At 50.3% G+C, this 54,292-nt stretch carries 46 protein-coding genes and 2 tRNA genes; 23 read left to right on the top strand and 25 right to left on the bottom strand.

Annotated elements, in window-relative coordinates; all coding sequences use genetic code 11:
* The first annotated feature begins 450 nt into the window (after positions 1-450).
* Positions 451-1,149 carry a spore cortex-lytic enzyme gene (sleB, locus tag U8U68_RS15370; protein WP_322202328.1) on the top strand — a complete coding sequence of 233 codons (699 nt, stop codon included), beginning with the start codon at positions 451-453 and terminating at the stop codon, positions 1,147-1,149.
* Between the two features lie 77 nt (positions 1,150-1,226).
* Here the strand turns inward: sleB and U8U68_RS15365 are convergent, their stop codons facing one another.
* The 3 genes from U8U68_RS15365 to U8U68_RS15355 form a co-directional block, all read right to left on the bottom strand.
* Positions 1,227-1,586: a hypothetical protein gene (locus tag U8U68_RS15365; RefSeq protein WP_322202327.1), complete on the bottom strand. Its 360-nt coding sequence runs from the start codon at positions 1,584-1,586 to the stop codon at positions 1,227-1,229.
* The gene (locus tag U8U68_RS15360; RefSeq protein ID WP_322202325.1) at positions 1,583-2,488 is read right to left on the bottom strand and encodes an AraC family transcriptional regulator; all 906 of its coding nucleotides are present in this window, start codon (positions 2,486-2,488) and stop codon (positions 1,583-1,585) included. Before U8U68_RS15360 ends, U8U68_RS15365 begins: the two co-directional genes overlap by 4 nt.
* Before the next feature lie 250 nt (positions 2,489-2,738).
* Positions 2,739-3,884, bottom strand: a complete 1,146-nt coding sequence (locus tag U8U68_RS15355; RefSeq protein WP_322202322.1) for an aldo/keto reductase — start codon at positions 3,882-3,884, stop codon at positions 2,739-2,741.
* A gap of 372 nt (positions 3,885-4,256) precedes the next feature.
* On the opposite strand from U8U68_RS15355, the gene guaB reads away from it, so the two are divergent.
* From guaB to U8U68_RS15330, 5 genes are all read left to right on the top strand, one after another.
* Positions 4,257-5,732, top strand: coding sequence for an IMP dehydrogenase (gene guaB, locus U8U68_RS15350; protein ID WP_322202336.1), 1,476 nt, complete (start codon positions 4,257-4,259; stop codon positions 5,730-5,732).
* 80 nt (positions 5,733-5,812) lie between these two features.
* Positions 5,813-5,889: transfer RNA gene (locus U8U68_RS15345), tRNA-Met, on the top strand.
* Positions 5,890-5,892: 3 nt separating this feature from the next.
* Positions 5,893-5,967: transfer RNA gene (locus U8U68_RS15340), tRNA-Glu, on the top strand.
* 104 nt (positions 5,968-6,071) lie between these two features.
* Positions 6,072-6,578, top strand: coding sequence for a hypothetical protein (locus tag U8U68_RS15335; protein ID WP_322202320.1), 507 nt, complete (start codon positions 6,072-6,074; stop codon positions 6,576-6,578).
* A 16-nt stretch (positions 6,579-6,594) separates the two neighbouring features.
* Positions 6,595-7,002, top strand: coding sequence for a VOC family protein (locus U8U68_RS15330; protein WP_322202318.1), 408 nt, complete (start codon positions 6,595-6,597; stop codon positions 7,000-7,002).
* A gap of 613 nt (positions 7,003-7,615) precedes the next feature.
* Here U8U68_RS15330 and U8U68_RS15325 read toward each other — a convergent pair.
* The 17 genes from U8U68_RS15325 to U8U68_RS15245 form a co-directional block, all read right to left on the bottom strand.
* Positions 7,616-7,966, bottom strand: coding sequence for a hypothetical protein (locus U8U68_RS15325; protein WP_322202316.1), 351 nt, complete (start codon positions 7,964-7,966; stop codon positions 7,616-7,618).
* A 1-nt stretch (position 7,967) separates the two neighbouring features.
* On the bottom strand, positions 7,968-9,263 hold the full coding sequence (gene serS / locus U8U68_RS15320) for a serine--tRNA ligase (RefSeq protein ID WP_322202315.1): 1,296 nt from the start codon (positions 9,261-9,263) through the stop codon (positions 7,968-7,970).
* A gap of 222 nt (positions 9,264-9,485) precedes the next feature.
* On the bottom strand, positions 9,486-10,343 hold the full coding sequence (locus U8U68_RS15315) for a ParB/RepB/Spo0J family partition protein (RefSeq protein WP_322202334.1): 858 nt from the start codon (positions 10,341-10,343) through the stop codon (positions 9,486-9,488).
* Positions 10,344-10,593: 250 nt separating this feature from the next.
* Positions 10,594-11,358, bottom strand: a complete 765-nt coding sequence (locus U8U68_RS15310; RefSeq protein WP_322202313.1) for a ParA family protein — start codon at positions 11,356-11,358, stop codon at positions 10,594-10,596.
* Between the two features lie 247 nt (positions 11,359-11,605).
* Positions 11,606-12,406: a ParB/RepB/Spo0J family partition protein gene (locus tag U8U68_RS15305; protein ID WP_322202311.1), complete on the bottom strand. Its 801-nt coding sequence runs from the start codon at positions 12,404-12,406 to the stop codon at positions 11,606-11,608.
* A gap of 144 nt (positions 12,407-12,550) precedes the next feature.
* The gene (locus U8U68_RS15300; protein ID WP_322202309.1) at positions 12,551-12,892 is read right to left on the bottom strand and encodes an Ntn hydrolase family protein; all 342 of its coding nucleotides are present in this window, start codon (positions 12,890-12,892) and stop codon (positions 12,551-12,553) included.
* A 68-nt stretch (positions 12,893-12,960) separates the two neighbouring features.
* Positions 12,961-13,674, bottom strand: a complete 714-nt coding sequence (gene rsmG, locus U8U68_RS15295) for a 16S rRNA (guanine(527)-N(7))-methyltransferase RsmG (protein ID WP_322202307.1) — start codon at positions 13,672-13,674, stop codon at positions 12,961-12,963.
* Between the two features lie 96 nt (positions 13,675-13,770).
* On the bottom strand, positions 13,771-15,660 hold the full coding sequence (gene mnmG, locus U8U68_RS15290; protein WP_322202305.1) for a tRNA uridine-5-carboxymethylaminomethyl(34) synthesis enzyme MnmG: 1,890 nt from the start codon (positions 15,658-15,660) through the stop codon (positions 13,771-13,773).
* Positions 15,661-15,754: 94 nt separating this feature from the next.
* A complete protein-coding gene (locus U8U68_RS15285; RefSeq protein ID WP_322202303.1) occupies positions 15,755-16,606 on the bottom strand; it encodes a 5'-3' exonuclease in 852 nt (283 codons plus the stop codon).
* Between the two features lie 5 nt (positions 16,607-16,611).
* Positions 16,612-17,979, bottom strand: a complete 1,368-nt coding sequence (mnmE, locus tag U8U68_RS15280; protein WP_322202301.1) for a tRNA uridine-5-carboxymethylaminomethyl(34) synthesis GTPase MnmE — start codon at positions 17,977-17,979, stop codon at positions 16,612-16,614.
* A 186-nt stretch (positions 17,980-18,165) separates the two neighbouring features.
* The gene (gene jag, locus U8U68_RS15275) at positions 18,166-19,122 is read right to left on the bottom strand and encodes an RNA-binding cell elongation regulator Jag/EloR (protein WP_322202299.1); all 957 of its coding nucleotides are present in this window, start codon (positions 19,120-19,122) and stop codon (positions 18,166-18,168) included.
* Positions 19,123-19,206: 84 nt separating this feature from the next.
* Positions 19,207-20,277 (bottom strand): YidC/Oxa1 family membrane protein insertase, encoded by a 1,071-nt coding sequence (locus tag U8U68_RS15270; RefSeq protein ID WP_322202297.1) that lies wholly within the window; start codon positions 20,275-20,277, stop codon positions 19,207-19,209.
* Between the two features lie 246 nt (positions 20,278-20,523).
* Entirely contained in the window at positions 20,524-20,748 is a 225-nt protein-coding gene (yidD, locus tag U8U68_RS15265) for a membrane protein insertion efficiency factor YidD (RefSeq protein ID WP_322202295.1), read from the bottom strand.
* A complete protein-coding gene (gene rnpA, locus U8U68_RS15260; protein WP_322202332.1) occupies positions 20,745-21,095 on the bottom strand; it encodes a ribonuclease P protein component in 351 nt (116 codons plus the stop codon). The genes yidD and rnpA overlap by 4 nt, the downstream gene beginning before the upstream one ends.
* Positions 21,096-21,520: 425 nt before the next feature.
* Positions 21,521-21,655, bottom strand: coding sequence for a 50S ribosomal protein L34 (gene rpmH / locus U8U68_RS15255; protein WP_009064849.1), 135 nt, complete (start codon positions 21,653-21,655; stop codon positions 21,521-21,523).
* A gap of 126 nt (positions 21,656-21,781) precedes the next feature.
* On the bottom strand, positions 21,782-22,084 hold the full coding sequence (locus U8U68_RS15250; protein ID WP_322202293.1) for a PadR family transcriptional regulator: 303 nt from the start codon (positions 22,082-22,084) through the stop codon (positions 21,782-21,784).
* Entirely contained in the window at positions 22,078-22,890 is an 813-nt protein-coding gene (locus U8U68_RS15245; protein ID WP_322202291.1) for a hypothetical protein, read from the bottom strand. Before U8U68_RS15245 ends, U8U68_RS15250 begins: the two co-directional genes overlap by 7 nt.
* 464 nt (positions 22,891-23,354) lie before the next feature.
* Between U8U68_RS15245 and dnaA the strand changes: the two genes are divergently transcribed.
* The 9 genes from dnaA (at position 23,355) to U8U68_RS15200 (ending at position 35,259) form a co-directional block, all read left to right on the top strand.
* On the top strand, positions 23,355-24,662 hold the full coding sequence (gene dnaA, locus U8U68_RS15240; protein WP_322202288.1) for a chromosomal replication initiator protein DnaA: 1,308 nt from the start codon (positions 23,355-23,357) through the stop codon (positions 24,660-24,662).
* Positions 24,663-25,058: 396 nt separating this feature from the next.
* A complete protein-coding gene (gene dnaN, locus U8U68_RS15235; RefSeq protein WP_322202286.1) occupies positions 25,059-26,162 on the top strand; it encodes a DNA polymerase III subunit beta in 1,104 nt (367 codons plus the stop codon).
* Positions 26,163-26,208: 46 nt separating this feature from the next.
* On the top strand, positions 26,209-26,421 hold the full coding sequence (locus U8U68_RS15230) for an RNA-binding S4 domain-containing protein (protein ID WP_322202284.1): 213 nt from the start codon (positions 26,209-26,211) through the stop codon (positions 26,419-26,421).
* A 71-nt stretch (positions 26,422-26,492) separates the two neighbouring features.
* Positions 26,493-27,617, top strand: coding sequence for a DNA replication/repair protein RecF (recF, locus tag U8U68_RS15225; RefSeq protein ID WP_322202282.1), 1,125 nt, complete (start codon positions 26,493-26,495; stop codon positions 27,615-27,617).
* Positions 27,618-27,667: 50 nt separating this feature from the next.
* A complete protein-coding gene (gene remB / locus U8U68_RS15220) occupies positions 27,668-27,949 on the top strand; it encodes an extracellular matrix regulator RemB (RefSeq protein WP_322202280.1) in 282 nt (93 codons plus the stop codon).
* A 399-nt stretch (positions 27,950-28,348) separates the two neighbouring features.
* Positions 28,349-29,635, top strand: coding sequence for a PAT1 family protein (locus U8U68_RS15215; protein WP_322202279.1), 1,287 nt, complete (start codon positions 28,349-28,351; stop codon positions 29,633-29,635).
* 372 nt (positions 29,636-30,007) lie between these two features.
* Positions 30,008-31,969 carry a DNA topoisomerase (ATP-hydrolyzing) subunit B gene (gene gyrB / locus U8U68_RS15210; protein WP_322202330.1) on the top strand — a complete coding sequence of 654 codons (1,962 nt, stop codon included), beginning with the start codon at positions 30,008-30,010 and terminating at the stop codon, positions 31,967-31,969.
* Between the two features lie 63 nt (positions 31,970-32,032).
* The gene (gene gyrA / locus U8U68_RS15205) at positions 32,033-34,585 is read left to right on the top strand and encodes a DNA gyrase subunit A (RefSeq protein WP_322202277.1); all 2,553 of its coding nucleotides are present in this window, start codon (positions 32,033-32,035) and stop codon (positions 34,583-34,585) included.
* Between the two features lie 248 nt (positions 34,586-34,833).
* The gene (locus U8U68_RS15200) at positions 34,834-35,259 is read left to right on the top strand and encodes a DUF3788 domain-containing protein (RefSeq protein WP_322202275.1); all 426 of its coding nucleotides are present in this window, start codon (positions 34,834-34,836) and stop codon (positions 35,257-35,259) included.
* 210 nt (positions 35,260-35,469) lie between these two features.
* Here U8U68_RS15200 and U8U68_RS15195 read toward each other — a convergent pair whose 3' ends face one another.
* The 4 genes from U8U68_RS15195 to U8U68_RS15180 form a co-directional block, all read right to left on the bottom strand.
* Positions 35,470-36,390, bottom strand: coding sequence for a transglutaminase-like domain-containing protein (locus tag U8U68_RS15195; protein WP_322202273.1), 921 nt, complete (start codon positions 36,388-36,390; stop codon positions 35,470-35,472).
* A 50-nt stretch (positions 36,391-36,440) separates the two neighbouring features.
* Positions 36,441-37,037, bottom strand: a complete 597-nt coding sequence (locus U8U68_RS15190) for a hypothetical protein (protein ID WP_322202271.1) — start codon at positions 37,035-37,037, stop codon at positions 36,441-36,443.
* A 29-nt stretch (positions 37,038-37,066) separates the two neighbouring features.
* On the bottom strand, positions 37,067-37,615 hold the full coding sequence (locus U8U68_RS15185) for an NUDIX hydrolase (RefSeq protein ID WP_322202269.1): 549 nt from the start codon (positions 37,613-37,615) through the stop codon (positions 37,067-37,069).
* Positions 37,616-37,942: 327 nt separating this feature from the next.
* On the bottom strand, positions 37,943-39,232 hold the full coding sequence (locus U8U68_RS15180) for a DUF1015 domain-containing protein (RefSeq protein ID WP_322202267.1): 1,290 nt from the start codon (positions 39,230-39,232) through the stop codon (positions 37,943-37,945).
* A 326-nt stretch (positions 39,233-39,558) separates the two neighbouring features.
* Here U8U68_RS15180 and U8U68_RS15175 point away from each other — a divergent pair, with 326 nt between their 5' ends.
* The 7 genes from U8U68_RS15175 (at position 39,559) to U8U68_RS15145 (ending at position 46,628) form a co-directional block, all read left to right on the top strand.
* A complete protein-coding gene (locus U8U68_RS15175) occupies positions 39,559-40,035 on the top strand; it encodes a GNAT family N-acetyltransferase (protein WP_322202265.1) in 477 nt (158 codons plus the stop codon).
* A gap of 275 nt (positions 40,036-40,310) precedes the next feature.
* Complete coding sequence (locus U8U68_RS15170) at positions 40,311-41,273, top strand: ATP-binding cassette domain-containing protein (protein ID WP_322202263.1); 963 nt, start codon at positions 40,311-40,313, stop codon at positions 41,271-41,273.
* Between the two features lie 2 nt (positions 41,274-41,275).
* Positions 41,276-41,983 (top strand): ABC transporter permease, encoded by a 708-nt coding sequence (locus tag U8U68_RS15165; RefSeq protein WP_322202261.1) that lies wholly within the window; start codon positions 41,276-41,278, stop codon positions 41,981-41,983.
* Positions 41,984-42,172: 189 nt separating this feature from the next.
* Positions 42,173-43,777 (top strand): GldG family protein, encoded by a 1,605-nt coding sequence (locus U8U68_RS15160; protein WP_322202260.1) that lies wholly within the window; start codon positions 42,173-42,175, stop codon positions 43,775-43,777.
* A 4-nt stretch (positions 43,778-43,781) separates the two neighbouring features.
* On the top strand, positions 43,782-45,230 hold the full coding sequence (locus U8U68_RS15155) for a DUF4340 domain-containing protein (protein WP_322202258.1): 1,449 nt from the start codon (positions 43,782-43,784) through the stop codon (positions 45,228-45,230).
* A 130-nt stretch (positions 45,231-45,360) separates the two neighbouring features.
* Positions 45,361-46,383, top strand: a complete 1,023-nt coding sequence (locus U8U68_RS15150) for an ABC transporter substrate-binding protein (RefSeq protein WP_322202256.1) — start codon at positions 45,361-45,363, stop codon at positions 46,381-46,383.
* 26 nt (positions 46,384-46,409) lie between these two features.
* Positions 46,410-46,628, top strand: a complete 219-nt coding sequence (locus tag U8U68_RS15145) for a hypothetical protein (protein ID WP_322202254.1) — start codon at positions 46,410-46,412, stop codon at positions 46,626-46,628.
* A 196-nt stretch (positions 46,629-46,824) separates the two neighbouring features.
* Here U8U68_RS15145 and U8U68_RS15140 read toward each other — a convergent pair whose 3' ends face one another.
* Positions 46,825-48,243, bottom strand: coding sequence for a site-specific integrase (locus U8U68_RS15140; RefSeq protein ID WP_322202252.1), 1,419 nt, complete (start codon positions 48,241-48,243; stop codon positions 46,825-46,827).
* A 661-nt stretch (positions 48,244-48,904) separates the two neighbouring features.
* Between U8U68_RS15140 and U8U68_RS15135 the strand changes: the two genes are divergently transcribed.
* Positions 48,905-54,208 (top strand): S-layer homology domain-containing protein, encoded by a 5,304-nt coding sequence (locus U8U68_RS15135; RefSeq protein WP_322202250.1) that lies wholly within the window; start codon positions 48,905-48,907, stop codon positions 54,206-54,208.
* Positions 54,209-54,292 lie beyond the last annotated feature (84 nt).

The raw sequence follows: 54,292 nt of genomic DNA, 5'->3' as shown, positions 1-54,292 counted from the left end.
TCTTCAGGTTCTGCTTCCTGTTTCCTTCTTAAAGGAGTCTCTCAACTCTTTCAAGAATTCACGGGTTCTTTCTTCTTCTCGTTGTTTAATTTTCAAGGTCCTATCTCTCTTTGCGGTCCGCTTGCTACCACTCTATCTTAGCTCGCTTTTCCGCTTTTCGCTCTCTTCCGGAAACCTCTCAAACCCGCTTCGCTCCTGGCCTTTCGGCCTCTTCGCTTCGCTTTCGTTTTTTTCCGTTTCCCTCGAGCGCTTGACTATAATACCACACCCTTCCCGGAAAGTCAACACCTTTTTTCAATTTTTTTCGATTTTTTTCTGAGTTTTTTTGCGCATACTATATATTGAATTTTATACCCGATATTTTACAATATATAGATCGCTTTCCAGGGCTTTCCAGACATAGTTTGTCCTGGACCGCATAGAATGATTTATAGAAAGGGGCGTCGCCGTATGAAAATTGATAAAAAAAAGATGTTTATTCTTTTTTGGAGGGCCGGTGTGGTGCTCCTTGTCAACGTAATGGTTCTTCTTATGCTCATGGATTCCGGCGGCGCCAAGGCTCTTTCCAAGTATGGTTCCACTGGCAGCGAAGTTACGCGGATTCAACAAAAACTGCAAGAGCTTGGCTACGACCCCGGCACTGCGGATGGAATTTACGGAACAAAAACAAAAAATGCCGTGATCTCTTTTCAGCGAGACAACGGCCTGGATGACGATGGCATTGTGGGGTCAAAGACTTTAGAGGCTCTTGGACTCACGGGCGGTGGTGGTTCTGGGGGCAACTATGGCGGCTTTTCTGAAAGCGACATACAGCTTATGGCCACCATTATCTCCGCCGAGGCCAGGGGCGAGCCCTATCAGGGACAGGTGGCGGTGGGCGCGGTCATTATGAACCGCATTGCCCACCCCTCCTTTCCCAATACTCTTTCAGGCGTCATATACCAGGAAGGGGCGTTTTCCTGTTTATATGATGGCGGTGTGAACGCTCCGGTGGCGGACTCGGCCTATACGGCGGCCCGAGAGGCCATTAACGGCTGCGACCCCACCGGCGGCGCCATCTATTACTATAACCCGGCCAAGACCACCAATAAGTGGATCTGGTCCCGGCAGGTGGTAGCTGTCATCGGCGCCCACAACTTTGCGGTATAAAATCAGTTTGGCTCATATCTTGCCATTAAGGGGCCTCTCCCCACGGCTCAAATCGCCATTTTCACAGCGTTCTTTTCTTAATATAGGAAAATATTGGCGGTCCTTTTCGGTCTTTTGGGTCTATAAAGCCCGATCCCGCATCCCCCAGGACCAGTCCATTTTTCTTTAATATATTGAATCATTGAACCAAAGATATCTGGTTCCTGGGTGAAGAAGCGCTCCTCCCTATGGCGCAAAGCTACGAACCAGGTCGTTGTGGCTCCCCATATGCCCGTCAGCCCTCCAACCCTATTGGGTCTTTCCAAAGCCCATACCTCAATATTAAAGATAAGGGGAATGTTTACGCCCTCCCATAACCACTGGGTGTATCCCGAGCTCTGGGCCGTGTTGCCGTCCTTTCCTAAAATACTGGGAAGGATGGTTTTCTTTCCCCTCAATTTTCCTGGTCCGCCTCTTTCTCCGTAACCGGCAGCCAAATGTAGCACCGGTAGCCAGCGCTGCCGGTATCCCCCGAGTCATATAGTTCCAGATTCACCGGAAAAGCCAGCTCATAGTCTGGGTTGCCGGGAAGCCACTCCTGGAAAATTTGGGTGTTTATGCTCTGTAACGATCCCGGCAGCGGACCCACTGCCCGGAACTTGGCCCAAGTGGCAGCGGGAATCTCCCGCACGGTCAAGCCATCCGGCACGGGCCCGCCATTATAGGGACCTGCCACCATGTAGGTAAAACTACTGGGGTCCGCTTCATCCTCAATACATACCCCGAACATGCCAATATTATTCTCCATAATAGCCCGCTCTATGGCTGTCTCCGGTTTTTTCCCCTGACAAACCGCATGAAAATGTTCCTCCTTCAGCTTATCCCAGAACTTTGGGCACTGCTCATAGCCTTTCCCCTCGGGGATGCTCTCCGCAAAACCAATAAACGTTTTGGGGCCTTCCCTTTCAATGACGTAGTCCATGCTGGTTCCTCCTTGAATGGATATTTTTATTTTCAGAGGCAGAAAGGGCTTTATGTCCATGCGTTTCCCCTTCACTTGGGAGGGAGGGAAACCATGGAACCGGACAAAGGCCTTTGTAAAGCTTTCCGGGGTCTGGTAGCAGTATTTAAAGGCAGTGTCAATAACCTTCTCCCCTGCCACCAGGTCCATGGCTGCCATATACAACCGGCGGTTGCGGATATACTCGCTAATAGAGTATTCAGTGATGATCTGAAATCCCTTTTGGAGATAAAAAGGTGAGATGTTCACCGCTCTGGCTACTTCCACAGGGCCCATGGGCTCTGTCATGTGCCCTTCCATATACTCTATTGCACCCCGCAAACTTCTCATCCAGTCCATTTCTGTCACCTCTTTGACTGATTTATACCTGATCTCCCGCCGCTTGTCCTGTCACAAACTGCTTGCGTTTGTCCAAAACCACCACACTGAAGAATATTTTTGATAGGCTTAGAGTCTGTTTTAAATTCGGAGAAACGCTGGCGCCTTTCGAGACTTTTTGACGCCGAAGCTACCATTTCTGGGCAAAACAGACCCTGTTTCCGAGTTTTCACACAGACTCTAAGGTTTCCGCTGCCGGAAATTTTTGTGTTTATACAAACAGCTTCGCGGCCTTTTCCATGCGCTCTGCGATCTTCACGCCAAAGGGACAGCGTTCCTCACAGCTCCGGCAGCCAATGCACTGGTCGGCGCCATGTGCCAGCCCCCGGTAGTGTTCCCGAATAGACGCGGGAACATCCTCCTGCATCAGGGCCAGGTCGTAGTATTTGTTCACCATGGCGATGTCAATCTCTGCGGGGCAGGGCTTGCAGTGGCCGCAGTATGTACACTCCCCCTGGCTAAACCGGTGCTGGGGGGCCGCCGCCAGCACACTGGCATAGTCCCGCTCTTCCGGTGTGGCGGTCTCATAGGCCACGGCTGCGTCCACCTGCTCCACGGTTTCGCAGCCGGGCAGCACCGCCGCCACGCCGGGACGGGTGAGGCAGTAATGGATGCACTGCACAGGAGTCAAGGCCGTGCCAAAGGGGGACTGCTCCGCCTGGAACAGCCTTCCCCCCGCATAGGGCTTCATCACTGTAAGCGCCACGCCCTTGCTCTCGCACAGGTTATATAGCTCTGTCCGGGCGGGGTCGATGCCGGAGAGCTCCGGGGCATATTCCTTTACAAAATAGTTGTCCAGATTGTCCGTGGGCGGCAGCAGGTCAAAAGCTGGATTCACACTGAACAGAATGACCTCAATCCACCCGCTTTCTACGGCCTTTTTGGCCATATCCGGGTTATGGGTGCTCATGCCCACATGGCGGATCCTCCCGGTGTTTTTCAGCTCCTGGACCAGGTCATAAAACGGGCCTTTTGTCACCGCCTCCCAGTCCTCTGCCCGGTCCACGAAATGGATCATCCCCAGGTCGATATAGTCCGTCTCCATCCGGGCCAGCAGGTCCTCAAAGCCCTGCCGACACAGTTTTACGTCCCGTGTGCGGGTATACTGGCCGCCTACCCAGACAGAGCCGATATGCCCCTGGATGATCCACTTTTCCCGGCGTCCGGCAATGGCCCTGCCGATATTGGAGCGCACGTTTGGCTCGCACATCCAGCAGTCCAGCAAGTTAATCCCCCGCTCCTCTGCGTGGAGGATAACCTCCCGGCACTCTTGGGTGTTATGCCGCTCCAACCACTCGCCGCCCAGGGCGATCTCACTGACCTTTAGGCCGGTCTTGCCAAGTTCCCGATACTGCATAAGGCGCCTCCTAAAAATACAATAGGAGCCTGTTTAAAATATGGAAAACACCGTCTTTTCTGTAAGAATAGAAGCAGCCATTCTCTCTTCTCAAACAAGCTCTAGAAAATATGTTCTTATTATACCAGAGCGGCCAGGTGCTGTCAAGCAAAGACCGGGAAGTGCCCAGCGGCCACACCTGCTCGTCTCTCCACTACCATTCTACCCGACTCCCCCCCTAAACTGTAAAAAAACTTCGTCACTTCTCCCACTTGAAAAGATCTTCCTTTGGTGCTATAATTTTTTGTTAATAACATCCCCGCTCCACTCGCGGAAAAGGAACGGAAAACAAGGAAAGAGGTTTAAATTTATCGGAAAGAGAGTGTGAATGTGATGAAAATGGATTTCCAACACAAATTCGGCAAAGAAGGGCTTACCTTTGACGATGTTCTGCTCATTCCCGCCGAGTCATACGTACTGCCCAACCAGGTGGATTTTACCACCCAGTTGACCAAGACCATCCGGCTAAATGCTCCCATCCTCACTGCCGCTATGGACACTGTTACCGAGTCCGACATGGCCGTGGCCATTGCTCGCGAGGGCGGCGTAGGCATTATCCACAAAAACATGACCATCGAACGTCAGGCTGACCAGGTAGACCGGGTAAAGCGCAGCGAGAACGGCGTAATTGCCAACCCCTTCTTCCTCTCTCCAGACAGCCTGGTGATGGAGGCTGAGGAGCTGATGGGCCGCTTCAAAATTTCCGGTGTGCCTATCTGTGAGGACGGCGTACTGGTGGGCATTATCACAAACCGGGATCTGCGTTTTATGGAGGGCGAGGACTTTAACCAGCCGGTAAAGAACGTGATGACCAAAGAAAACCTTGTCACTGCCCCGGTGGGTACCACCCTGAAGCAGGCCCAGGAGATTCTGCGGCGCCATCGCATTGAGAAGCTGCCCCTCGTGGACGGCAACATGCGCCTAAAGGGATTGATCACCATTAAAGACATTGAGAAGGCTGTGCGTTACCCCAACTCTGCCAGGGACCAGAGCGGACGCCTGCTCTGCGGCGCGGCGATTGGCGCTACCGTCGATGTTTTGGACCGGGTGGCGGCTTTGGTGGAAGCCCAGGTGGATGTAGTGGCCCTAGATTCAGCCCATGGACATAATGACGGTGTGATCAAGGCTGTCAGCAAAGTAAAGGCGGCTTATCCCAGCCTACAGGTCATTGCTGGCAACGTGGCTACTGCCGAAGGAGCGAAAGCCCTGATTGATGCGGGAGCAGACTGTGTGAAAGTGGGTATTGGCCCAGGATCCATCTGCACCACCCGGGTGGTGGCAGGCATTGGCGTGCCCCAGATCACCGCTGTATTTGACGCGGCCTGCGAGGCAGCTAAACAGGATATTCCAGTTATTGCCGACGGGGGCATTAAATATAGCGGAGATATTGTCAAGGCCCTGGCCGCTGGAGCCAACTGTGTGATGTTGGGATCTATGGTGGCTGGCTGCAAAGAGGCTCCTGGCGACTACGAATTGTACCAGGGCAGGCAGTTCAAAGTATACAGGGGTATGGGCAGCCTGGGCGCCATGGGCAAGGGCAGCAGCGACCGGTACTTCCAGGGCGAACAGAAAAAGTTTGTGCCTGAAGGCGTAGAGGGCCGGGTTCCCTATAAGGGCCCCCTGGCCGAGACTATCTTCCAAATGCTGGGTGGTCTTCGTTCCGGCATGGGATACACCGGCTGTGCAAACATTGAGCAACTTCATGAAAAGGCCCAGTTTGTGCGCATTACAGGCGCTGGCCTTAAAGAGAGCCACCCCCATGACATTCAAATCACAAAAGAAGCGCCGAATTATTCCATAAACGCTTAAAATTTCTCGAAAACCCCTTGACATTCTCTTTTTCATCCATTATAATAATATGCGTCCCGTTCATGGCGGGACGCATATGTGGCGGTATAGCTCAGCTGGCTAGAGCATTCGGTTCATACCCGAAGTGTCGATGGTTCAAGTCCATTTACCGCTACCAAATGGCCCGGTGGTCAAGCGGCTAAGACACCGCCCTTTCACGGCGGTAACACGAGTTCGATTCTCGTCCGGGTCACCAAGTTCGGCGGGTTTCAGTCAAGAGGCCCCTGGGAATATATTTGAGGGAAGGGCGCTGGGTAGTTTGCTGCGGCGCTTTTCTTTTTACAAAAAGGATGATAAAACATGTTGAAAAAACTGATTATGTTCATGGGTGCCGCTGCCCTGGCCCTATCCCTTTCTGCCTGCGGCGGCGGCCCCACCCAGTCTGTGGCAGTCCTGGAGAGCGCTTCTTCCGGCATTACCCAAGAGGCAGTGGAGGACACGGGTTATGAGGATAACCTGGAGGGCCTGTGTGGTTATCTCTCTGCCAACAAGGCCATTGCTGGGGACCCGGTGGAGATGTCCTATAAGGAGATCGGCGCTATAGCTGGCTGCCGGTACAGCTTCCGCTTTGGAGGCAGCACCATTCAGGCGGAATTTTATGAGTTCGACCTGGACAACCTGGACCAGAAGGGAAAAGAATGTGTGGACAGCGTACAGACCAAGGGCTTTTTTACCATTTTGGGAAATGAGGTTCACGCACAGCTTAATGGAAAATACCTGATGATCTATGTAGACAAAAGTCGCGAAGATGCTAATATAGCGCATACTGCCCAGGTGGAGGAGTTGTTTCTAGGTTTTAAGCAGTAAAACGGAGGTTGTATTTATGAGTCTTGGCGTTGGCCTTTATGTAAAAAACAGCCGGGAAGCGGTGAAGCTCTATCAGGCCGCTTTTGGAGCGGAACTTGGGTATCATGTACTTAACGAGGACGGCGGATATTTTCATTCCGAACTTATGGTAGACGGTGACCCATTGGTCTCGGTTTGTGAGGCAGGAGACGCTATTGAGCCTAGAGGAAACCCTGTAGAGCTGGGGGTGTTTTTCCAGACTCGGGAAGAGGTTGACCGAGCTTTTTCGCTGCTGCGTCAGGGCGCGCATATAATCATGGACCCCAAGCAGCTGCCCTGGAGCCCATGGGCCGCCTGTCTGGTGGACCGCTTTGGAGTGCGCTGGTTTCTCTCACTGCCTAATCATCGTCCGCCGGAAGATTTTAAGCCCGGAGATGAACAATAAAGTATAACGTATGTATACCATATTTAAGGCCATCCGAGGTTTTCTCTTGGATGGCTTTTTTCTTTTGCGGCTTCCTCACTCTTCCAGACTCTATGGACAATTCTCTACAAAAGGTAATAAACCAGCATGTAGCCTGTCCGCTATGGACAGAAATGCCAGGAGTTTTCTAAGCATATATCATGATGTATTTTTTAGAATTCCTTTTTAATCATTCTGTGCCGCAAAGTGCGTTTTCCTGGAAGGGGGTTTTTTCTTCTTCTGGTATGCGTTGTCGTTAACCCGGTTCAAACAGAGATTTCTTGGCTCTTTTGAACCGGAGCTTTATTGCCCAGCTTAAAAATCCCTATCTACCGATTTTTAACTGGGTTTACACTACTGGGCAAAATCCGGAGCTTGGACATAATCGGGAATTAAACTTTTACTTCTCTCCCTGCTATTCCCACCGCAATTCTCCTCTATGCCAGGACCTCACTCTATCTCCCTATTAGGATACATATCTAATACAGCCAGCTGCACTTTTCTTCAATCCTATCAAAAAAGAAAGCTGACTTTTAGCCAGCTTTCCTCTCTTTGATCTTGTAATCTTATTTCCTTTTTTATTCTACAAAAGAGATCAACCTTTTTTCAAAATTACCTGCCGGACCAAGATTGTGGAAATCATCCCCACAATGCCTAGCAGAAAGTTGATTCCAGCATAAATTAGGAAGTCCATTTCAAGGGCAAAAAAGATCCATTCTGCGCACAGTGCCAGCAGGGGACCACTCAAAAGCAGCCACCACCGGGCCCTTATATCCAGCCCGGCAAAAATCCCCATTCCCAAAGAGCAGGTGGGGTGAATGACCAGAAGAATTAATATGTCCACCGCAAAGTATATATCCAGACTACCAAAGATCAGGTTTAGAGCAGGCAGTCCGGCTAGGACTACTACTTGAACCACTAATGCGATTAAGCCCGACTTTTTCATTTTACTCTCCCATAGGGGTCCCGATGGCGGCCTTTCCCCCCATATACATGCGCAGTGGTTCTGGAATACGAATGCTTCCATCAGCCTGCAAATTATTCTCTAAGAAAGCAATGAGCATCCTGGGCGGGGCTACCACAGTGTTGTTTAAGGTGTGGGGGAAGTAGTTCTCCTCCTTGTTCTTCACCCGAATGCCCAGCCGCCTGGCTTGGGCATCTCCCATATTTGAGCAACTGCACACCTCAAAATATTTCTTCTGTCTGGGAGACCAGGCCTCAATATCTACACTCTTTACCTTTAGATCTGCCAAGTCTCCCGAACAGCACTCTAGGGTGCGTACCGGAATATCAAGGGAGCGGAAGAACTCCACCGAGTAGCTCCACATCTTATGGTACCACTCCATGCTGTCCTGGGGCTTACAGACCACAATCATCTCCTGCTTCTCAAACTGATGAATACGATAAACGCCCCTCTCCTCAATGCCATGGGCGCCCACCTCCTTGCGGAAGCAGGGGGAATAACTGGTAAGGGTTTGAGGTAACTGGTCTTCGGTGAGCAACTCGCCGGCAAACTTACCAATCATCGAGTGCTCGCTGGTGCCAATCAGGTATAGGTCCTCCCCTTCAATCTTATACATCATGTTTTCCATCTCGGCGAAGCTCATGACCCCAGTGACCACATCGCTGCGGATCATAAAGGGTGGAATGCAGTAGGTAAAGCCCTTCTTATCTACCATAAAGTCCCGGGCGTAGGCCAAGATACCCTCGTGCAGCCGGGCAATGTCCCCCATCAGATAATAGAAACCGTTTCCGCTCGTGCGCCGGGCACTGTCCAAATCAATGCCGTTTAGGCGCTCCATAATCTCCGTATGATAGGGTACCTCAAACTCCGGTACAACAGGATCGCCAAAGCGCTCCAGCTCAACATTTTCACTGTCGTCCCTGCCTACGGGCACACTGCTGTCAATGATGTTTGGAATCACCATCATGCGCTTTTTGATCTCGGCGGTCATCTCCGCCTCTTTCTGCTCCATTTCAGCCAGTTCGCCGGCAATTTCGGCCACCTTCTTCTTGGTCTGCTCTGCCTCTTCCTTTTTGCCCTGGCCCATGAGCTTTCCAATTTCCTTGCTGATGGTATTGCGCTGGCGGCGAAGCTCGTCGCCCCGAGCTTTACTGGCCCGGAACTTTGCGTCTAGATCCAGAACTTCATCCACCAGGGGCAGCTTTTCTTCTTGAAATTTCTTCTTGATATTTTCCTTTACCAGGTCCGGGTTAGTACGGACCAGTCGAATATCTAGCATAATGATTCCTCCAATTTTTAAGCACTAATCTTTCAAAGAGACCAACCTAAAGTAAAAGCTATCCTTCCATTTTTCAAGTAATAGAAACCAGGGATAGACTCTCTAGCTGCCAGAGGATCTCTTGTACTTTGCGCATAACAAGGGGCTGCCTACCCAAATCCTGTCAGGAACTAGCATCCCTGCACCCACGCATCATGGCGCGGCGTTCCATCTTTTTTCCTACTATTCCTTTAGTTTTAGTTCACTAAGCAGGTTTTGCAGGTCCTCTTCCCCATAAAATTCAATCTGCAAAACACCCTTTTTCTTTGAGCCCGCCACCTTTACCTTTCGGCCCAGGTAATCGCTCACTGCCAACTGGGCCTCTGCGTAAAACTGGCTGGGCTGGCTAGATCGGGGTATCGCCTGGGGCTCCTTTGTCTCCGCGCTTTTCTTGGCTAATGCCTCCAGCTCCCGCACAGAAGCGCCCTCTTTCGCTCTCTGGGCTGCCGCCAGCATATCCTCCTGGTTCTTAAAGCTTAGCAGGGTTCTGGCATGTCCGGCGGAGAGTTCTCCTCTTTCTACCATCTGCTGAATCTCCTCCGGCAGGTTCAACAGCCGCAGCGCGTTGGCCACGGCGGGCCGGGATTTTCCCACTGCTTCTGCCGCCTTCTCCTGGGTAAAGCCCTGGGCCTCTATCAGCTGTTGGTACCCCCTGGCCTCTTCCAGGGGGCTTAAGTCCTCCCGCTGTAGGTTCTCGATGAGAGCGAAGAGCATCTCTTCCCCATCGCTCATTTCCCGCACCACTGCGGGCACCTCGGAAAGGCCAGCCATGCGTGCCGCCCGCCACCGGCGTTCCCCAGCCACAATACGGTATCCGCCACTGACCATGGGCCGCAGCAAAATAGGTTGAAGCACCCCGTGCTGCGCTATGGACTCTGCCAATTCTGAAAGAGCGGCCGGGTCAAATTCTTTTCTGGGCTGGTCCCGGTTTGGCTCGATTTCACTGATGCGCACTGCCACCGTTCCCTCGCCGTTTTCCGCCGCGTTTTCCGCGAAGATGGCGTCTAGCCCCTTGCCCAGTCCACGTTTTTTCACGCTCATCATAAAATCCTTTCTAAAAAATGTTCATGCAGGCCTGATGTAAATATTGTGCAGTAGAGGGACCCCACCGCAACTTTTGAATGAGGCACTGCCGGTTACTTTGGCGGCCTCAAGCAATTTGGGTCATGTAACATAGATCAAGCTGGCAGCGGAAAATAGTAAAACTTTTACTGTCTCATTACCGAGACTTTCATGCCACCTTTAAACATTTCCCTTTACCATCCTAATTCTTTCCTGCGCTCGCTCTCTATCATGTCTTACTTTTCAGCAGCTCCTCTGCCAGTTCCTGATAGGCCCGGGCGCCCTTTGAGCTTTTATCATAATACATCACCGGCTGGCCAAAACCCGGAGCCTCTGAAAGCCGCACAGCCCGGGGAATAACTGTTTTAAAGACCTTTCGTGGAAAGTACTTCTTCACTTCCTCTACCACCTGTTGGGTCAGGTTTAGCCGGCCGTCGTACATAGTCAGTAATACTCCCTCTAACTCCAGCATATTGTTATATTGGCGCTTTACCCGGCGAATGGTGTTCATTAGCTGAGAAAGCCCCTCCAAAGCGTAGTATTCGCATTGGATTGGGATAAGGATGGTATCTGAAGCGTTTAGAGAATTCGTGGTGATCAGTCCTAAAGAAGGGGGGCAGTCAATGAAGATATAGTCATATTTGCTCCGCACCCCAGCCAATGGCTCCTTTAACCGCTCCTCTCGTTTTTCCACCGAGGCCAACTCAATCTCTGCCGCCGCCATGTCAATACTGGCAGGCAGCAGCTCCAGGTTCTCAAATTCTGTTTTCACAATGGCATCCGCCGCCTTTGCTCCCCCGATAACTACCTGATACATTGTCACCGGGCAGTTGCGTCGGTCCACCCCCACGCCGCTGGTGGTATTGCCCTGGGGGTCCGCATCGGCCAAAAGTATCTTTTTGCCCATACTGCCCAGCGCTGCCGCCAAGTTGACCGCTGTGGTGGTTTTCCCCACGCCGCCCTTTTGGTTAGCCACGGCAATAATTTTTCCCATTTTCTTCACTCTCTTTAGTTGTTTGTTGCCTTTCTAAAAATCCAGTAATTCACTCACATTATAACACAGAATGGGGCTTTTTTCCAGTCCCAATATTTTGTAGATTGATTAAAAGAATGTCGCCCTATTCCTATTTTGTTTCTTGCTCTGCCCGTCTACTTTTTCTCTGTTCCACGTGAAACAAAAGCTGACGGCCGGAGCTTTTCAGCCCCGGCCGCCTTCTGTGGGAAATGAATAAGGGAATGGGTTAAACTTGTACTCGTGATAATTTAGGAATGCGCACCACACACTCGATATAGTCTTCCGTCTCCTTTTTCTCCGTATGGGCCTGTATCCCAGCTGTCTTCATGGCGTCCACCGCATGGTCAATGGTATTAATAAATAAGCGGATATCCTTTGCCACAAAAGTACGCTTGGGCCGCCGCACTGGTTCTCGCGGCTTTAAAGCCTCTAAAATCAGCTCTTCCGTCTGGGCCACATTCAGGTTTCGCATAATGACGGTGCGCAAAATTCTCTGCCGCAGTTCAATATCGTCTACCCGCAGCAGCGCCCTAGCATGGCGCTCTGTTAAGTTATTATTAATAATCTCAGACTGTTCCTCTGGGCTCAATTTCAGCAGCCGAATCTTATTCGCTAAATAGGATTGGCTCATTCCCAGCCGCCGGGCCGCCTCTTCTTGGGTGATTTGCCATTCTCGTAATAATGCTAGAATGGCGTTGGCCTGTTCAAACATTTGCAGGTCCCTGCGTTGAACATTTTCCAAAAGAGCTAGCACTGCGCTATCTTCAGGTTCGCAATCTGATAAAATCGCAGGTATTTCCTTTAATCCTGCCAGCTTACAGGCCCGAAGCCGACGCTCTCCCGCCACCAAAAAGTATGCGCCGCTCTCTCGCCTGACTGTCACTGGCTGAAGCAGGCCATTTTCGACGATACTTTGGGCCAAGCTCTGCAATTCGTCCTCACGAAATATCTTTCTCGGCTGGGACGGGTTTGGCAAGATTTTATTAATGGGAAGTTTAATCAGTTTCAGCTTGTCCTTTGTGAACATCCTGCCTTACCTCCTTTGCAAGACCTATTTTACTACAAACCAAGCGCGAGTTTTGTTGCTACTTGTCGGCGGGGCAAAAAAAGAACAATTCCTGAAGGATGCTCTCTAAGAATTGTTCTTGTGGCTAGTGAAGGATTTATTATATTAATATTCCGGATTGATTGGCTTCCAATCAGCAGGAAACAACTCGTGAAAATTTGGGACCCGCTCTTTTGTCCCATCAGGACTGAGGATGTAACCCTCAATCCCATCTTGCGACCAAGCGTCCACTCGGTTAATAATCCGTTTCCTTGCTTCAAGAATCACGGGCTTCATTGCTTCTTCTGCCTGCTCCAAATTCATATAAGCATAATATTCCGGGCCATGAAGCGAAAAGGCCTGTTCCATGGTTTGCGGTGCTTGTTTTTGAAATGTCCTGGGCAGATTTGGAGTAGAAGCAATTGCAGTAACACAGCCTAGACATATTACTAAAGCTTTTACATTCATTTTGTCACCTCCTCTCTGAAACAATTATAACATCATAAATAACAAATGTCAATAACAAAACAAAAAATTTATAGAGGATGCTTCACAATTGTCCCACCATGTCTTGGGTAACTCTTGGGAGTAAAGGCCAGCTTTCGCACCACCACCAGGTTTCGCTCCCCAGCATGGGGCAATAAGACCGGCTTTAACTCCACCTGACTGCCGCCCAGAATCTCTAGAGCTTGCTTCGCCTCATTCAATTCTTTCTCAGCCCCTGGCCCCTTCATGGCCACAAAATATCCCTTCATTTTCACCAGGGGTAAACAGTATTCACTAAGTACATTCAGCGCTGCCACTGCCCGAGCAGTCACCAAATCGAAGCTCTCTCTCATGTCTTTATCCCGTCCAGCCTCTTCGGCCCGCTTATGCACCCGAGGGCAATCCAGTCCCAGCCGCCCGCAGACCTCCTCCAAAAAACAAAGCCGTTTATTTGCTCCATCCATTAGTGTAACTTCCAAATCTGGCCGGAGAATCTTCATGGGCATCCCAGGAAATCCAGCCCCTGTCCCTACATCTAGGACCCTGGCTCCCTCCTTAAGGTTACAAACACTTAAAACTGTTAAGCTGTCAAGAAAATGCTTTTCTACAATTTCTTCTGGCTGGGTAATAGCGGTTAAATTCAATTTTTCATTCCATTCCAGCAGCTGTTCCATATAAATTTGGAATTTCTCTCCCTGTTCCCTGGTCAAACGCAGTCCAAAAGATTTTGCCATTTCCAGCAGCTGTTCCATTATGTTTACCAATATTCTCTACTCCTTTTTCTTATAATTAAATCCTTCTATTCCTCTCTAGCTCCAGCATATTAAGTCAGCCTTGAGCACCTATATTTTCCAAAGTCTTTATGTGTTTTTTCTATCCCCCTCTTGGGCCGCCAGCCAGATCATCAGCACTGAGATGTCTGCTGGACTCACTCCCGACACACGCCCTGCCTGGCCTAAATTAGCAGGCCGGACCTTCTCAAGCTTTTCTATTGCCTCTAAGCGAAGGCCAACAATAGCTTGATAATTTATATCGGGCGGCAGTTCCTTTCGCTCCACTCTCCGCATTTCTTCAATATCAGCCATTTGTCTGCGGATATATCCCTCATACTTCAGCTCAATTTCAACACTCTCCAAGACTGCTTTGGGAAGCAAAGGACGGTTCGTATCCACTGGTTCTAAAGCCGCGTAAGTAACTTGGGGACGTCTCAAAAGCTCCGCCAAACGAACACCCGTGGAAACAGCTGTTGTTTCACATGAAACAAGTATTTGATTCAGCAGATCTGTGGGCGGAAAAATAGTAGCATTAGCTCGCTGCAGCTCCCGTCGTTTCTGCTCTTGCTTTTCATTAAATTTGTCCCATCTCCAATCCGAAATCAGGCCCAGCTGCCGGCCCACCGGGGTCAGCCTTTCGTCCGCATTATCCTGCCGCAATACCAGCCGGTACTCAGAACGAGAAGTCATCATTCGATAAGGGTCTGAAACGCCTTTTGTAATTAAATCATCAATCAAAGTACCGATATAAGAGCCTGCCCGGTCCAGGACCAAAGGAGGCTTTCCCTGCACTTTTAAAGCCGCGTTGATTCCTGCCACCAGTCCTTGGGCTGCGGCCTCTTCATAGCCAGAACTGCCGTTAAACTGTCCCGCTCCATATAGCCCAGGCCAATCGCGGAATTCTAAGGTTCCTTGCAGCTGCAAAGGGTCACAGCAGTCGTATTCAATGGCATAAGCAGTACGCATAATCTGTACCCGCTCCAACCCTGGAATGGTACGATAAAAGGCCACCTGCACCTCTTCTGGCAAAGAAGAACTCATACCTTGCAGATACATTTCCTCCGTATTTAAGCCACAAGGCTCAATAAACAGCTGATGCCTTGTTTTATCGGGAAAACGCTTGACTTTATCCTCAATACTGGGACAATACCTGGGCCCTACCCCATCAATCATCCCCGAATACATAGGAGACCGATGAAAATTTTCTCGAATTACCCGATGGGTTCCTTCATTCGTCCAGCTGACATAGCAGTCCACCTTATTTGCCAGCGGTTCCACTGTTTCAAAGGAAAAGGGTTCCACTGGCTCATCTCCCTGCTGGATCTCTAATCCAGAAAAATCAATAGAGGAGCGCAGTACTCGGGCCGGAGTACCCGTCTTGAATCGACGCAAAGAGATACCTAGCTCTCGCAGAGAATCCGGCAAAAAGGCAGAGGGAAACATTCCGTCTGGGCCACTGTCCATTACTACCTCGCCCACATAAATCTTGCCGCCTAAAAAAGTTCCCGTACAGATAATCACCGTCTTTGCCTGAAAAACAGCACCAAATCGTGTAAATATCTTCCAGTCCCTTTCCTCTCTCTTCAGACTGACCACCTCCGCCTGCCGAAGAGTAAGATTTTCACAACGTTCCAGCTTCTGTTTCATCATTTGAGAATAGCGGTTTCGATCAATCTGCGCCCGCAAGGAATGCACAGCAGGTCCTTTTCCCAGGTTCAGCATCCGGCTTTGCAGCATACATGCGTCCGCTGTCTTTCCCATCTCTCCCCCCAGAGCGTCAATCTCCCGCACTAAGTGGCCTTTAGCGGTTCCACCAATACTAGGATTACAGGGACAGTTTCCCACAGCATCCAAGTTAATCGTAAACACAGTAGTTTTGCAACCCAGACGGGCTGCGGATAAACCGGCCTCAATTCCCGCATGGCCCGCGCCTATTACAGCCACATCCAAATATCCAGCAAAATATGTTGATACCATAAACAGAACTCCTTAATAACATGAATAAATTATTCTTAGCCCGGATCTGACCCCAAATCTCCAAAATGATCCATAAGTAAGATTCACATCAAAGTTACTTCAGGCCAATCCCATGTAAAACTTCCCAAGTAGTAAAAACGACATCAGAAAATTCCATTTCCGATAGTTCAAAAGGCAGTTCCGCATAACCACTTAAGCGAATCAACTGATCATTCAAAAGCAGACGCTCAGTATTTTCCAAAACAGTGGTCCTTAATCTAGGGTTAGAAATATGTACAGCATTCTCAATCAGCTGAGAAAGACTACCAAACTCACGCAATAGAGCAGCGGCCGTTTTCGGCCCTATTCCCCGTACACCATTAATATGGTCCGAGGAATCTCCTACTAAAGACTTAAAATCCGCATACTGCCATGGCTCAATTCCAAAACGATCTCGAAGATATTCTATTCCACAAAAATAGGATTTTTTACCACGATAGCGAAAAACCCTCACATTTTCACTAAGCAGCTGAAAAAAATCACTGTCAAAGGAGGAAATTATAATCTCATCTTCCACACCATATCGGCTTACATAACCAGCCATCCAGTCGTCAGCTTCACAATCAATGGTTTCTTTATAGGGGATTCCTAAATAATCAAGGGAAGCATACACCCAAGGCAATTGGGAATAAGGATTTTCTTCTTCCGAAACATCTTGATAATCAATCCGGTTGCATTTATACCCAGCATATAATTTATTACGAGGATTTTCATGTTCTCCATCAAACAAAACCGCGACATGGGTAGGCTTTGTGTACCGGAAAATCTTCAAAAGTGCCCCCACAAATCCTAAAACACCCCAAATACCTATTCCATTCGCATCCGTTATCCTGGCAGGGATTCCAAAGAACATTTGAAATAACAGATTATTTCCATCCACTAAAAGAATTCGTCGCTTCTCACTCATATCAATTATTTTCCCACACAGAACTGCTCAAAAACCTGATCCACAATTTCCTCTGAAACCCTTTTGCCTGTCAGTTCATAGAGAGCAGCCAAGGCATCTTCCACACAGACCGTTACCGCATCTAAAGTCATTCCTCCACTCAAAGCACTTTCCCCTTCCATCAGGCTCTCAACGGCTCGCTGAACTGCCTTTCTCTGTCGTTCTGTAAACAACTCTCCATGATCTGGATCAAAGTCCTTTTCACTTAAAAGTTTCTCTAAGGCCTTACCCAGTTCCTCTATCCCCTGGCCCTCTCCAGCCGAAATCAGTACAACCTGGTTAAAACGGGCATATATCTCTTCTAAATCCATCTTCTGCTCCAAATCTGTTTTATTAACTACAGCCAGAGCAGGACAACTCTTTACACGCTCCATCAAGATAGTATCCTCTGCCTCTAATTCACAGGATCCATCAAAGACAGCCAACACGAGCTGAGCGGAAGAAATCCGCTCCCGAGCAGCCGCTACCCCAATCTCTTCCACTGGGTCCTCTGTCTCACGCAAACCAGCAGTATCCGCAAGAATCAAGGGAATTCCCGCCAACATCACCGTTTCCTCCACCACATCCCGGGTAGTACCTGGATACTCTGTAACAATGGAACGCTGACAGCCTGCCAAAAGGTTCATCAAAGTTGATTTTCCCACATTCGGCCGACCAGCAATCACCGTACGAAGCCCCTCTCTATAAATCCGCCCCTGTTCAAAGCCTTTTAGCAGCTTTTCCAAATTCGCCCGGCAACCCGCCAGTGAAGCGGCCAACTCTTCATCTGCCAGTTCCTCCACATCTTCCTCAGGAAAATCTGCCCATGCAGCCAGATGTGCCCCCAACTGGCCCAATGTAAAAGCGATTGCATCAACTTTTTTTGTCAATGCCCCTCTGCTGGCTGCTTCCGCCATACGTGCCGCCTGGTGGCCACTAGCATGGATCATCTCCATTACAGACTCTGCCTGAGCCAGATCCATTTTTCCATTTAAAAAAGCCCGCTTAGTAAATTCTCCAGGCCCTGCTGGCTGTGCGCCTGCAAAAAGCACCTCCTGTAAAACTCGACGAGTAATATACAGCCCTCCATGGCAGGAAAGTTCTACTACATCCTCGCCCGTATAGCTTCTGGGAGCGGCAAAAACCGTGGCCACACAATCATCCAACTTATCCCCAGAAGAAGAATGCACCCACCCAAAGGCACAGGTGTAGCCATCCATTAAGCAAAGCCGCTTTCCTCTCATAGCGGAAAAAACCCTGTCCCCTACCCGCCGGGCCTCTGGACCTGATATACGAACTACACCAATTCCCCCCGGAGCCTGACCGGTAGAAATAGCCGCAATAGTACTACCCACAAAAAATCCTCCTACAACAATAGTATCTATAAATTATTATACTAAAATTATCAAATAATTGTACCAACAATTTAATCTATTACCAATACACTTATGATGATAATCCATTCAATTCAAAATGCTCAAATCATAGAATGCAGTCAAAAAAGAAAAGCGGGACCGCACAAAGCCGCCCCGCTAAAAATCTCACTTTTTTGCTTCAATTTTCCCGTAAATCGGCGCGCCGGGATCATCTGCCTTTGGACCCTCAGCACGCGGAGCCGCACTAGACTGACTGCCCTTTTGGGGCCGGCCGCCCCGGCGGTCCCGATCATAACCCCGGTTATTATAACCGCCTCTGCCGCCGCCCCGGCGATTCCGGAACTGAGAGCGCTCGCCGCCCTCTGGCCCAATCACCACATGCCTGCCCTGGTTCTCTCCTTCGCTCCAGGACTTAGCCCCTTCCACAGTTTGAACCGCTGTATGGATAATTCTCCGCTCATAAGGATTCATAGGTTCCAAAGAAGCATTACGACCAGTCTTTACCGCCCGATAAGCCATCTTCCTGCCCAAAGCCTCTAAAGTCTCCTTGCGCTTCTCCCTATAATTCCCTACGTCAAGCGTTAGACGGAAATAGGAGCCATCTGTGTGGTTGGCTACTAAAGAAGCCAGATATTGCAGGGCGTCCAGGGTCTCCCCCCGGTGACCAATCACAAAACCAATATCTTCGCCGCCCAAAGTAAGAGCCGCTCCAGACTCCATTTCCTTTATACTAACCGTTGCATCATGCAGGCCCATACAACTTAATACCTGCTTTAGATAATCCGCCGCTTTCCGCGCAAGATCTTCTCCCCCACTAGAGGGCACAGCAACCGACGTCTCCTCTACAGGCTTTGAAACAGGAATGGCCTTGGGAGCCAGATTCTTTGGAACAGGCTGCTCCAAAACCTTCGCCGGAGCAGGAACTGATACAGAAGGTGCTTCCTCCACCTCAATATAAGCCCGCACTTTAGCTGGCCGGCCTCCAAAAAGTCCAAGAGTCTTTTTCTGAGGCATTTCTAAAACTTCACACCCGGCGTCAATAGTATCCACGCCCAATTGTTTGCAAGCGTTTGCAAAAGCAACCTCTACGCTTTCACCTGTGGCTACGGCCTCTTTAATCATGGTTATTCCTCCTTTATAAAGAGCGCGCCCTTATTCACCACAAAGGCGCGCAAAAAATCAAAACATTTCTAATTGGCACAAAGTTTACTTCTTACTACCCATATAATTAGCCGTATCACCAGAACCAGACTTCTTCTTTTTTTGTGTCTGTTTCTGCTGCTTCTGCACTGCTTTTTCAGCCTTTTGTTGAGGCACATGGCTTAACTTTTCCGCAATCATCCTCTGCTGGGCTGCGGTCAAAGGGGTAACATTTGCCTCTGCCTGCTCCAGGGAAACCGCCCTTCGAGCTTCCGCCATAGAGGCCATCTGGTCATTACTAAAGTACTTGTTCATAATGATTGTCTGCAAAAAGCTTGCCAACAAAGAAATGATATTATACATACCCACAGCCGCTGGCATGATAAAAGCCCAGTACACGCTAATAAGCGGGAAAACGTACATCATCACTTTTGTGCAGCCCTTTCCCGCGCCCTGGGGAGCCCCATTCATCTTACTAGTATAAAATTGGAACCCAAAGCTCAATACAAGAGACAGCACGGGAATCATCCAAAGGAAGGTCCAAAAACTAGACTCCTGGGGAGAAGCCAACATATCCAGGCCCATAAACCGAAAACCTTGGGAAAAGAATTCAATACGCGCCAGATCATCCTGGGAAAACATGGTCAGGTTGTCCTTCAGAACATCAAAATGGCGGATAATTTGCAGTTCGGTGTACATCCCCATACCACTGCTGGAACCAATACCCGGAATCTTCATAATATAGTCCGTGGCTTTTGCCACAGCCTCACTGGCAATATGAAGCGTATTGGAAAGAGGCATAATTACACTATAGAAAATACCCAGCATAATGGGAAAGGGAATCAAGGTAGTCAGACACCCGGAACCAGGGTTAACCCCTTCCTTTTCATAGAGCTTCATCAGCTCCTCATTATATTTCTGTTGATTATTCGCGTATCGCTTTTGCAGTTCCTGCTGTTTGCCAGTCAGCTTGGTCTGAGCAGACATACTGCGCTGCTGCTTGACGGACATGGGGAACATAACTGCCTTGAGAATAAGGGTAAACAAAACAATTGCTACGCCATAGTTCCGGAAGATCGTATACAAAAACCATAACAAATAACCTAATATGCTGCCAAAAAAATTAAAAATTCCCATTCGGTGTTATTAACCCTTCTTTACTCTTTCATAAGGTAGTAAGCCTTTTTCTCGCGAAATTCAAATAATAGAGAATAGCCTCCATGTTCAAGATCTCCAGAAGCTTTTAAGCATCCACAAGTTCCTTCTACATGAACCGGCAATTCCTGGCCTGTCCGCCACAGACAAAGACTTGCTAAAAAACCAACGCCTTTTCACTGCGCTTCGCTCAACATGGTTTAAAAAAACTCTTTTTTCGAAAGCCTGTTAATATTTCTTCTTTTCCGGTACCGGATCATACCCGCCCCGACCCCAAGGGTTGCAGCGCAATATTCTCCAAACGGTCAGAGCCATACCCTTTAAAGCGCCAAAACGCTGGATTGCTTCTAACCCATACTGGGAGCAGGTGGGAATAAACTTACAAGAAGGCTGGGTATGCGGCGAAATGTGATTTCTATAAAATTTAATCAGCCATATCAAAATGAACTTCATCTGCTCTTTGCTTTTTCCGCCCCATTCCACAAACCAGCGGCTTTCAGCTGCCGCCCCAAATGCGCCTGCACTTCTGTGCTTTTTACAAAAGGCGTACGACCCCTGGCCACAAAAACTAGGTCATAGCCAGTGTGAACCTCTGGGGCCAGCGGTCGAAAAGCCTCACGAATAACACGCCGGGCACGGTTGCGCTGCACAGCGTTACCAATCTTCTTACTGGTGGTAATGCCTACCCGCAGGACCCGCTGCCGGTTTTTCAGCACATAAAGCACCACCACTGGAGAAACATAGCTCTTTCCCCGGGAATAAACCCGGCGAAAATCATTGTTCCTGCAAAGCGAAATCATCTTGTCCAAAAACAGCCTGCCTTCCTCTTTCTCGGGGCCCTCTTTATAACAAATAAAGGCCACAACAAGAGCCTGTTTCAAAAACCAGAAAACGCTGCCTTTTTTTCAACAAAAACGGGATATTCGCGTGAAGCATCCAAGAAATACGGAAGTATTTCTCAAAGGTTGTTCTGAAATACCACGCACTTGGAAAAGATCCAGCATTTCCTCGGTTTTAAAACAGCCTCCCGGTGGCCTTTATAGTCGACTCACTTGAAAAATAGCTTTTCAAGTGGCAGGCAGAGTTTATAAAACCCCACCCGCGTAATGGTCTTGTTCAAAAATAAAACCATTACGACTCATGCAGTTAAGAAGCACTATAACGTACAAAAGTTTCTTAACCATAAGCGCCGGATAAAACTGCACCCGCCAAAATAAAAGGCAAATTAATAAGACAGGCGGGCCCTGCCCTTTGCCCGGCGGCGCGCCAAAACCTTGCGTCCGTTTCTGTCAGACATGCGCTTGCGGAAGCCGTGCTCCTTTTTTCTGTGGAGCTTCTTCGGCTGATAGGTTCTCAGCATAGAAAGTCCCTCCTTTCGGACTAATCCCTTGCAATTAAGAATTATACCTTACCAAGGGGCCTTATGTCAACAGAAAAATTTCAGGAATTCAACAAATACATATATAACGTGGAAAAGGGGCGGCGCCTATGCCACCCCCAGCTCCTCCACAGCTTTTTTCAGGGCCCGCCACTGGTCTAACAGCGCCTCATAAGCCTTGAGTCCTTCTGTTGTCAGCCGGTAATACTTTCTAGCCGGGCCTCCAGAAACCTCCCCCCGGTAAATCTCTGTCCAGCCCGACCTGCACAGTCCCCGCAGCAGGGCATAAATAGCGCTCTCTTGGGTATCGGGAAAAGCGCTGTGCAAAAGGGACAGCATCTCATAACCATACCGGTCCTCCACAGTAAGCAGGTGGAGCATACACAGCTCCATCAGCTCCTTTTTCAGCATAACCCCACCCCCGCAACTAGAATTCCCGCCGCTCCAATGAACAAACTGCTAGACGCACTGACATGTATCCAACTCATTAAATTAGCCGGTCCAGCATTAGTATAATAATTGAAAATGGATAGAAGAAAGCCAGCCTCCTGAAAGTCAGGAAGAGCAGTAGGCCCCATATAACCCAATATGGACATGACGTTGATACTCAGGCAGACCAGCGTCATACATAGAATCGCCACGGCCCGCCAACCCCTGTGAAAAAGCTTAGCCAGTAATACAAAACCGAAACTCAATAGAGAAAGAACCGGTACACTGGTCCGAAGGACATCCTGGACAATCCATACCGCGTCGAGATGGATAGCACTGGTCACAATACTGGGCAGAAAGAACATGGACCCGCAGAACAGGGCCACCAACACAGCCATTGCCGCCGCAACTGCCAGCAGAAGCTTGTTCTTCTGGTAAAAGGGCCGCAGTGGGCGCTCCACACCAAACCAAAACAGCAGGGTCCCGGCCGCCACCGCTGCCATAACCAAAGCTTCTATAGAGTAATAGCAGCTGTGCATGACCCAGTGGGCTGGGAAAAAAATCAAAAGCAGAATTCCGACCAGCAAGATATGCCAAATTACTACCTGCCGCCGGTTCGCAGCGGCCAGAACCGCCTTTTTAGGCGGACCAAAACGTTGGCAGGCTTGTTCTTCCCCAACCTCACCCAAGATTTCCCGATAGTCCTCCATCATTTCCCTGGCTTCTTCCTGGGGCAAAAACCACCGGGCCGCCAAAGAGAGCATTTGAAAGTAACCAAACCGTTTCATAAAAAATCCTCCATTCTTCTTATTTTTTCACTCTGCTAGAGCTGGTTTGAAACATCCAAAACGCCGTCTTTTTGCCCAAAAGCGGCCATCTTCCGCATCAAAAATCCTTGTCAACCGGCCGGTTGACTTGCGGTTTTTCCTGGGATCTGACCACTTCTGACCCAAAATTCCTCATCCCCGCTATGTTCCAACAAGCCCTAAAAACCTGCCAAAAAAGATCATCTTTGCTCTACCAACTACTGATAAAAGCATTACTGATAAAAATATAATAGCATTCCGTTTTGGAAAAGTCAAGAGGAGTGTGGAAAAATATTTGAAAATGAGCCGGAGATATGATATACTATTTTCTGTAAACCATTTTTACGGGGGATTGCGCGGAGGCAGCTTGAGGGCCGCCGCGCAGAGGAGACGCACGGCAAAAATAGGCCGGGCCGCCCAAAACGATTATTACGGAGGGTATATTCTTGGATTCTTTCAATCAAGCTTGGGAAATTATTTGCGAGTACTGCAAGAGCCAAATCACAGACGTGGCGTATAAGACCTGGTTTAGCCGGCTAAAGCCTGTTTCCATGGACTTTGAAAACGGGGTAGCCATTATCGAGGCGCCCAACGACTTTCACAGACAGACCTTATTGCGCTGTTATAGCGACCTTTTAGAACAGGCGCTGAAAAACGTGTTTGGGAACAACATTGGTTTTTCCTTGATAATACAAGAGGACAAGCCACAGCCCGCTGAAAAGAATATTCCCCAGGACGACGGCTATGAACTGACTTTTGAAACCTTTGTGGTAGGCCCTTCCAACCGCTTTGCCCATGCCGCTTGCCAGGCCGTGGCCAGCAAACCCGCCATTCTATATAATCCTCTATTCATATACGGAAACTCTGGTCTAGGCAAAACCCACCTGCTCTCCGCCATCTCAAAAGAATTCACCAATAATTTTCCAGGCCAAAGCGTGGTCTATGTAAAAAGCGAGGACTTTACCAACGAAGTCATCGAGGCAATTGCCCGGGGCACCACCTCCTCTCTGCGAAATAAATACCGCAACGCCGACCTTTTCCTGGTCGATGACATTCAGTTCATTGGCGGAAAGGTTTCTACCCAAGAGGAATTCTTTCATACCTTTAACACGCTTTATGAGGCCAAAAAGCAGATTGTTCTCACTTCGGACCGGCCTCCCAAAGACATCGCCACCTTAGAGGACCGGCTAAAAACCCGGTTTGAATGGGGCCTGACAGCAGACGTACAAGAGCCAGAGTTTGAGACCCGGGTAGCCATTATCCGCCGGAAAGCGGAGAGCTTTGACTTCGACATGCCGGAAAACGTATGTGAATACATTGCCAACAAGCTAAAAAATAACATCCGCCAGCTAGAGGGCGCGGTAAAAAAGCTTCGGGCTTTCCATCTGTTGGAAAACCGGCCGGTAAATATTGCCACAGCGCAAACAGCTATTAGTGATATTATTAACAACTCCCAGCCCACTCCCGTGACAGTAGATAAGATTATTGAAGAGGTGGCCAGGACCTACCAGGTCTCTCCAGAGGATATTCGGTCTCAAAAACGAAATGCCTCTGTCTCTAAAGCCCGGCAGGTCTCCATGTACGTGGTGCGGGAGATCACCCAGATGTCTATGGTAGAGATTGGCCAGACCTTTGGGGGCCGGGACCACTCCACGGTAGTGTATGCTATGCACCAGATGGAGCAGAGAATGGAAAAGGAATCCCACACCAAAGACACAGTGAACGATATTATCAAAAATATAAGGGACCGGTAAAAGCTGTTAAAAGATTCACAGGAAAAACGAGATCTTCTTAACTTTTCCCTAACATTCCACAAACAGGGATTCCACTGGCTGTTAAATGAATCAAGGGCTCTTCACCATTCCACCATCTTGTCCACAGTCTGTAGTGAAGTTTTCTAAAGCGATTTTCCTTGATTCTTCCAGGGCTTTCAAAAAAATTAACAGAATTAACAGAGCCTATTACTGCTTCTATATCTCTTAATAAAGAAAAGAAAGAGAATCAGAAAGCGCCCGGTAATAGATAAGGTGGATAAAAATAATACTTTCTCTTACAGCACGTAACATCCCTGGCCCAGAAAAGATGAATAAACCCATTTTGGTTTCTCCCAACAGCTTTCCATGGAATTTATTATTAAAGAGGTAACACTTATGAAATTTTCCGTAAACAAAAAAGACATTACCGAAGCCGTCTCCAATATCCAACGGGCCGTCTCTACCAAAACCTCTATCCCCGCCCTGGAGGGGATTCTTCTCTCCAGCCAAGAGGAAAACCTGGAACTTAGCGCTTTTGACCTAGAATTGGGAATTACCACAGTGATTCCTGCCAAATTGACAGAGCCGGGACGGTCTGTGCTTAGCGCGAAGATATTTTTTGATATTGTGCGCCGTACCCCAGACGACACGATTACCATTGAAGTGGATGAAAAAAATATGGCCACCATTGAGAGCGGGTGCAGCCGGTTCTCCATTATTGGCATTCCCGCTGAGGAATTCCCCGAGCTTCCTAAGCTGACCGATTCCACAAAAATTGAACTTCCCTCCAATATTTTAAAGAGCATGATCCGCCAGACCGTTTTCGCTGTGGCTGAAAGCGACGCCAAACCCATTCATCAGGGGACTTTATTTAATCTTTCTGAAGGCCAGTTGGACTTAGTAGCTGTGGATGGCTACCGTCTGGCTAAACGCACCGAGCCTATAGGATTTGACGGAAATCTATCCTTTGTGGTGCCTGGAAAGACTTTGGTAGAGGTGTTGAAGCTGCTGAAGGAAACCGATGACTTGGTGGAGCTGTACGCCGGGCAGCGGCATATTCTCTTTAAAATTGACAACTATACCGTAATTTCCAGCCTGCTGGAAGGTGAATTTCTCAACTATAAGGCGGCCATTCCCACTAGCAGTAAAACCAGTGTAATGCTGCGCTCTCGAGAGGCTATTGAAAGTGTGGAACGTGTTTCGCTCTTAATCACGGACCGGATTAAAAGCCCCATCCGCTGTATTTTCTCAGACAATGAGATTAAGCTGCTGTGCACTACCTCCATGGGTCGGGCCAGCGACCAGATGCAGGTGGAGATAGAGGGGGAGGATGTGGAGATTGGCTTTAACAACCGTTATCTGCTGGACGCACTGCGGAACACGGAGTGTGACGAGGTAAAGGCCTGTCTTAGCGGCCCCCTTAGCCCCATGACCATCCACCCAAAAGAGGGAAACAGCTTTTTATTTCTAGTGCTGCCAGTGCGGCTGAAGAATAACTGATTCCTTATTCATTAGAAGTAGGCCAGGCAGCCTTTAAGGAGGAAAAATGGAAACCATTTTGATAGAGACAGACTATATCCGGCTGGACGCCTGTTTAAAGTTGACAGGTCTGGTGGATACCGGCGGCCAGGCAAAGATTGCCATTCAACAGGGGGAGGTCTCTGTGAACGGTGAAGTGTGTACAATGCGCGGCAAAAAGCTGCGCCCTGGGGATCAGGTAGAGGCCGGAGGAAAAAGCTTTAAAGTAGGAAAAAATTAAGAAAACTGGATATTGAATTTTTAGTTTTAGTCCTATAATTTTATAAGGATGATGGGAAGGAGGAGGCCCTCATGTATGTAACCCGGCTTGCCACCAGGAATTATCGAAATTTGGCAGAGGGCGAGCTCTTTCCCTGTCAGGGCGTAAATGTGATCTATGGCGGTAACGCCCAGGGAAAAACTAACCTGCTGGAAAGTATCTGGCTTTTTACCGGTGGTCATTCCTTTCGAGGAGCAAAGGACGCTGAGCTGCCCCGGCTAGACCCCGCTACTGGGAAAAATTCCAAGGGTACGGTTCTGGATTTGGATTTTTTCAGCCAGGGCCGGGAGCAGTCGGCCCGGCTTCAGATTGAGAATGGCCGCAGGGCCAGCATCATTAACGGGGTGAAAAAGAAAACTGGCGCGGCACTAATCGGCAAGGTACGGGCTGTGATCTTTTCCCCCGAACACCTTTTACTGGTAAAAGAAGGACCCAGCCGCCGCCGGGGCTTTATTGACGGAGCCATGTGCCAGCTAAGGCCTGGCTATGCGGCGCTGCTTAGCGACTATAAACGCACGCTGATGCAGCGCAATGCCCTGTTGAAAGAGATGCAAAAGCCGTCTCAAGGAATAGCGGATACCTTGGAAATATGGGACCTACGTCTGGCCAGCCTGGGAGCTCAGGTCATGGCGGAGCGCAGGGCTTATACAGAAAAGATTGCCCCAATTATTGAGGAAATATATGATGGAATTGCCAGGGGAAAGGAGAAGATTCAAGTCCTTTTTTCTCCCTCCATTCAGGAAGGGGAAACTGTAAAAGAGATGGAAGAATCTTTTTTAGCCCAGTTAACCCGGTTTCGTCCCCAGGATGCTCGAACCGGGCATACCTCCTGTGGTCCCCATCGGGACGACTTAGAAATTATGATTGATAGTATTTCTGCCAAAGCTTTTGGCTCTCAGGGCCAGCAGCGCAGCGCGGTTTTGGCCATGAAGTTGGCAGAGGCGCAGGCTCTTTGCGACCACTCGGGAGAAACGCCTGTAATTCTTTTAGACGACGTAATGAGCGAGCTGGACCGGCAAAGACAGGACTACCTGCTAAACCATTTGCAGGGGCGGCAGGTATTCATTACCTGTTGCAGTCCAGAGACCGTGAACTTAATGGAGACCGGTATGCAGTTTCAGGTAGAGGCCGGGCAGGTGGCAGTAGAAAAGCTATGACCTGGAGCCCAAAGTTTTAAATCCCTTATTATCTAAAAAAAGGAAGATTTATGAAAATGTACCTGCATTTGGGGCAAGATACCATTGTAATGACCCAGAAGATCGTAGGGGTTTTCGATCTGGATAACTCCACAGTATCGAAAAAAACCAGAGATTTTTTGGCAAAGGCTCAAAGAGAGGGCAGGGTGATTACAGTAACCAATGAGTTACCCAAGTCCTTTATTGTCTGTGCTGGAGAGGAGAGAGAGACTGTTTATCTTTCTCAAATGTCCCCCGCCACTCTGTTGAGAAGAGCCCGGGATGGGTTCAAAAATCCCGAAAACACGCATTAAATCAAATAGGCTCAAAAAAATCCTGTTGGATTTGACCAGTGTTTTAGAGCCTGTTCCCATAAAGTAGGGCGTTTGGATTTTCGCGGGGGTTTTGAGGCAGGTTCTAGGAGAAAAGACCCGGAAAACCCGGCTGTTTATGGTATTACAATTCTGGCAAGCTTTTTTGATGTGAAAACTGCCAAAATCCACAAAATATCAGACACGATTCCTTGTGTGAATAGGCTCTAGTATAGAAAGGATGGAAAAACCGATATGCGATATTTTGGAGTACCTACCTGTCCATACTGTAAAAAAAGGGTAAATTTAATCAGGACCTGGTCGCTAAAGCGGCAGGGAGAATATCAGTGCCCAAGATGCGGGGGAATCTCAAATATATTTCTCTCTCCGCTGATTTATGTGATGGCGCTTTTAGCTGTGTTCGCGGGGGGAGCCCTATATTTTTTCCACAAGTTTGTGCTAGATGATATTGAGCTGAAAACGGCTATTTATGTGGTGATTCCCTTTGCTGTGTTCTTTTTGTTCAGCTTATTTATGGTGTATCTGGAAAAACCTGTCATTAAAAAAATTTCCAAAGAGGAATATAAACGTAACCGCCGCCAAAGACAGACATTAGATGAAAATCAGCCCCAGGCTACGCCAGTATCTCAAATAAACGATTCTCAGGAATTTATTCCTGTAATCAGAACGAACCGGGCTCTGCTGGAAAATACAGGGGAACGCCGCCGGGCTTCTGCCCAGCAGCCAAAGCCGAAGGCCCAGGGAGGCGAAACCGGCGTTTTGCCCCAGGCGCAGAACACGCAGCATAGTCCTGTACAGCAAAATGCTTTGCAGCATAACCCGGCCCAGCGCGGCATGGGAGAGAGCAGGCAAATTGACCTGGATAGTTTTAGCAGAGCGAAGCGGCAGGCAGCCCAAACTAATCTACAGCATAGCCAGCAAATTAGGCGCGGAGTGCGGCAGGACGCCTTAGAGGGTTCAACGACCCATATTGACCGCCCAACGATAGCTGCCCAGACGCAGGTTCAGTCAAAGGCAGGTCAGCCGGTTTCCCGGCGGCCGGCCCAGCCACAAAACCAGGCCCGGCCGTCCGGCGCTTCGCCACAAATGGTTCAGGCATTACGAGATTCAGGAGCGTATCCACCAGCCCGGCAGACTCCCCAGGATGCCCGGCAGGTTCCGGCAGATCCAGCCACCCAGGCTGCTGCCCGGGCTGAAACCGATTCCCGCAGGCGTACGCCTATTCAGCAGACCGCTTACAGTCAGCAGGGGGGCAATTTCCGCCAGCAGGCCCAGGCAATTCAACAGCACACAGCCGCCCAACAAAGGGCCTCTTCTTATCAGAGCGGCAATATGCAGCGGCCAGCTACGCCGAAAAATATTCCCCAGGCCTATCAGACTTCTGCCAATAGGCCCGCTGTCTCATCGGCACCTGCCCGGCCCACGGCCTATGTTCAGCAGCCAGCAGATTCCGCCCCTCCCAGGCAGGTACCAGCTGGGTATCAACAGTATAGATCCCAGCAGCAGGACACAGCCTCTTCCCAGAGACAACCAGCGCCCCACCAGCAGTTTCGCTCATCTTATCAGCAGCAGAGATCCCAAAATCAGGGTGAAAATTCCAGAAGGAGTTCTCGTGTAATAGGTGGCATTGAAACGCCGCTGAATCATGACGATGTGATGAGAAGATAGCAGCTGGGGAACAGCCAGGAGAGAAGTTGACAGAAAACCGGAAAAACGTCCCAACGGGGCGTTTTTCTTGATATTTCATATATTAGCCGGGGGAATTTCTTATGTTTTGTAATAGGAAAGTGGAGGCAAGGTCCATACTGTAAAGGGAGTTCAAGGGGCGTGTTTATAGCCGAAACTTTTTCTGTTTCCTTACTGGAAACTTGCCAGTTTATCGACGGGATTTAGGCACTCCCCACCTTGCCAGAGACTTTACAAATTCTTGAAAATATGCTATAATTATATGAAATAATGGAAGAAAATGTGGCCAGAGTTGTTTTGAGAAATCACGAAGTTGGAGGGCGTTTTCTGTTGGATATAAACGAGATAAACGAGATGACAAAAAGCGAACAGGCCTATGGCAGCGACCAAATTCAGGTGCTGGAGGGCCTGGAGGCTGTGCGTAAGCGGCCAGGCATGTACATCGGCTCTACAGGTCCTCGGGGTCTGCATCATCTGGTCTATGAAATTGTAGATAACGCCATTGACGAGGCGCTGGCTGGGGTCTGTGACAAAATTGTGGTCCGGCTGCTGCCTGGCAATGTGGTCTATGTCTCGGACAACGGCCGGGGAATTCCTGTGGGCATCCAGCACCAGACCGGATTGCCCGCTGTTACGGTAGTGTTCACCATTCTCCATGCTGGCGGCAAGTTCGGCGGCGGCAGCTATAAGGTATCCGGCGGTCTGCACGGTGTGGGTGCCTCGGTGGTAAACGCACTTTCCACCTGGCTGGAGGTGGAAATTGTCAGTGACGGGGTACGGTACTACCAGCGCTTTGAACGGGGCAAGGCTGTGACCGAGCTCATTGAAAAGGGCCCCGCCCCAGAGGGAAGCAGCAACGGCTCTGTTATATGCTTCCAGGCGGACCCGGAAATTTTTAAAGAGACTACAGTGTATAGCTATGAGACCCTACAGACCCGGTTGAGAGAACAGGCTTTTTTGAACGCGGGCCTAAATATTGAGCTCATTGACGAGCGGGACCCGGAGGAACGCATACCGGAAGAGCGGGAATGGGCCCGTCCAGTGGTGAACAGCTACTGCTATAAGGGCGGTATTCGGGAATTTGTGGATTATCTGAACAAAAAGAAGGCCGTAGAGGTCATTCACCCGGACATTATGCATTTTTCTAGCGTGGCAGCGGACAACAACGCTACAGCGGAGATTGCGTTGCAGTATACGGACAGCTTTAACGAGCTAGTCTTGTCCTTTGCCAACGACATCCGCACAGTAGACGGGGGCACCCACGAAGAGGGCTTTAAGCGGGCCCTGACCCGGGTGATGAACGACTATGCCAGAAAGTACAATATCCTAAAGGAAAATGATAAGAACCTTTCCGGCGAGGATGTGCGGGAGGGCCTGACCTGCGTGATCAGCGTGAAGCTGAAGGAGGCCCAGTTTGAGGGACAGACCAAGGCAAAGCTGGGAAATACGGAGATTAGTGGTCTAGTGAACACCATGCTCTATCAAAACATGATGGAGTATATGGAGGAGAATCCCACCATAGCCAGGGCCATTTTTGATAAGGCTCTTACCGCTTCCCGGGCCCGGGAAGCGGCCCGGAAGGCCCGAGAGCTGGCAAGGCGCAAGACAGCCCTGGAGAATAACTCGCTGCCCGGCAAACTGGCTGACTGCCAGTCTCGGGACCCGGAAGAGACGGAAATCTATATCGTGGAGGGTGATTCCGCCGGCGGCTCGGCTAAAAATGGCCGGGACAGGAAATTCCAGGCCATCCTTCCCCTGTGGGGCAAAATGCTGAACGTGGAAAAGGCCCGGCTGGATAAGGTATATGGCAACGAAAAGCTAATGCCCGTGGTTACCGCCTTGGGCACCGGCATTGGCGAGGATTTTGACCTCTCAAAGCTTCGCTACGGTAAAGTAATCATTATGGCGGATGCCGACGTGGACGGTAGCCATATCCGCACCCTATTACTGACCTTTTTCTTCCGGTTTATGAAACCCCTGGTAGAGGAGGGCCACGTATACCTGGCCCAGCCTCCCCTGTATAGAATTACGAAAAATAAGCGGCACCGGTACGCCTACTCGGAGCCTCAGCGGGATAAAATTTTGGCAGAGCTGGGTGGAAACTGCTCCATTCAGCGGTATAAAGGTTTGGGTGAGATGGACCCCATTCAGTTGTGGGAAACTACTATGGATCCTGCGGTGCGGACCATGCGCAGGGTGCAGGTGGACGACCTGGTGCGGGCGGACGAGGTGTTTACCGTTTTGATGGGGGATAAAGTGGAGCCAAGAAGGGACTTCATTGTAGAGAACGCGCAAAAAGCCAACTGGGACGTATAAGATATAAGAAACGAAAAGCAAAAAAGCGGACAAAGATAAAGAAACAGAAAAAGGAGACCCCCCATGGATGATTTTGAGAATACCGCCTCTCCTCCAGAAGAAGAATCCGGCGGAAGCGTTATCGACGTAGCGATTACCGACGAGATGGAACAGTCCTTTTTGGACTACTCTATGTCCGTGCTTGTGCAGCGGGCCCTGCCGGATGCCAGAGACGGCCTGAAGCCTGTGCATAGACGCATTCTTTACCAGATGTACCAGGACTCTCTGTGGCCCGACGGCGCTTACCGAAAGTGTATGGACACTGTGGGCAAAACCCTGGCCTCTTTTCACCCGCATGGCGACGCTGCGGTGTATGACGCTATGGTGCGCTTGGCCCAAGACTTTTCCATGCGCTATATGCTGGTAGACGGCCACGGCAACTTTGGCTCTGTAGATGGCGATCCTCCGGCTGCCCCACGTTATACCGAGGCCAGAATGACAAAGCTCTCGGTAGCCATGCTGGATGACATTAATAAGGATACGGTAGAGTTTACCCTAAACTATGACGACCGTTTGAAAGAGCCCACTGTGCTGCCCAGCCACTTCCCTAACTTGCTGGTGAACGGAACCATTGGTATTGCCGTGGGTATGGCCACCAGTATTCCTCCCCACAATTTAGGGGAGGTGCTGGATGGTGTTTGTTGTATGATCGATAACCCGGACGTTACCTTGGACGATCTGATGGAGCATATCAAGGGCCCAGACTTCCCCACTGGGGGCATTATCATGGGACGCAGCGGCATCCGTTCGGCCTACGCCACAGGCCGGGGAAAGGTAATTGTCCGGGCCCGGGCAGAGATTGAGGAGGACGAAAAAACCGGACGCTCCAAGATTATTGTAACGGAAATTCCCTATAAGGTGAATAAGGCTGATCTGATTAAGCATATTGCCGACCTGGTAAAGGAAAAACGCATTGAGGGCATCTCCAATGTGGACGACCATTCTGACCGGGAGGGTATGCGGATTGTAATTGATGTGAAGCGGGAGGCCTCGCCTCAGATCGTGCTGAACCACTTGTTTGCCCTGACCAAAATGCAGGACACCTTTGGGGTTATTATGCTGGCCATTGTGAACGGCCGGCCCCAAATGTTGAATTTGCAGCAGATCTTACAGGAATATATTAAGTTCCAGATGGACGTGATCGCCCGGCGCACCCGGTTCGACTTAAACAAAGCCCAAGAACGGGCCCATATTCTGGAGGGCCTAAAAAAAGCGATTGACATTGTAGATGAGATCATTGAGACCATCCGGGGTTGTAAGGGCGGCCGGGCAGAGGCAAAAGCCGCGCTGGTGGAACGCTTTGATTTTGATGAGGTGCAGGCAGAGGCCATCTGCCGGTTTCAGTTGGGACAGCTAGCCGGGCTGGAAATTCTCCGCATTGAGACAGAGCTCTCTGAACTGCACCAGCGTATTGCTGATCTGAGTGATATTTTGGCCAGTGAGGCCCGCCGCAAAGCCATTATCAAAGACGAGGCCATGGACATGAAAAACCGCTTTAATGACGAGCGCCGTACCGAAATCGCGGCCATCAGCGGCGAGGTGGATGTGGAGGACCTGATTCCTGTGGAGGAATGTGTGTTCACCCTGACCCAGTACGGGTATGTAAAGCGGCAAAAGCCAGATTCGTACCGAACCCAGAAGCGGGGCGGCAGGGGCATTTCTGCCATGAACCGCAAGGAGGAGGACGCGGCTACCCAGGTGTTTGTTACAGGCACCCACGACTATGTGCTGTTTTTCTCGGATATGGGACGGATGTACCGGCTGAAGTGCTATGAAGTGCCGGAGGGCTCCCGGGCCAGCCGGGGCATGCATATCAAGAACCTGCTGCCTCTACAGGACGGGGAAAAGGTAACCTCGGTTCTTGGGCTCAGCGATTTGGACGATGATAAGTTCCTGGTGATGGTCACCTGCAGGGGTGTGGTGAAGCGCACCAAGCTCTCTGCTTTTAACAATGTGCGCAAGGCGGGGCTTATTGCCGTGGACCTGGATGAAGGCGACCACCTGGCCTTGGTGCAGGTAACCAGTGGCGACGACCAGTTAATTGTATCTACCCGCAACGGCATGGCCCTGCGGATGCACGAGACTGAAATGCGAGAGTTGAGCCGCACTGCCCGGGGCGTGAAGATTATGACCTTGGATGAGAATGATCAGATTGTGGGTCTGGATGTGGTACGCCCAGGCGGCATGGTGCTCACTGTCAGTGAAACAGGTTTTGGCCGCCTCTCCTCCCCCGAGGACTACCGCCTGCAAAAGCGGGGCGGTAAGGGGCTTATCAACTACCATGTGGAGAAGTTCGGCGCCGTGGCAGGCGTGAAGGTGGTCTTTGAGGATGAGGACGTGATCTTAATTTCCGAGGACGGAGTGATTATCCGTATTCCAGTGGGTGAGATACGACAGTGCGCAAGGCCTAGTAAGGGTGTGCGGGTAATGAAAGTGCCGGAGGGCAGCCGGGTGGTCACCCTAGCCAGCGCGCCCAAGGAAGAGGCCGCGGAGGACCCGGAAGAATCTGCGGAAGAGATAGAAGAAACAGAAGCCCGGGATCTTCCCAGCAAGCCAGAAGAAGAGGAAGAAATTTAAAGGCAGGGGCAGCTAAGATCGCTCTTTGTGAACGTATCAAAGTCCAAAGGGTCCGCCCGCTGAACAGCGAAAGCAAATTTTTACAGGGGCTTGCCCGTTATCACTTAAAAAAGAGAACTTGAATAAGAAGGTATTCCCCAGGCGCCTGTGATAAGAAAGTAGATACCCGCTGAAAAGAAGTTGCTTTTTGGCGGGTACTATTTATAGTGAACGAACCAAGAAATCGAAGTTTTATAGAGGAGGCTATCATGCTTGATATAATCCCTGACGCAGAACAATTGAAAACCTTAGTTGGAAAACCTTTATATGAGGTCTGGGAAAAATTATGTGCTTTAATTGATGAAAAATATGATATGGATTGCTTATGGGATAAAGGCGGTAAAGCGTGGACATATGAATATAAATACCGTCGCGGCGGCAAAACTCTATGTGCGTTATACGCAAGGGAAAACTGTATAGGCTTTATGATTATATTTGGAAAGGATGAACGCTTAAAATTTGAAAAAGATAGAGAAAATTACTCAGAAGAAGTTCAACGGATTTATGATGAAGCCAGAACCTATCATGATGGAAAATGGATGATGTTTGAGCCAACAGATACTTCTCTATTTCAGGATTTTATCAGACTGTTGGGCATTAAAAGAAAATCAAACAGAAAAGGGAAAATTAATTAGAAACTTTCCATTTATTGCTTTTCCCTGCGGAAAACTTTTCAAAGGGTCCCTAGGGAATTCTTAAGGCAATACCGCACAATTCTAAGTAGCGTATTGCGCCAGCCGCGAATTGTGCGGTGTTGCCTTATAGCAAGAAGGGCAAGACAAACCATCTTCCGTGGCTTGTCTTGCCCTTAAATTTTTATAAGATAGTCCTTGGAAAGGGCTTTTTTAGTGGGATGAGGAAGCTCCAAAAATATCATCATAGATATTTTGTGTAGCATTTGTCAAGTCGGTAAATTTCTCATTGTTCTGCCATAAGCTTTCGATTTCGTCTATATTTTCGTCTGGGCGCAGCAGCAGCTCCGCTAAAGAATCAATCTCCCTTAATTCTGATTCAGGCAGGAGATGAATACCCTTTCGGATATACCTTGGCTGATAGGAATAGAAAATTTCGTTGTTCATTAAAGCGTGAAAATCCATAAAAAGATATTCGCCCACGCCATCCAGCTGGTTTGGGACAAACAAATTTAGGGATTTCCCAAAGGTGTGATTTCGTAACCCAAGCCATGCCTCTGCTGCGGGAATGAACTTTTGCCTTGGCAAATCGAATTGACTGTAGCCAAATCGTGATTCAAATTCATAATAGCCGTCTGTGTCTACCAGCACCCACCGCTTTTCCGTATCGTTCCAGTATTCGTTTACCCAGTGCTCTGTATAACTGGCTCCGTCATTGCCAAAATCTATAAATCCAGCTCGAGAACGGCATGGAATACCTTTTGCCTTTAAGATGGAACTGAATAGTATAGAAGCGTGGCGGCAGGATACGGTGATTCTTTTGCTTACGTCTTTTCCTTCTGTAAAGCCTGATTCATCCAGCCGGAAAATTTCCGCTATCATACCAGCGGCAGTAATAAATAATTCATCTTCATTTTTAAAACGGGTTTTTGGGTAAGAGGCGAATTTTCCAAAATATTTATTTTCCAAATAAGCAGAGGGCGGGGTAAAGTACATGGTTGGGTGTGTGATTTGGCCGCATACCAGCATGCCAATAGACGGAATATCATCTGGCAGAGATAAAAGATATTCTTTGTATGCGCCAGCATAGGTATAGGAACTTACCTTTAAATACCGTAAATAATCCACAAGCATGGCCGTCTCCTTAATGTTGAAAAGTGGTTAATACTGTGGGGAATGCGTTTTTAGCCCTTTGCCTTGTCTGCCAAAGCCTCTTCAAAATCCGGCAGTTCGCCGGTTTGACGGTAATAAACCTCGCTGACCTTTAGGGCCATACTTCGATATAGCTCCATAACCTCTTTGGCGGCATCAATTTGACTATCCATGTCCTCCTCCAGGTCTGTGTAAATTTCATCAATCTGACCCTCTATGCTGTTCCTCCAGCTGTCCACCTCCTCCTGCAAAGTTTTTGCCGCATCGCTGGGCAAAACTTCCATGGCGGCCTGAGAAACAGAATTGATGATCCGTTCCCAGTTCTGATTGGCTTCTTTATAAACTTTACCAATAGCATTGGCAGAAGAGGCGAACCGCAGGTCCTCTTTTATTTTAGAGTCTACCAGATTATGTTGCGTAAATAACTGGGCAAAGTCTTGGTCTGAAGTGGGTTCAGGGGTAGCCGTGGCTTCTGGTGTAGGGCTGGATGTGGGTTCTTCGGTAGGTACGGCAGTGGCCTGGGGTGTGGAGGAGGAGATGGAAGAGGGCGGAGCTTCTTGACAACCAGTCAAAAGGGCCATAAAAACTAACCCGGCCGCGGCCAGGCTGAGAAAGATTTTATTTTTCATGGAACAGGTTCCTTTCAAAAAACGATATTTTATAACAAACCTTTTTCTACCAAATGGGCAGTTTTTAAAATGCCAATTTGGGTTTTGGCGTCGGGAATCTCAAGGTTGTAAACCATCTCCACAGCCTTTTCCAGGGGAATACGCTCTGTAGAGAGAAACTCATCCTCATCCAGATGAAGGCTATGCTGGTCGCCGCGGACCCGGCAGGCCCAAAGGCGGATGATCTCCCCGCAATAGCCGCCAGTAGGGTATACTTCACCTAAAGAAATATAGTTTTCGCCTGTGGTGCCAGTTTCTTCCATTTGTTCCCGCTTCATGGCTTCAAATGGGTCCTCCCCGGGTTCCAGCTTGCCCGCGGGGAGTTCTAGCAAAACTTTCTTATAAGGATAGCGGAACTGACGGACAAAGATTAGCTGGTTCTCTGGGGTAAGCGCTGCCACGCTAACGCCGCCCGGATGATCGACTACCTCCCGCATAGCGGTTTTTCCGTTTTCCAGCTCCACTTGATCTAAGCGGACGTGGATAATCTTTCCATCATAGATGGACTCAGAACTAAGGGTTTTTTCATATAGTTTCATATGGGATTCCTTTCTATAAACCAGATACAACAACCTAAAATATGTGGACAGTTTAGGGCTTGTTTGAAAATAGAGGGAATGGGGTTTTCTACTCAGAAGCGGTGAATTTCAAGGAGTTTCTACGGGGAAAGCGGCCTCTTCTGGGAAAAAAGACGGCGTTTCCGATCTTTCAAACCAGCCCTAGACTCCGTTTTAAAATCGGAGAAATGCCGGCGCCTTTCCAGGGTTTTTGACGCCGAAGCCACCATTTCTGGGCAAAACTGACCCTGTTTCGGAGTTTTCACACAGACTCTAGGATCGACTTACTTTATTTAAAAATTGATAAAATTACTGGCTGCTTAGATCATTCATCACCAGTCCTGTGATAAGCTTTGGATAAAAATATGTGGACTTCTGGGGCATTTTTTCCCCACTGGCAGCCACCGCGCCAATTTCTTCTACCCGGGTGGGATTCAAAAGGAAACAGCAGTTGGCCTTGCCGCTCTCCACTGCTTCCACCGCTTCCTCTGCCGAGCGGGTGTAGGTCAGGTTTACCTGATTGGCCATATTTTCTTTATCAATACCCAGCAGCCGCTCTAAAATAAGAGAATGCAGAATGGTTACATCCAGGCTCCGATAAGCGGAGCTCATGGCAGGCAGCAGAGCTTCTACGGCGGAAAGGTCTTTCAGCGTTAAGATCTGCCAATGTTCCCCATCAAAGTAGGCGAAAGCATGCTCCCCCTGGGCATACGCATGGTCAAGAGAATTCTGGATCTGATCCAAGGTACGATTCTCTGCTGGAGAAAGGGTAAAGTACTCTTTACAGGCGTCTAAAAGGGCTGTGCCGCTGAAATCAGTTAAACCACGAACTAGGCGGTGGGTGGGAAAAACCACTAGGCCAGGATCTGCCATGTCCGCTAGGAACATCATTACATACCCGGCCCCAGGGATATATTGACCCTGCTCTTGTAGGTGCCGGCGGTAATTAAGGGCGGTTTCATAACGGTGGTGGCCGTCGGCAATGTATAGCTTTCGAGGGGCAAAGTCCTCCTGCAAGGCCGCTATGGCCTCAGGATCGTTGATGACCCACAGCCGGTGGGTCACCAGACCATCGGAAAATTCATAGCGGGGAACCGTGCACTGACAAAGATGGTCCAGCCGCTGGCGGGTGGTGTGGGCATGGTCCTGATAAAGGGAATAGATTTGGCTGAAATTGCAGTTTGTGGCCTGCATTAGCTGAAAGCGGTCCTCTTTCGCTTTGCTTAGGGTCTCCTCATGGGGCAGCACTACTCCGGCAGTGAATTCTTCCAGCCGGACCCGGCAGATCAGGCCCCGAAGCTTTTTTACCTCTCCCCTATCTACCCGGCTGAGGAATTCCTCCTCATAAATATACATACCTGGGTCCATATCATGGGTCAAGGATTCTTCCTCCAGCCAGGAGGAAAGAGTAGCCTTTGCCGCGGCATAGGGCTCTTCTCCCTTGGGTAGTTCCAGACGGATGACGTTATGGGGATTTGCGTTAATAAAGGCCTGGCGCTGTTCTTCACTGATAATATCATAGGGCGGGCAGGTGAGCTCTTCTATTTTACCGGCCTGGCTGGTGTAGCGCAGGGCGCGGAAGGGTTGAATGTCTGCCATAATTCCGTTGCCTCCTTTTTCATTCAGTGCGCTAAGTCTATATAGGTACACACCTTTGTCTATTTTAACCGCTACATGGCCTTGCGTCAAGCAAGAATCACCAGGTATTCACGTAATATTCACAATTGGGGGGTATACTGGTGGCGAAAAAACTAGAGGCGTATCAGGCCTTTAGGGTACTGTTTTTACAGCGGGACCGTGGTAGGATAGAGAAAGGAATCAAGCTTGATAGAGGGAGATTTGCCAATGGAACGGATTATAAAATCTATGGAAAAAGGCTTACCTTCTTCCAGCGCTAGACCTGATAGAAGAGGTGTTTACAGAATATGACAGCCCGGAAGAGGGAAAGATGGTCCGTCGGCTGGTGGAAGAAATTCGGGCGAAAAAGTATTATATCCCCCAGCTGGAGCTCATCATGGGTAAATGAAGAGCGGGCGGTTATTGGGTATGCGATGTTTTCTGGATTCCATCTGGAAGGAAAATATGAAGAGGAGTTGTTGATTCTTACCCCTGTAGCAGTGAAAACCCAGTTGCAGCGACAGCATATTTCAAAAGAACTAATAGAATATGGCTTTGAAAAAGCCAAGAAACTGGGGTATCAAGCGGTGCTGGTGGAAGGTAACCCGAAAAATTATGCTTCCCGGGGCTTTCGGCCCAGCTATACGGTGGGCATAGAGGCGGGGCCGAAGATTAAGCTGCCCCACCCAGACTGCCTGATGGTGAAGGAGCTGGAAGAAGGGGCGCTGAAAAAAATAAGCGGCTGGGTAGACTACTCTTTTTATGAAACATTATGTGAAGGGTAGTTTTTTTCTCCTGCTTTGGCCCAATTTTTTAAAAAATCCCCTAAAGCGGCAGGAAATATACGGTGAACAGGCCCTATCTACTTGACAAATTGGCAATATTTTGCCATACTATAAAGAAGCCGCCCTAAATGGACGGCTTCCCAAATGATGAGGGGAAAAAGGCGGAATGGGAGTATTTGGAGCCGCCGCGGACCTTTGACAAAAGTAGTTTTTGGAATAAGCAGCTTTGTGCTATTTATTTTGTAGAAAGTCATAAAACAGGAGGAATCACAGAAATGGTAGAGGTCAGGAACCTTACAAAGCGCTACGGCGCAAACCTGGCAGTGGACCACGTGAGCTTTACCATAGAGGAAGGCTCTATAGTGGGTTTCCTGGGGCCAAATGGCGCGGGAAAATCCACTACCATGAATATTGTCACAGGGTATCTATCCGCCAGCGAGGGCAGTGTGGCTGTTTCCGGCAAAAACACTTTGGACGATCCCAACGAGGTGAAACGCCTCATCGGGTATTTACCAGAGCAGCCTCCCCTTTATATGGATATGACGGTAAAGGAGTATCTGGATTTCGTCTACGAGCTGAAAAAGGCCGCCCAGCCCAAAAAACAGCATATCCAGGAAATTTGCCAACTGGTGAAGATTGAAAATGTGTACGGCCGTATTATTGGTAACCTCTCCAAGGGCTACAAACAGCGGGTGGGCATTGCCCAGGCGTTAATCGGCAATCCGCCGGTACTGATTTTGGACGAGCCCACCGTGGGCCTGGACCCCAAGCAGATTATTGAGATTCGCACTTTGATCAAGAACCTGGGGCGCAACCACACGATTATTCTCAGCTCTCATATTTTGCCCGAGGTGCAGGCAGTGTGCGAACGCATTATTGTGATCAATAATGGTAAATTGGTGGCCGACGGCGCCACCGATACCCTGGCCCATGACCTTTCTCAGGACCACCGGCTGATTATGCGGGCCGAGGGGCCGGAAAAGGAAATTCTGCACGCCATTGAGGCTTTAGAGCATGTAGAGGACGTATATTCTCTGGGTGAGAAGGAGCCTGGCGCCTATGACTTTAGCATTGAGTCCGCCCTGGATGTGGACATCCGCCGGGACCTGTTCGCCCTGATGGCCCGTAACGGCTGGCCGGTGCTGGCCCTGAAGAATACGGACCTGACCCTGGAGGACCTGTTCCTACAGCTGACTAGTTCAGACGAAGCACATTCTGAAAGCAAGGGGGAGGACTGAAGATGAAGGCAATTTTTAAGCGGGAGCTGCGCTCGTATTTCAGCTCGCCGATCGGCTATGTCTGCGTGGCCGCCCTGGCCGCCCTGTACGGCTTTTTCTATTTCTTTGTGATGGCCAGGGGCTATTCCAGCTATATTCCCAGCGTGGTGTACGGCACCATGTTCAGCTTTTCCATGCTGATTATTCCCGTTATCACCATGAAGAGCATGACCGACGACCAGAAGAACAAAACCGACCAAATTTTGCTGACAGCCCCGGTAGGGGTCACCTCCATTGTGGTGGGAAAGTTCCTGGCCTGCTACCTGGTGTATATTATCGCCTCTACCATCGGCCTGCTGCCCGCCATTGCCATGAGCTTCTTCTCCACTCCGCCCTGGGGCGAGATCCTCGGAAACTATATTGGCACTCTGCTGTACGGTGGGGCTATGGTCTCTATTGGCGTGTTTATCTCCAGCCTGACGATCAGCCAGATTATCGCGGCCATCGGCACTTTTGCGGTCTCGGTGTTCCTAATGTATATCGACTCCCTGGCCTCTTCCATTAACAACGCCGTGGTGGCCACGTTTGTCAGCTGGATTTCCTTTAGTAACCGCTACAGCACTTTTACCCAGGGGCTGTTCAGCGTACCCAGCACCATATTCTTTATTAGCGTGATGGCTATCTTTGTGTTCCTGACGGCACGCAGGCTGGAGAGCCGCCGTTGGTCGTAAAAGTCCTAATCTTGTAAAAGAACGTCAGCAAGAGCGCGGTCCAGGGTCCACTCTTGGCCCCTGGCAGAGTTTGGGGCAAAGCCCCAAAGGTCTTGCGGCAGCCGGCAATTTATGCCAGCGGAGGCAGATCCGTATTATGATAAAAATCCCTTTAACTTTGCCCCACAGGAAAGGAAGGTAGCAATTCTAATGGACGAAAACAACAAGGAAAATTTGGAAATAGAAGAGCAAGAGGCGGCCCAGCCCCCAGAGACCGTTGAGGAAAATACGCCGGAGAAAGCGCCCGTTTCCACAAAGCCCGGTTCTAAGGGCAAGAAGCCCTCTTTCTTCAGCGGCAGCAAGTTTAAGCGCGGAGGCATGGCTACGGCTTTGACCGTGGTATTCATTGCCATTGTGGTGGTAGTTAACGTACTGGTCTCTGTTTTGGCGGACCGATTTCCCTCAATGAACGTGGACCTGACCGCCAAAAAGATGAATACCCTTTCTGAGCAGGCCCTGGAAGTGGCTGGCAAGGTGGAGAACAAAACCGAGATCTTCCTCATTGGCGAAGAGTCCGCTTACCGGAACGACGCCATTTTCTCCAACTACGGCATCAAGTACAGCCAGGTGGCTAACTTGGCCGAGCGCCTGGAAGAGGCAAACGGTAACATCCACACTGAATTTTTGGACCCAGACACGAACCCTACCTTTGCCAATGAATATCCTAACGAGAGTTTGACCAGCGGCAAGGTGCTGGTGCGCACAGAGAAGCGCTATAAGCTTTTGACCCTAAACGACATGTTTTCCCGGTCCCAGGACCAGACTACAGGCGAGACAAATATGTTTTCTAATGCGGACAGCGCCCTGGCCGCAGCCATTGAGGTGGTGAATATGGACAAGGTGCCGGTGCTTACCGTTGCTACCGGCCATGAGGAGATTCTTACCAGCAGCATTATGTCCTACTTCCTGGAGCTGATGGAGAAGCAAAACTTTGAAGTGCGGGAGATTAACATTCTTACCGAGGAAATTCCTGAGGAAACTCAGCTGCTGATGATTCCCACCCCAAAAAATGACTACACCGACGCGGAGCTGGACAAGCTGCGGGCCTACTTGGGAAACAGCGAGCGGCTGGAAGATCTGGCGTTGATTGTCACTTGTTTCCCAGGCCAGGGCAGTCTGCCTAAGCTGGAGGGATTTTTAGAGGAGTGGGGTGTTTCTGCCAACACGGACGCCGTGGTGGCGGAAACCGACGCGGACCGGTATTTCTCCAGTCCCATTAATGTGCGGGTGAATCCTTCGGAAGAGGTTTTGGAAGGAAATTACGGTTGGGTGGTCTCTCCCCAAAGCGTGCCCTTGGAGGTGCTGTTCTCCGGCAACGGAGAGATTACTGCTAAGGCCCTGTGGACCACCGCGGACAGTGCCTATACCGCTACTGCCGATGATACGGAAGATACAGACCCAGATACTTCCGAGCAGGTGGTGGCAACCATGTCTAATACCTTTATTCAAAAGGATAATAAGATCTATAACCGGGATGTATTTGTGTTTGGTTCTTCCCATGTGTTTGCCGATTCCTTCATAGCCGCCCCCGCCTTTGGCAATGGAAACTATGTAATGGACCTGATGAAGCAGGCCACCGGCACGGACGGAAGCAATGTTTCTGTATATACCGAGCGGGTGCAGACCAATGTGCGGGACGTAACGGCTTCTCAGAACACCGTTGTGGTGCTGGGGCTGTTTGTGTTCACCATTGCCCTGCCAGTGCTGATTTTGGCGGCGGGCCTTGTGATCTTCTTGAAGAGGAGGCACCTGTAAGCCTATGAAAAAAACCGGAAAGTATATTGTTATTATGCTGGTGGTTCTGGCCCTTTTGGGGGGCGCGGTGGCTGTGCTAGTGAATTTGCCCACAGAGGAGGGCAATGAGGAGAGCTCTGCTCCCTCTTCCAGCCAGGCCGGCGAGACCCTGCTGGAGGTGGAAGAAGCCAAGGTGGACTCTATTGAAATAGAGAACGCCAAGGGCGGCTTTGTTGTGGTGCCCACTGACTCCGACAGCGAAGGGAATGTGAATTTTACGATCCAGAACTGTGAAAAGTATAATATGAACCTGGGGCAGATTACTGCCAACGCCCGCAGTGTCTTAAAGATCACCGCTTCAAAAAACCTGGGCAGCCGGGATGATTTGGAGGCCTTTGGGCTGAAAGGAGAGGACGCCGCCCAGGTGACCATTCACTGTGGCTCTGAGAGCCACAGCATGACCCTGGGCGCCAGTACGCCGGAATCGGGCGGAAGGTATGTGCTAATAGACGGCCAGGTTTATGTGGTTTCCAACGTGCCCGCCAACTTTTTTGGCAGCCCCATGGCCTACTTTAGCACAGAGGTTTATACCATAGAAAACCGCAAGGAAGAGACCATAGACGAAGAGGGAAACAAGACGGAGACCGACGGAATAGACATTCTCTATGAGATCACCTTCAGCGGCAAGCAGTATCCAGACCCCATTCATATTGAGTATTCCAGCAAGTCTACCAGTGGATATCTGATTACAGAGCCCATTGTGGCAGAGTCGGCCAATAACCGCTTTAACGAGCTGCTGACTACCCTAAAAAGCCTGACCGCTACCAGCGTTAGCAGCATAGGGGACTCGGACGAGGACCTGGAGGCCCATGGCCTGCTGGAGCCAGAGGCCGAGATTTCCTTTAACATGAACAATAGCCAGCACAGGCTGGCGGTGAGCGCCAAAGACAGCGAGGGATACCGGTATTTAATCAGCGATACCAGCGACGTAATCTACGTGGTGGAAAATAGTTTGGTCTCTGGCTGGGCCGAGGCCAACCTGCTGGGCCTGCGTATGAGCTATGTTTGGATTCCCAATATTAAAGAAGTACAGCAGCTGACCCTGACCGTGGAAAAAGACCAGGTGTACCAGTATGACGTGACTCGCCAGGTAAACGAGGAGAAGTCTACCGAACAGCTGACCAGCTATGACTTAACCATTGTAAATGCGGGCGGCGAAAATGTGGATTATTCCGAGGCCTACCAGCCCTTCTTCCAGAAGCTGATTAGCCTGGCGGTGTTCTCTCAAGATAAGGTAGAGGTAAGCGGCGCCCCAGCCCTAGAGGTGGTCTATAAGTACTTTGACGGGGGCAGCGATACCCTAGAGCTGTACCGGATGGAGGACCAGAACCGCTATGCCGCTTTTTTGAACGGCACGTTTAACGGGCAGATTCGGGGCACAGAAGTAAGCGGAGTGCTGGAGATCATTCCATAAATGCGGAGCCAAAAAGGCTTTGTGCACAACAATAGAAAGAAATTCTTTGCATAACCAGGACCGGACCTTGCGCTTGCGGAAAAAAGACAGCAGGTCTAAGGCCGGTATCGCAAAAAGGAGATGATGCCCCATGAAGAAGTTCCTTTGCCTGCTTTTGGTGCTAGGGTTGGCCATAGGTGGACTGGCGGGGTGTAGTAAAAAGGAAGAAGAGAACCAGGGCCCCTCCTCAGTGGAGAATTCCTCTTCCCCAGTGGAGCAAGAGAAGAGAGTGCTTCAAATTGGCCTAGTGCAATATATGGAGTATGCTCCCCTAGACCAGGCCCGAGAGGCCTTTATCAGCCGATTGGACGAATGGGGATACGACGATGGCAAGCTGGCGGTTGATTATCAGAATGCCGGGGGCGACCGGGGAAAGGTCACGGAGATTTGCGAAAAATTTATAAAGAATAAAGTAGATGTAATTGTTGCCATTTCTCCGCCCGCGGCTAAAGGCGCGGTGGAGGCTGCCAAAAAAGACGGCACAAAAGTAGTGTTCTTGGGAGTTGGCGACCCGAAAACCGAGCTTGGTATTGCCAACCCGGAGCAACCGGAAGGTAGTGTGACAGGTGTCGCGGACGCAGCCCAGGCCCGGGCTGCTGTGGACTTTGCCCTACAGGTAAATCCAGAACTGAAAACCATGGGGCTGCTCTTTGACCCCAGTGGAGCTTTGGGTACCATCACGGTGGAGGAGCTGCGAAAGGTTTGCGGAGAGAAGTCCATCACAGTAGTAGAGGGCCAGGTCAGTGGTATTGGAGAGGTGAAGCAGCGGATGACAGAACTCTGCTCTCAAGCAGACGCTGTGTTTAGCCCCATGGACAATACTGTGGCGGCGGTGGCCCAAGAAGCAGCCCAGGTTGCCCGGGATGCTGGAAAGCCTTGGTATGTCTCTTCTGAGGACCTTGTACAGCAGGGTGCTTTGGCTGGGGTAAGTGTAGACTATACCGAGGCGGGTAATCAGGCTGCCGATATGGCAGTGCAGATGATCGCTGGGCGTGCAGTGGAGCAGCTGCCGGTATGGACTCCTACCGGGCGGATTAGTGTGAACCAAGAGACTATGTCCATCCTGGCGGCACAGGTGCCGGAGGAAGTGCTGGAGCAGGCTAGTTATTATTAAGGATAGCAAAAGGGAAAGCAGCGTTTGTGCCAAAAGGTACAGCGCTGCTTTTTACTTTCTTTCATGAAAATGGTTTTAAAATGTGGGCTCGTTTGAAAAACCGGAAACACCGTCTTATTGCCCAGAAGAGGCCGGCCGGTTTCTGCGTCGAAAATGGCAGAACAGCTTACGGTTTTCTCCTTGAAAGTCACCCCTTCTGGGCAAAAAGACCTCATTCCCTCTATTTTCAAGCAAGCCCTAAATAATTTCGAAAGTTTCAATTTAAAAAATGCTCATGGGAAATTGTTTGAAAATGGATGGCGTTTTCACTTTTTCAAAAGAACCTTAGATAGATGATATTTCTTTTAGGCAAATCATGATTGATAGTAGCCAGTCTGATCGGATCGAAACAGACATGCAATGTGGCCATAATAATGCTATGATGTATTTGCCAAGTGATTCTTATGTATCGCTCTCTCGCTTTGCTTCACTTTTAGCCCGGGTGATAATTTCTTCTATTCTGCCGCTGATACGCTCTTCTGCCTGCCGCATTAGGTGCCCGTATATATTTGTGGTGGTAGCCACGCTGGAATGTCCCAGCCGGTGGCTAACACTGATGCTGTCCACTCCGCTAAATAAAAGCAGACTGGTCATGGTGTGCCGGAAAGCATGAGGATTTAGATGGGGTAAACCATGACGCTTTTCAAAGCGGGTCAGCCAGTTTCCCAATTGAGAGGGGTTCATAGGTCCGCCATGTTCGCCTGTAAAAATGTACGGAGATTCCTTCCAACGCGCACCCTGCGAGGTGATTTCTTCCAGTTGCCACAACCGGTATTCCTGGAGCAGTTCCATGGTTTCCTCAGGCAGACGCAGGGTACGTACAGAGTCTCGGGTTTTTGGGGGGCCCTCATACAGTCCCCGGTCGGCAGCGTAGTGCATAGCACAGTCAATGCGGATAGTCCGCCGGACCCAATCCACTTTCTCCCATTTCAGTCCTAAAAGCTCCCCGCGGCGACAGCCAGAGGCCAACAGCAGATTGACGGCGGCCTGCCATTTGATAGGCTCTGATTCCAGGGCGTTTAGAATGGCCCCCACCTGATCCTCTTGAAAATAGTTGGGGTCTATGCCTTCGCCCCGCTTGGGAGGTACGGCCCGCCTTGCTGGATTATAGGGAATTAACATCTCTTTTTCTGCCTGGCCCAGCACAGCGGAGACCAGCAGATGACAGTTCATCACAGTGCGGGAGCTTAGGGTTTTTTCCTTGCGCACTGGGGTAAACAGATCGCTGACTGGCATATCTAAACTTTCGGCAATACGTTGGGCGGTGGCAGGCTTTACAGGATGTCCAGCCCGAAGCCGGGCCAAACTGATCCGCCCGCCTCCTTTTACCGGTAGGTCGCCAAAAATTCCCTGCTTTTCAAGTGTTTTCCACAGAATGGGTTTATCTTGTTCCATTTCGTTATCATTTCTGGCCTGGGGAGAGGAAAGGGATTGGTACAGCAGATTTAGATGCTGGGGTTTAATGTCACAGAGTTTCATGGGGCCTAAAATGGGCATAACCCGCTGGAGGCTTTGTCGGTAGTGTATTTCGGTCAAGTGTTTCATGCCCATCGTAATTTTACAGGAGAGCACGTATTCCGCATACTCGGCAAAGGTTTGAGTCCCGTTTGAGATACCCTGGCGGCATCGGCGTTCAAAAAGGACGGCCTGCTTTTCCGCTTCTTTACGGGCGCGTCTTTCGCCCCACCCATCTGGGACCCGCCAGGTACAGGTGTAGGGGGTTAGCTGTTTGCCGGTTTTTGGGTCTCGCCCCCTGTATACTCTGATACAGTAGGAAATGACCCGTCCTTCCTTGTTGGTTCTTGCCTGGATATTAGCCATATTGCTTTACACTCCTTTTTTAGCGGGGCATGGCATCACCCAGACAGTGTGGGGTGATGCCATGTCCATTTCTTTTCATATCTTGTTAAGAAATGAACAGACTTCGCCCGCCTGTGCAAATTTTTACCGTTGTCCAGACTTTGCGGGACTACGGAACTATTATATAGGATAACAGGATGTGCACATCATTGTCAAAACTAGAGAGAAATAATTGCCGCATAATCCCAAGAAAAGAAGTACGCCGTCTTTTTTGCCCAGAAGAGGCCCCTTTCCGTGCAAAAAATCCTTGTCAACCGCCCGGTTAACTTGCGGTGTTCTCCTTGCAATGGACCTTCCCTGGTCAGAAATTTGTCTTTTTCTCCATGTTCCAACAAGCCCTAACCAGGTCTGTTGAATAAAAGTTGAACTATGGATAAGAAATTCATTTTTTGCTATAATTCGACAAAATACTTCAATTTTCCACTTTTTTCCAGAAGGTGTGGAATAAGAGTTGAATAAAAGTTGCATTCTTACAACTGCTTGGCGGAAAAAGGGATGAAATACTTTAGAAATGATGGGAAATGCATGAAAATATGGTGGAACAAAGTGCAGTATATAGTTAACTTCCACTCAGCGGCGAAAAAGGCCGGCTGAGAATCTAAAATTTAAGAGGGTTGAAATCATGAACAAAAGCAAGTTTCTGAAGAAATCACTTGCGATGCTTCTGGCCATCATGATGGTCGTCGCAATGATTCCGCTCAGTGCTGCGGCGGAGGATGCTCCCACGGATCCGGCTCCTACCATCGAGCCGCCAACCGTGACGGTGAACAACCGTACCGCAACAAAGCCGGCGGACGGCAGTAACGAATATAACGTTACTGTGCAGGACGCCACCACGGTATCCATCGCGTGGGTGCCGGTGGAGGGCTACACCGCCCAGGTGGTCACCGCGCGTGACGTCACCATTCAGGTGCCCTTCTCCGGTCTGGACCTGCTGAACGAGGCTACCGTAATCAGCGAGAAGGACGTCACCCCTGTGGTGTATCAGGTAACCTTCCAGGTCCTGAACGCGGACAAAGAGGTGGTTGGCGACTACAAGCTGAACATCACCTCTGTGGTCACTGTTGCCAACGACGATACTACCTTGCAGGCGGTGCGCCCCAACCAGCAGTTCCGCAATGGCACCACCGACTATGCCTTTATCGGCATTAAGGGCGAGTTCGACAATGTGAACGAAACTGTGACCATCACCCTGCCTCTGGGCATGACCTGGAAAGAGGCTGGTTTCGGCGACGGCACCAACGGCAGCTTCGGCGCTGCTCAGACCCTGTCTGACGCGGACGGGATTCTGGCCGAGGGCGAGCCCATTGCCGGCACGGACGATGAGAACAACCGCATCGCCCGCCGGGTGTTCATCCCCAACTCCGTATACTCCACTGTGAACTACCAGGCGCCCACCAGCGTAACCGGCAACGGCCGTTTGACCGTGACTGCCCGCGATGGCCACACCCGGAACTACACTGTGAAGTTTGTACAGGAAAACGCCCTGACCGATGTGGCGGTGAAGGTTGGCAAGAACACCTACAACACCTATAAGACCACTACCGATACTTCCGGAACTACTACTTACAACGTGGTGGTGAACAACAAAACCGACTTTACCGCTATTGGCGCTGGCTTCTCTACCATCCTGTTCAATCATGACGCCAATGTGGTGCGCGTAGAGGACCCCCATTTCCAGAATAGCACACTGCCTGGCAGCGAGACCAATGCTGGCTGGGACTCCATTCTCTCTGCCAACAAAAATGAGTCTAAGGACTATCCCATTAAGAGCGGCGAGAACCAGGTCCGCTTTGAGGGCGGCTCTGGCACTCCTCCCACCTATGTGTACTACCTGACAGTTAAGACCGAGGCGAACATGGAGCCCAACGCTCCCGCCGACATCAACAACTGCTTCTATAAGAACGTAAAGATCATCGTTAGCGAGGCCAGCACTGTGGCTGCCGACGACACTGCTCCGCTGCTGCGCGAGCTGCAAATCAACGGCTATGACAGCCAGGTTTCCTGGACCGAGGATGGCTTGAACGACGAGATCAACTACTATGTTGACTATCAGTTCCAGTTCAGCACTGGCGATGGCCAGCATCCCGCCCGTATCTCCGCTACTACCAACAGCGGTAACTACATCTCCATTCCTGCCCAGGATCCCAGCATTGTGGGCGACCGTTACTGGGGCGTGAAAAAGACCCAGGCCAACGGTAACCGCTTTAACAAGCCCAATGCGGCCAGCGCTGTGATCGACAACGTTAACACCGAGGGCGGCAGCTTTGTGCTGCGGGTATTCGGTTCTGATGGCAAGACCTACAAGGACTACACCATCAACCTGATTAAGCCCAGCCAGGACACCGGCACCACCCCCACCCGCGTAACCCTGAAGTACTTCGATGGGAAGGAAAAAGTGTGGAAGACCCTGGAGTCTACCAAGGCTGACACCCACCGGAACTTTAACTTCGATCTGGATGCTAGCTGGTATGAGAATTTCTCTGAAGCCGTAGACGCATCTGCTACTGATGCTTCTGTTGAGAATCTGGACCTTGAGGCTGGTGCCACTATGGGTACCTATCAGTGGCAGGAGACCGATGACGCTAATCCAACTGATCCCGCAGAGGATGTTGGCACTCCGGAGGACATCACCGTTACAATGGCAGCTGTTGATACAGACGACCTGCCCAAACTGGCCGCTGCTATTAAGGCTGGCATGGGTGACACAGCTGCCGCAGTGGCAGCTGACAATGTGGAACTCTACATTAAGAAAAATGCCACAAAACTTGACCTGATTGCAAAAGTAAGCACCGATGCCGGCACCAAAGACATTGTGTTGGCTAGTGCCACTGCCGCTGTTGTAAGCGCTACTGCTGGTCAGGAGAACCAGGGCACAATTACCTTTGATGTTGATGGTGCTTCTGTTGTTCTGGATTTCTCCGTTGCTAAAGCGACCGCAACTGCTGGCCATACTTTGGTTAACCCCGCGATGAGCGACGTTTTCACCGCCATTGCTAATGCTTGCACCACTGAAAATAAGGTTGCTACTGGTGACTATGATCCTGAAGGCGGCGACGCACATCCCGCCGTGGAAGAAAAGTACACCCTGAACAGCCTGTTGAAGAGCGCGTACATCCTCATCGACACTCCTCTTGGCTCCGTGGTCACTCCTGGCGGCTCTCTGAATGGCCGTACCACCCAGGAAGTGGGCATCAGCCTGTGGGGCGTGGGCGACGGCTACAACAAAACCTGGCCCAACGTGGACCAGTACAAAGAGCTGGAAGAGGGCGTAACCAAGGTTTCCGACTGGTTCGTTCCCAACTATGTGATTGGCTTTGACGGCAAAGCTGTGAAGCCCGTTACCGCCAACAACTATAATGCCGCGGACTCCAAGCTGTACTTCAGCGTAAAGAATGGCCGCGAGGGCATTAAGCAGGCTTACACCATCACCTTCAGCCGCCGCGGCACTGGCGACGAGACCCCCGCCAAGGCAGAGCTGAGCGTAAGCAAGGCCACCAGCGGTGTGGAAGAGGATCTGGTTTATGCCGGCAACACTGCCAGCAATGGCGTGATTGTGCAGAACTCCAACAATGTGCCTGCCACTCCCGCCTATCCCACCGCGACCAACAGCTGGAGTGGTTGGACTGGCGCCACTGGCACCAACTCCAACGTAAACCCCGGTTTCATCGACCCTGCTAACGCCGCTTACATTGGCGCGATGAACAACCATAATACCTATGGTGTGGAAATTGCTCCTCTGGCCAACAGCGCTAAAGAGTATGTCATCACCGTAACGGTGCCCGAGGACTTCCGTGCTAACGACGATACCACCAATCCGTTGTTCAAAGCCGGTGACGGTATCATCTATTTCACCGACTTTGAGATGAGCGACCTGTATGGTGGGGTATTCCGTGGCGATGCTAACAACGCAAGTGCTCCTTCTGCGGTGTATCCTTATGTTCCCGCTGGCGCTACCAGCCATGCAGTTGCTAACTTGAACATTAGCATGGTTGACCAGACCCAGCAAAACACAGCCACCAAACAGTTTAAGATCAAAAAGAGCGATATGACTGCTTGGAACGGCGACCTGTTCGATCCCACCGCAGTTTCTTCTGACAACGTTCTGTATGTATACGACAACGAGGCTGTTCAGAAGACTGCTCCCACTAATAGTGCCGACGCTTACCGTGACGCTACCGCTATCTACTACGTGACCGTTAAGAAGGCCGCTTTCGCCACTGGCGACGCCATCTCTGGCGTGGGCAGCAGCGACACTAAGGTGCGCGCCATCGTGAACCAGGCCACCAAGACCGTGACCGTTAATGTTCCCGCCAGCTACAACACCATTGGCTACCACACGGACAATGACCCTGTGTTCGACCTGAACTTCAACACCAGCAACGGCGCTCTGCTCATCGACGCTGCCCAGGATACCGCCATTGAGTACCTGCGCGCCGTGAGCCCTGCCGCTGCCAGCTTCAAGAACTTCACCCTGCCCGACCTGATTAAGCGCGAGCAGGAAGTAGACAAGTGGGTATCCGCCGGCATCGAGGGCGCTACCTCCACCAAGTTCTTTGTGAAGGACGGCGAGCTGTACGTCGATAACGAGTTCACCGGCACCGAAACCCAGATTACGGGTCTTGCGGACAGCGCCTTTATCAACAACCAGTGGGGCGTGCAGGAAGCCCGTCAGTCCGAGCTGCATGTTTACAGCGAGGGCCGCAACAACGTAAACAACTACAAGCTGGAGCTGGTCATCCGCGAGGAGTCCTCCGAGGCGACCATCACCCACCTGCTGGTGGATGAGACCACCGCCGAGCTGGACCCCGAGAACGATAAGCTGTTCACCGTGGCCCTGCCCCAGGGCACCAACCCCGAGGCTGTGAAGCTGTCCATCGCGGTTTCCGAGGGCGCAGAGGTTGAGAGCGTAAACGGCGCTCCCTTCGATCCCAACGACACTGAGAAGACCTATGATATTACCAAGCCCATTACCATTATCATCGTTGCCGAAGATGGCACTCCTTACACCTACACCCTGAGCATGGACGGCAGCGTGCCCACGCCGAGCCCGACGCCCAGCGAGGAGCCGAGCCCGAGCCCGACGCCGGACTTCGACGCCAGCAAGTATGCTGACCTGGATAAGCTGTCCGAGAGCGTGCGCGCCGAGGTAATCGCGGCCATGAAGGCTGGTCTGGTGCAGGGTATCAAGACCGACGCAGAGCCGTACGAGTTCGGCGTAGGCATGAGCATGCGCCGCTACCAGATGGCCCTGCTGATCGCCCGCGCTGACCTGAAGAAGGCTGGCGAGACCGGCGACGCTGCCGAGCTGGATGCGATTCTGGTGGAGAAGTACGGCACCGAGACGCCCTTTACCGACCTGGGCAACCGTGCCGACGCTGCGAAAGCGGCTATCGCGTACTGCCTGGACAAGGGCTACATGAAGGGTGTTTCCGACACTGAGTTTAACCCCAACGGGAACCTGTCCCGCCAGGAGGCCGCCGTGGCCATGGCCCGCGTGGCTGGCCTGAGCGACGAGAACAAGGACGTGTCCATGTTCAAGGATGGCGACAAGATTGCCAACTGGGCGAAGGGCTATGTGCGGGCCGCATATGACGCCGGCCTGGTGAATGGCCTTGATAACGGGAACTTTGGACCCACCCAGAACATTCTGCGCCAGCATGCTGTGTGCCTGTTCACTCGTGCGTTCCTGGACGAGGATGGCAATATTAAGGATCCGGACGACGGCGATGAGCCCAGCAACCCGGACGATGGCGATGAGCCTAGCAATCCTGACGAGGGAGACGAACCCAGCAACCCCGACGAGGGAAGCGAGCCCAGCAATCCTGATGAGGGAAGCGAGCCCAGCAACCCCGACGAGGGCGGCGACACTAGCGAACCCAGCACTCCGGACGAGGGTGGGGACACTAGCGAGCCCACTGAATAAGGTTTCAACTCACCTAAATTTTATGATTACCCCATAAAGCGAGAGGGGCGGAGAAATCCGCCCCTTTTGCTTTTTTGTTTTATG

It is taken from the genome of Acutalibacter intestini (genome assembly GCF_034334985.1).
GTDB classification, from domain to species: domain Bacteria; phylum Bacillota; class Clostridia; order Oscillospirales; family Acutalibacteraceae; genus Acutalibacter; species Acutalibacter intestini.
The sequence above is the reverse complement of the archived record's forward strand: the minus strand, read 5'-3'. Positions and strand labels throughout refer to the sequence as shown.

Excerpts from the sequence above, each read along its gene's own strand:
- sleB (WP_322202328.1), top strand. The coding sequence starts at position 451 with ATGAAAATTGATAAAAAAAAGATGTTTATTCTTTTTTGGAGGGCCGGT.
- U8U68_RS15360 (WP_322202325.1), bottom strand. The coding sequence starts at position 2,488 with ATGGACTGGATGAGAAGTTTGCGGGGTGCAATAGAGTATATGGAAGGG.
- U8U68_RS15355 (WP_322202322.1), bottom strand. The coding sequence starts at position 3,884 with ATGCAGTATCGGGAACTTGGCAAGACCGGCCTAAAGGTCAGTGAGATC.
- guaB (WP_322202336.1), top strand. The coding sequence starts at position 4,257 with ATGAAAATGGATTTCCAACACAAATTCGGCAAAGAAGGGCTTACCTTT.
- U8U68_RS15335 (WP_322202320.1), top strand. The coding sequence starts at position 6,072 with ATGTTGAAAAAACTGATTATGTTCATGGGTGCCGCTGCCCTGGCCCTA.
- U8U68_RS15330 (WP_322202318.1), top strand. The coding sequence starts at position 6,595 with ATGAGTCTTGGCGTTGGCCTTTATGTAAAAAACAGCCGGGAAGCGGTG.
- U8U68_RS15325 (WP_322202316.1), bottom strand. The coding sequence starts at position 7,966 with ATGAAAAAGTCGGGCTTAATCGCATTAGTGGTTCAAGTAGTAGTCCTA.
- serS (WP_322202315.1), bottom strand. The coding sequence starts at position 9,263 with ATGCTAGATATTCGACTGGTCCGTACTAACCCGGACCTGGTAAAGGAA.
- U8U68_RS15315 (WP_322202334.1), bottom strand. The coding sequence starts at position 10,343 with ATGAGCGTGAAAAAACGTGGACTGGGCAAGGGGCTAGACGCCATCTTC.
- U8U68_RS15310 (WP_322202313.1), bottom strand. The coding sequence starts at position 11,358 with ATGGGAAAAATTATTGCCGTGGCTAACCAAAAGGGCGGCGTGGGGAAA.
- U8U68_RS15305 (WP_322202311.1), bottom strand. The coding sequence starts at position 12,406 with ATGTTCACAAAGGACAAGCTGAAACTGATTAAACTTCCCATTAATAAA.
- U8U68_RS15300 (WP_322202309.1), bottom strand. The coding sequence starts at position 12,892 with ATGAATGTAAAAGCTTTAGTAATATGTCTAGGCTGTGTTACTGCAATT.
- mnmG (WP_322202305.1), bottom strand. The coding sequence starts at position 15,660 with ATGGTATCAACATATTTTGCTGGATATTTGGATGTGGCTGTAATAGGC.
- U8U68_RS15285 (WP_322202303.1), bottom strand. The coding sequence starts at position 16,606 with ATGAGTGAGAAGCGACGAATTCTTTTAGTGGATGGAAATAATCTGTTA.
- jag (WP_322202299.1), bottom strand. The coding sequence starts at position 19,122 with ATGATTAAAGAGGCCGTAGCCACAGGTGAAAGCGTAGAGGTTGCTTTT.
- U8U68_RS15270 (WP_322202297.1), bottom strand. The coding sequence starts at position 20,277 with ATGGGAATTTTTAATTTTTTTGGCAGCATATTAGGTTATTTGTTATGG.
- yidD (WP_322202295.1), bottom strand. The coding sequence starts at position 20,748 with ATGAAGTTCATTTTGATATGGCTGATTAAATTTTATAGAAATCACATT.
- rnpA (WP_322202332.1), bottom strand. The coding sequence starts at position 21,095 with ATGATTTCGCTTTGCAGGAACAATGATTTTCGCCGGGTTTATTCCCGG.
- rpmH (WP_009064849.1), bottom strand. The coding sequence starts at position 21,655 with ATGCTGAGAACCTATCAGCCGAAGAAGCTCCACAGAAAAAAGGAGCAC.
- U8U68_RS15250 (WP_322202293.1), bottom strand. The coding sequence starts at position 22,084 with ATGCTGAAAAAGGAGCTGATGGAGCTGTGTATGCTCCACCTGCTTACT.
- U8U68_RS15245 (WP_322202291.1), bottom strand. The coding sequence starts at position 22,890 with ATGAAACGGTTTGGTTACTTTCAAATGCTCTCTTTGGCGGCCCGGTGG.
- dnaN (WP_322202286.1), top strand. The coding sequence starts at position 25,059 with ATGAAATTTTCCGTAAACAAAAAAGACATTACCGAAGCCGTCTCCAAT.
- U8U68_RS15230 (WP_322202284.1), top strand. The coding sequence starts at position 26,209 with ATGGAAACCATTTTGATAGAGACAGACTATATCCGGCTGGACGCCTGT.
- recF (WP_322202282.1), top strand. The coding sequence starts at position 26,493 with ATGTATGTAACCCGGCTTGCCACCAGGAATTATCGAAATTTGGCAGAG.
- remB (WP_322202280.1), top strand. The coding sequence starts at position 27,668 with ATGAAAATGTACCTGCATTTGGGGCAAGATACCATTGTAATGACCCAG.
- U8U68_RS15215 (WP_322202279.1), top strand. The coding sequence starts at position 28,349 with ATGGCGCTTTTAGCTGTGTTCGCGGGGGGAGCCCTATATTTTTTCCAC.
- gyrB (WP_322202330.1), top strand. The coding sequence starts at position 30,008 with ATGACAAAAAGCGAACAGGCCTATGGCAGCGACCAAATTCAGGTGCTG.
- gyrA (WP_322202277.1), top strand. The coding sequence starts at position 32,033 with ATGGATGATTTTGAGAATACCGCCTCTCCTCCAGAAGAAGAATCCGGC.
- U8U68_RS15200 (WP_322202275.1), top strand. The coding sequence starts at position 34,834 with ATGCTTGATATAATCCCTGACGCAGAACAATTGAAAACCTTAGTTGGA.
- U8U68_RS15195 (WP_322202273.1), bottom strand. The coding sequence starts at position 36,390 with ATGCTTGTGGATTATTTACGGTATTTAAAGGTAAGTTCCTATACCTAT.
- U8U68_RS15190 (WP_322202271.1), bottom strand. The coding sequence starts at position 37,037 with ATGAAAAATAAAATCTTTCTCAGCCTGGCCGCGGCCGGGTTAGTTTTT.
- U8U68_RS15185 (WP_322202269.1), bottom strand. The coding sequence starts at position 37,615 with ATGAAACTATATGAAAAAACCCTTAGTTCTGAGTCCATCTATGATGGA.
- U8U68_RS15180 (WP_322202267.1), bottom strand. The coding sequence starts at position 39,232 with ATGGCAGACATTCAACCCTTCCGCGCCCTGCGCTACACCAGCCAGGCC.
- U8U68_RS15175 (WP_322202265.1), top strand. The coding sequence starts at position 39,559 with ATGACAGCCCGGAAGAGGGAAAGATGGTCCGTCGGCTGGTGGAAGAAA.
- U8U68_RS15170 (WP_322202263.1), top strand. The coding sequence starts at position 40,311 with ATGGTAGAGGTCAGGAACCTTACAAAGCGCTACGGCGCAAACCTGGCA.
- U8U68_RS15165 (WP_322202261.1), top strand. The coding sequence starts at position 41,276 with ATGAAGGCAATTTTTAAGCGGGAGCTGCGCTCGTATTTCAGCTCGCCG.
- U8U68_RS15160 (WP_322202260.1), top strand. The coding sequence starts at position 42,173 with ATGGACGAAAACAACAAGGAAAATTTGGAAATAGAAGAGCAAGAGGCG.
- U8U68_RS15155 (WP_322202258.1), top strand. The coding sequence starts at position 43,782 with ATGAAAAAAACCGGAAAGTATATTGTTATTATGCTGGTGGTTCTGGCC.
- U8U68_RS15150 (WP_322202256.1), top strand. The coding sequence starts at position 45,361 with ATGAAGAAGTTCCTTTGCCTGCTTTTGGTGCTAGGGTTGGCCATAGGT.
- U8U68_RS15140 (WP_322202252.1), bottom strand. The coding sequence starts at position 48,243 with ATGGCTAATATCCAGGCAAGAACCAACAAGGAAGGACGGGTCATTTCC.
- U8U68_RS15135 (WP_322202250.1), top strand. The coding sequence starts at position 48,905 with ATGAACAAAAGCAAGTTTCTGAAGAAATCACTTGCGATGCTTCTGGCC.